55 protein-coding genes are annotated in these 52,702 nt (G+C 69.7%); 20 read left to right on the top strand and 35 right to left on the bottom strand.

All coding sequences use genetic code 11. The features are described 5' to 3' along the window. Positions 1-127: 127 nt before the first annotated feature. The 5 genes from VLF38_RS03740 to VLF38_RS03720 form a co-directional block, all read right to left on the bottom strand. A complete protein-coding gene (locus VLF38_RS03740) occupies positions 128-1,060 on the bottom strand; it encodes a co-chaperone YbbN (protein ID WP_325269944.1) in 933 nt (310 codons plus the stop codon). Positions 1,061-1,088: 28 nt separating this feature from the next. Next, positions 1,089-1,607 (bottom strand): PH domain-containing protein, encoded by a 519-nt coding sequence (locus tag VLF38_RS03735; protein WP_325269943.1) that lies wholly within the window; start codon positions 1,605-1,607, stop codon positions 1,089-1,091. A 7-nt stretch (positions 1,608-1,614) separates the two neighbouring features. Next, complete coding sequence (locus VLF38_RS03730; protein WP_325269942.1) at positions 1,615-1,797, bottom strand: hypothetical protein; 183 nt, start codon at positions 1,795-1,797, stop codon at positions 1,615-1,617. A 128-nt stretch (positions 1,798-1,925) separates the two neighbouring features. Continuing rightward, positions 1,926-2,921, bottom strand: coding sequence for a methylmalonyl Co-A mutase-associated GTPase MeaB (meaB, locus tag VLF38_RS03725; RefSeq protein WP_325269941.1), 996 nt, complete (start codon positions 2,919-2,921; stop codon positions 1,926-1,928). Beyond that, positions 2,921-4,111 carry an acetyl-CoA C-acetyltransferase gene (locus VLF38_RS03720; protein ID WP_325269940.1) on the bottom strand — a complete coding sequence of 397 codons (1,191 nt, stop codon included), beginning with the start codon at positions 4,109-4,111 and terminating at the stop codon, positions 2,921-2,923. Before VLF38_RS03720 ends, meaB begins: the two co-directional genes overlap by 1 nt. A 144-nt stretch (positions 4,112-4,255) precedes the next feature. Here VLF38_RS03720 and mce point away from each other — a divergent pair, with 144 nt between their 5' ends. Next, the gene (gene mce / locus VLF38_RS03715; protein ID WP_414689356.1) at positions 4,256-4,711 is read left to right on the top strand and encodes a methylmalonyl-CoA epimerase; all 456 of its coding nucleotides are present in this window, start codon (positions 4,256-4,258) and stop codon (positions 4,709-4,711) included. Positions 4,712-4,886: 175 nt separating this feature from the next. Further along, positions 4,887-6,224 carry a crotonyl-CoA carboxylase/reductase gene (ccrA, locus tag VLF38_RS03710; protein ID WP_325269938.1) on the top strand — a complete coding sequence of 446 codons (1,338 nt, stop codon included), beginning with the start codon at positions 4,887-4,889 and terminating at the stop codon, positions 6,222-6,224. A gap of 159 nt (positions 6,225-6,383) precedes the next feature. Here the strand turns inward: ccrA and VLF38_RS03705 are convergent, their stop codons facing one another. Genes VLF38_RS03705 through VLF38_RS03695 form a run of 3 tightly spaced genes read right to left on the bottom strand, consistent with a single transcriptional unit; the run spans position 6,384 to position 10,027 of the window. After that, complete coding sequence (locus tag VLF38_RS03705) at positions 6,384-7,748, bottom strand: FAD-binding oxidoreductase (RefSeq protein ID WP_325269937.1); 1,365 nt, start codon at positions 7,746-7,748, stop codon at positions 6,384-6,386. Continuing rightward, positions 7,745-8,503, bottom strand: a complete 759-nt coding sequence (locus tag VLF38_RS03700) for a hypothetical protein (protein WP_325269936.1) — start codon at positions 8,501-8,503, stop codon at positions 7,745-7,747. The genes VLF38_RS03705 and VLF38_RS03700 overlap by 4 nt, the downstream gene beginning before the upstream one ends. A 57-nt stretch (positions 8,504-8,560) precedes the next feature. Further along, positions 8,561-10,027, bottom strand: a complete 1,467-nt coding sequence (locus tag VLF38_RS03695) for an MFS transporter (RefSeq protein WP_325269935.1) — start codon at positions 10,025-10,027, stop codon at positions 8,561-8,563. Between the two features lie 209 nt (positions 10,028-10,236). Here VLF38_RS03695 and VLF38_RS03690 point away from each other — a divergent pair, with 209 nt between their 5' ends. Continuing rightward, positions 10,237-10,842, top strand: coding sequence for a TetR/AcrR family transcriptional regulator (locus VLF38_RS03690; protein WP_325269934.1), 606 nt, complete (start codon positions 10,237-10,239; stop codon positions 10,840-10,842). 18 nt (positions 10,843-10,860) lie between these two features. On the opposite strand, the gene VLF38_RS03685 is transcribed toward VLF38_RS03690, so the two are convergent. From VLF38_RS03685 to VLF38_RS03655, 7 genes are read right to left on the bottom strand one after another with little or no spacing between them, the layout of a single operon-like run. Then, positions 10,861-12,324: an aldehyde dehydrogenase family protein gene (locus VLF38_RS03685; protein WP_325269933.1), complete on the bottom strand. Its 1,464-nt coding sequence runs from the start codon at positions 12,322-12,324 to the stop codon at positions 10,861-10,863. Between the two features lie 27 nt (positions 12,325-12,351). After that, positions 12,352-13,449: a Zn-dependent alcohol dehydrogenase gene (locus VLF38_RS03680; protein WP_325269932.1), complete on the bottom strand. Its 1,098-nt coding sequence runs from the start codon at positions 13,447-13,449 to the stop codon at positions 12,352-12,354. Between the two features lie 37 nt (positions 13,450-13,486). Further along, positions 13,487-14,260, bottom strand: coding sequence for an enoyl-CoA hydratase/isomerase family protein (locus tag VLF38_RS03675; RefSeq protein WP_325269931.1), 774 nt, complete (start codon positions 14,258-14,260; stop codon positions 13,487-13,489). Continuing rightward, a complete protein-coding gene (locus tag VLF38_RS03670; protein ID WP_325269930.1) occupies positions 14,257-15,846 on the bottom strand; it encodes a class I adenylate-forming enzyme family protein in 1,590 nt (529 codons plus the stop codon). The genes VLF38_RS03675 and VLF38_RS03670 overlap by 4 nt, the downstream gene beginning before the upstream one ends. Further along, on the bottom strand, positions 15,843-16,652 hold the full coding sequence (locus VLF38_RS03665; RefSeq protein ID WP_325269929.1) for a gamma-glutamyl-gamma-aminobutyrate hydrolase family protein: 810 nt from the start codon (positions 16,650-16,652) through the stop codon (positions 15,843-15,845). Before VLF38_RS03665 ends, VLF38_RS03670 begins: the two co-directional genes overlap by 4 nt. Continuing rightward, on the bottom strand, positions 16,652-18,010 hold the full coding sequence (locus VLF38_RS03660; protein ID WP_325269928.1) for a hypothetical protein: 1,359 nt from the start codon (positions 18,008-18,010) through the stop codon (positions 16,652-16,654). The genes VLF38_RS03665 and VLF38_RS03660 overlap by 1 nt, the downstream gene beginning before the upstream one ends. Beyond that, entirely contained in the window at positions 18,003-18,653 is a 651-nt protein-coding gene (locus VLF38_RS03655) for a hypothetical protein (RefSeq protein ID WP_325269927.1), read from the bottom strand. The genes VLF38_RS03660 and VLF38_RS03655 overlap by 8 nt, the downstream gene beginning before the upstream one ends. 207 nt (positions 18,654-18,860) lie before the next feature. Here VLF38_RS03655 and VLF38_RS03650 point away from each other — a divergent pair, with 207 nt between their 5' ends. From VLF38_RS03650 to VLF38_RS03620, 7 genes are read left to right on the top strand one after another with little or no spacing between them, the layout of a single operon-like run. Continuing rightward, positions 18,861-19,229, top strand: coding sequence for a hotdog fold domain-containing protein (locus VLF38_RS03650; RefSeq protein ID WP_325269926.1), 369 nt, complete (start codon positions 18,861-18,863; stop codon positions 19,227-19,229). Positions 19,230-19,275: 46 nt separating this feature from the next. Continuing rightward, on the top strand, positions 19,276-20,796 hold the full coding sequence (locus VLF38_RS03645) for an NAD(P)/FAD-dependent oxidoreductase (RefSeq protein ID WP_325269925.1): 1,521 nt from the start codon (positions 19,276-19,278) through the stop codon (positions 20,794-20,796). Beyond that, positions 20,793-21,854, top strand: a complete 1,062-nt coding sequence (locus VLF38_RS03640; RefSeq protein WP_325269924.1) for an alpha/beta hydrolase — start codon at positions 20,793-20,795, stop codon at positions 21,852-21,854. Before VLF38_RS03645 ends, VLF38_RS03640 begins: the two co-directional genes overlap by 4 nt. Before the next feature lie 3 nt (positions 21,855-21,857). Then, positions 21,858-23,222, top strand: coding sequence for an NAD(P)/FAD-dependent oxidoreductase (locus tag VLF38_RS03635; RefSeq protein WP_325269923.1), 1,365 nt, complete (start codon positions 21,858-21,860; stop codon positions 23,220-23,222). 8 nt (positions 23,223-23,230) lie between these two features. Next, on the top strand, positions 23,231-24,571 hold the full coding sequence (locus VLF38_RS03630; RefSeq protein ID WP_325269922.1) for an adenylate/guanylate cyclase domain-containing protein: 1,341 nt from the start codon (positions 23,231-23,233) through the stop codon (positions 24,569-24,571). Then, complete coding sequence (locus VLF38_RS03625) at positions 24,568-25,719, top strand: hypothetical protein (protein ID WP_325269921.1); 1,152 nt, start codon at positions 24,568-24,570, stop codon at positions 25,717-25,719. Before VLF38_RS03630 ends, VLF38_RS03625 begins: the two co-directional genes overlap by 4 nt. Position 25,720: 1 nt before the next feature. Further along, positions 25,721-26,794 carry an AI-2E family transporter gene (locus VLF38_RS03620; protein ID WP_325269920.1) on the top strand — a complete coding sequence of 358 codons (1,074 nt, stop codon included), beginning with the start codon at positions 25,721-25,723 and terminating at the stop codon, positions 26,792-26,794. A gap of 41 nt (positions 26,795-26,835) precedes the next feature. Here the strand turns inward: VLF38_RS03620 and VLF38_RS03615 are convergent, their stop codons facing one another. Further along, positions 26,836-27,792: a DMT family transporter gene (locus VLF38_RS03615; protein ID WP_325269919.1), complete on the bottom strand. Its 957-nt coding sequence runs from the start codon at positions 27,790-27,792 to the stop codon at positions 26,836-26,838. A gap of 59 nt (positions 27,793-27,851) precedes the next feature. On the opposite strand from VLF38_RS03615, the gene VLF38_RS03610 reads away from it, so the two are divergent. Continuing rightward, positions 27,852-28,394, top strand: coding sequence for a CGNR zinc finger domain-containing protein (locus tag VLF38_RS03610; protein ID WP_325269918.1), 543 nt, complete (start codon positions 27,852-27,854; stop codon positions 28,392-28,394). Positions 28,395-28,410: 16 nt separating this feature from the next. On the opposite strand, the gene VLF38_RS03605 is transcribed toward VLF38_RS03610, so the two are convergent. Continuing rightward, complete coding sequence (locus VLF38_RS03605; protein ID WP_325269917.1) at positions 28,411-29,184, bottom strand: alpha/beta fold hydrolase; 774 nt, start codon at positions 29,182-29,184, stop codon at positions 28,411-28,413. Positions 29,185-29,222: 38 nt separating this feature from the next. Between VLF38_RS03605 and VLF38_RS03600 the strand changes: the two genes are divergently transcribed. Next, positions 29,223-29,957: an MBL fold metallo-hydrolase gene (locus VLF38_RS03600; RefSeq protein ID WP_325269916.1), complete on the top strand. Its 735-nt coding sequence runs from the start codon at positions 29,223-29,225 to the stop codon at positions 29,955-29,957. 123 nt (positions 29,958-30,080) lie between these two features. Here VLF38_RS03600 and VLF38_RS03595 read toward each other — a convergent pair whose 3' ends face one another. Together VLF38_RS03595 and VLF38_RS03590 are read right to left on the bottom strand one after the other, a co-directional pair. Then, positions 30,081-31,163 carry a 3-hydroxyacyl-CoA dehydrogenase family protein gene (locus VLF38_RS03595; protein ID WP_325269915.1) on the bottom strand — a complete coding sequence of 361 codons (1,083 nt, stop codon included), beginning with the start codon at positions 31,161-31,163 and terminating at the stop codon, positions 30,081-30,083. A 58-nt stretch (positions 31,164-31,221) separates the two neighbouring features. Then, positions 31,222-31,908, bottom strand: a complete 687-nt coding sequence (locus VLF38_RS03590; protein ID WP_325269914.1) for a hypothetical protein — start codon at positions 31,906-31,908, stop codon at positions 31,222-31,224. 97 nt (positions 31,909-32,005) lie between these two features. Here VLF38_RS03590 and nucS point away from each other — a divergent pair, with 97 nt between their 5' ends. From nucS to VLF38_RS03575, 3 genes are all read left to right on the top strand, one after another. Beyond that, complete coding sequence (gene nucS, locus VLF38_RS03585; RefSeq protein WP_325269913.1) at positions 32,006-32,704, top strand: endonuclease NucS; 699 nt, start codon at positions 32,006-32,008, stop codon at positions 32,702-32,704. Beyond that, positions 32,704-33,225, top strand: coding sequence for a DUF952 domain-containing protein (locus tag VLF38_RS03580; RefSeq protein WP_325269912.1), 522 nt, complete (start codon positions 32,704-32,706; stop codon positions 33,223-33,225). The genes nucS and VLF38_RS03580 overlap by 1 nt, the downstream gene beginning before the upstream one ends. Positions 33,226-33,292: 67 nt before the next feature. After that, the gene (locus tag VLF38_RS03575; RefSeq protein ID WP_325269911.1) at positions 33,293-34,162 is read left to right on the top strand and encodes an SGNH/GDSL hydrolase family protein; all 870 of its coding nucleotides are present in this window, start codon (positions 33,293-33,295) and stop codon (positions 34,160-34,162) included. A gap of 3 nt (positions 34,163-34,165) precedes the next feature. Here the strand turns inward: VLF38_RS03575 and VLF38_RS03570 are convergent, their stop codons facing one another. The 4 genes from VLF38_RS03570 to VLF38_RS03555 form a co-directional block, all read right to left on the bottom strand. Continuing rightward, positions 34,166-34,690 (bottom strand): ferritin, encoded by a 525-nt coding sequence (locus tag VLF38_RS03570; RefSeq protein ID WP_325269910.1) that lies wholly within the window; start codon positions 34,688-34,690, stop codon positions 34,166-34,168. 118 nt (positions 34,691-34,808) lie between these two features. Then, positions 34,809-35,153: a hypothetical protein gene (locus tag VLF38_RS03565; RefSeq protein WP_325269909.1), complete on the bottom strand. Its 345-nt coding sequence runs from the start codon at positions 35,151-35,153 to the stop codon at positions 34,809-34,811. Between the two features lie 68 nt (positions 35,154-35,221). Beyond that, the gene (locus VLF38_RS03560) at positions 35,222-35,920 is read right to left on the bottom strand and encodes a response regulator (protein WP_325269908.1); all 699 of its coding nucleotides are present in this window, start codon (positions 35,918-35,920) and stop codon (positions 35,222-35,224) included. After that, complete coding sequence (locus VLF38_RS03555; RefSeq protein ID WP_325269907.1) at positions 35,913-37,547, bottom strand: sensor histidine kinase; 1,635 nt, start codon at positions 37,545-37,547, stop codon at positions 35,913-35,915. The genes VLF38_RS03560 and VLF38_RS03555 overlap by 8 nt, the downstream gene beginning before the upstream one ends. 140 nt (positions 37,548-37,687) lie before the next feature. On the opposite strand from VLF38_RS03555, the gene VLF38_RS03550 reads away from it, so the two are divergent. From VLF38_RS03550 to VLF38_RS03540, 3 genes are read left to right on the top strand one after another with little or no spacing between them, the layout of a single operon-like run. Beyond that, positions 37,688-38,665 carry a Bug family tripartite tricarboxylate transporter substrate binding protein gene (locus VLF38_RS03550; protein ID WP_325269906.1) on the top strand — a complete coding sequence of 326 codons (978 nt, stop codon included), beginning with the start codon at positions 37,688-37,690 and terminating at the stop codon, positions 38,663-38,665. After that, entirely contained in the window at positions 38,665-39,174 is a 510-nt protein-coding gene (locus VLF38_RS03545) for a tripartite tricarboxylate transporter TctB family protein (protein WP_325269905.1), read from the top strand. Before VLF38_RS03550 ends, VLF38_RS03545 begins: the two co-directional genes overlap by 1 nt. Further along, the gene (locus VLF38_RS03540; RefSeq protein WP_325269904.1) at positions 39,174-40,691 is read left to right on the top strand and encodes a tripartite tricarboxylate transporter permease; all 1,518 of its coding nucleotides are present in this window, start codon (positions 39,174-39,176) and stop codon (positions 40,689-40,691) included. The genes VLF38_RS03545 and VLF38_RS03540 overlap by 1 nt, the downstream gene beginning before the upstream one ends. 68 nt (positions 40,692-40,759) lie before the next feature. On the opposite strand, the gene VLF38_RS03535 is transcribed toward VLF38_RS03540, so the two are convergent. Then, a complete protein-coding gene (locus VLF38_RS03535; RefSeq protein ID WP_325269903.1) occupies positions 40,760-42,754 on the bottom strand; it encodes a protein meaA in 1,995 nt (664 codons plus the stop codon). Between the two features lie 34 nt (positions 42,755-42,788). Continuing rightward, entirely contained in the window at positions 42,789-43,151 is a 363-nt protein-coding gene (locus VLF38_RS03530; protein WP_325269902.1) for an STAS domain-containing protein, read from the bottom strand. A 99-nt stretch (positions 43,152-43,250) separates the two neighbouring features. Between VLF38_RS03530 and VLF38_RS03525 the strand changes: the two genes are divergently transcribed. Both VLF38_RS03525 and VLF38_RS03520 read left to right on the top strand, forming a co-directional pair. Next, a complete protein-coding gene (locus VLF38_RS03525; RefSeq protein ID WP_325269901.1) occupies positions 43,251-43,850 on the top strand; it encodes a cob(I)yrinic acid a,c-diamide adenosyltransferase in 600 nt (199 codons plus the stop codon). Next, positions 43,850-44,788 (top strand): lytic transglycosylase domain-containing protein, encoded by a 939-nt coding sequence (locus tag VLF38_RS03520; RefSeq protein ID WP_325269900.1) that lies wholly within the window; start codon positions 43,850-43,852, stop codon positions 44,786-44,788. The genes VLF38_RS03525 and VLF38_RS03520 overlap by 1 nt, the downstream gene beginning before the upstream one ends. 4 nt (positions 44,789-44,792) lie before the next feature. Here VLF38_RS03520 and VLF38_RS03515 read toward each other — a convergent pair whose 3' ends face one another. The 10 genes from VLF38_RS03515 to VLF38_RS03470 all read right to left on the bottom strand — a co-directional run bounded on the left by VLF38_RS03515 (position 44,793) and on the right by VLF38_RS03470 (position 52,560). Next, a complete protein-coding gene (locus VLF38_RS03515; RefSeq protein WP_325269899.1) occupies positions 44,793-45,230 on the bottom strand; it encodes a DUF2550 domain-containing protein in 438 nt (145 codons plus the stop codon). A gap of 93 nt (positions 45,231-45,323) precedes the next feature. Then, positions 45,324-45,725 carry a F0F1 ATP synthase subunit epsilon gene (locus VLF38_RS03510; protein WP_325269898.1) on the bottom strand — a complete coding sequence of 134 codons (402 nt, stop codon included), beginning with the start codon at positions 45,723-45,725 and terminating at the stop codon, positions 45,324-45,326. Continuing rightward, positions 45,725-47,182, bottom strand: a complete 1,458-nt coding sequence (atpD, locus tag VLF38_RS03505) for a F0F1 ATP synthase subunit beta (RefSeq protein ID WP_325269897.1) — start codon at positions 47,180-47,182, stop codon at positions 45,725-45,727. Before atpD ends, VLF38_RS03510 begins: the two co-directional genes overlap by 1 nt. Before the next feature lie 5 nt (positions 47,183-47,187). Beyond that, a complete protein-coding gene (locus VLF38_RS03500) occupies positions 47,188-48,093 on the bottom strand; it encodes a F0F1 ATP synthase subunit gamma (RefSeq protein WP_325269896.1) in 906 nt (301 codons plus the stop codon). A gap of 3 nt (positions 48,094-48,096) precedes the next feature. Further along, positions 48,097-49,734 (bottom strand): F0F1 ATP synthase subunit alpha, encoded by a 1,638-nt coding sequence (atpA, locus tag VLF38_RS03495; protein WP_325269895.1) that lies wholly within the window; start codon positions 49,732-49,734, stop codon positions 48,097-48,099. A 74-nt stretch (positions 49,735-49,808) separates the two neighbouring features. Beyond that, positions 49,809-50,618: a F0F1 ATP synthase subunit delta gene (locus tag VLF38_RS03490; RefSeq protein ID WP_325269894.1), complete on the bottom strand. Its 810-nt coding sequence runs from the start codon at positions 50,616-50,618 to the stop codon at positions 49,809-49,811. Continuing rightward, positions 50,615-51,163 (bottom strand): F0F1 ATP synthase subunit B, encoded by a 549-nt coding sequence (locus VLF38_RS03485; RefSeq protein WP_107699139.1) that lies wholly within the window; start codon positions 51,161-51,163, stop codon positions 50,615-50,617. Before VLF38_RS03485 ends, VLF38_RS03490 begins: the two co-directional genes overlap by 4 nt. A 46-nt stretch (positions 51,164-51,209) precedes the next feature. Then, entirely contained in the window at positions 51,210-51,413 is a 204-nt protein-coding gene (locus tag VLF38_RS03480; RefSeq protein WP_107699138.1) for an ATP synthase F0 subunit C, read from the bottom strand. A 98-nt stretch (positions 51,414-51,511) separates the two neighbouring features. After that, positions 51,512-52,312, bottom strand: coding sequence for a F0F1 ATP synthase subunit A (atpB, locus tag VLF38_RS03475; RefSeq protein ID WP_325269893.1), 801 nt, complete (start codon positions 52,310-52,312; stop codon positions 51,512-51,514). Next, a complete protein-coding gene (locus tag VLF38_RS03470; RefSeq protein WP_325269892.1) occupies positions 52,309-52,560 on the bottom strand; it encodes an AtpZ/AtpI family protein in 252 nt (83 codons plus the stop codon). The genes atpB and VLF38_RS03470 overlap by 4 nt, the downstream gene beginning before the upstream one ends. Positions 52,561-52,702 lie beyond the last annotated feature (142 nt).

Raw genomic sequence — 52,702 nt, 5'->3', positions numbered from 1 at the left:
GCCGGCGTACGACCCCGTGCCGACGCGGACCGTCACGGTGCTGCACCGCCGCAGCAGCGCGACCTCCCCCGCGATCCGCGCGGTGGTCGACGCCCTCCGGGGCTAACTGCTCCGCCGGCCCCGACGGTCAGAAGAGCGCGGAGGCGAGGTTCTGACGGCCACGCAGCACCCGCGGGTCCTCGTTGCCGACGGCGGCGAAGAGACCGATCAGGTGCTCGCGCGCACGGGCCCGGTCGTCGCCGGACGTGCGGGCGACGAGCCCTACGAGGCGGTTGAACGCGTCGTCGACGTGGCCGCCCAGCAGGTCGAGGTCGGCGACCAGGGTCTGCGCGTCCACGTCGTCCGGGCTCTCCGCGGCAGCGGTCCGCGCGACGTTGAGGTCGACGCCGGACGTGCGCTGCAGGACCTTCGCCATGGCCAGGCCGGCGGCCGCCTCGGTGTCGGCGGGGTTGCCGTCGACGAGCTTCTGGTACTCCGCGACGGCAGCGTCGATGTCGCCGCGCTCGAGCGCCTCCTGGGCGGGCGCGTAGCGCGGGTCGACCGCATCCTCGTCACCCTCGGCCGCCACCGTGGCGCGCGGCTTGTGGCGCTGCGTGATGCCCTGCGCCGTGAGTTGCTGGGCCATCGACTGCAGCAGCGTGTCGATCTCCTCGCCGGAGAGCAGGCCGGTGATCGGCTGTGTCACCGGGCGGCCGTCGAGCAGGATCAACATGAGCGGCACGGTCGGGATCTGCATCGCCTGCGCGAGCTGGGGGTTGGCGTCCACGTCGACGAGGCCACAGAGGAACCGGCCCTCCTGCGTCTCGACCGCCGAGGCGACGTCATCGGCGTACGCCGAGGTCTCGGGCGAGCGCTCGGGGGCGAAGAAGGCGAGCACGACGGGAGCGTGCATCGAGGCCTCGAGCACGCCCTGGAAGCTCTGCTCGTCGAGCGTCACCGAGTAGGCACGCGCGACGCCGCCGGCGGCCGGGGCGTCACCGGCAGGGGCGGACGGAGCGGCGGGGCGCTTGAGCGCCGAGAGGTCGATGGCACCAGGACGGGAGAACGGCTGCTGCGTCATGGGGCCATCCTCCCCGATGGGCAAGCGCTCAGTTCACAGAGGGTCGGAGGCCGGCGCGGGCGACCACCCGCTGGATGGCGAGGTCCCGCTGGTCGGGGCGGGCGACGTAGCGGATGTCGCGCAGGCCCTGCTCCTGCGCCGCGGACTCGAAGACGAAGTGGCCGTAGCCGAGCAGTCGACCCTGCAGCGGCTTGGTCACCGTGATGTCGAGGATCCGGCTGAGCGGCATGGTCGCCACCTGCTGGCCGAGCACGCCCTGGACGCGGAAGACCCGCATGTTCGTGACCACGAACCGGTCCATGTGCTCGGAGAGGGCCTGCCAGAGCGCGTGCAGCGCGACGGCGAGCGCGAGCAGCATCGGCACCCACGCCATCCCGAGCGCGACGAACGGCGTCGCGCAGAGCAGCGCCACCGCTCCGACGACCTCGATGACCGGGAGCGTGTAGACGATCCAGTGGTGGCCGACCTCGTCGACGATGACCTCGCCCTCGTCACGCAGGAGGTGCTTGCCGATCGCGGGATCAGCGAAGCGCTGCAGGAGGCCCATCAGGGGCTCAGGCCGTCTGGTCCAGGAAGCTCGAGACGAAGGAGATGACCGAGTCGAAGAGGTCGGTCGTGAGCGACCAGAGCTTGCCGCCGCCATCAGCCGCCACGTCGGCCAGGCCCTGGGGGTCCTGGTAGAGCCAGAAGCCGATGAAGACCACCAGCACCAGCAGCACGAGCTTCTTGGCGTTCATCGCAGACGTCCTTCAGGGTCCCGGAGGGCGCGCCGCAGCGGCGCACAGATCAAGCCCATTGGTAACACCAGCACCACGCGTACGCACGGAGGCTCGCCGCGCAGCGGCGCCGGAAGCCTTCGGACGGGCTACGGAGCCTCGAGCAGCTCGTCCGCGGCGGCGTACGGATCGAGGTCGCCGGTCGACACGCGAGCCGCCAGCACGTCGAGCTCGGCACTCCCCGAGACCGCGCCCCAGCGTCGCCGCAGCTCGCCCAAGGCGATCTCCTCGACCTCCACCCGGGCCCGCTTCGTACGCCGGAGCGCGAGCTCGCCGGTCGACTCCAGGTAGGTGCGGTGCTCCCCGATCGCGGCGACGACCTCCGGCACACCGGTGCCGTCCTGGGCGACGGTCTTGAGGATCGGTCGCTTCCACGCCTCGGCGGCGCGCTCGGAGTGCGACAGCATGCCGCGCAGGTCGCGGGAGACCTGGGCGGCACCGTCGCGGTCGGCCTTGTTGACGACGTACAGGTCGCCGATCTCGAGGATGCCGGCCTTGGCCGCCTGGATGCCGTCACCCATGCCGGGCGCGAGCAGGACGACCGTGGTGTCGGCGAGCCCGGCGACCTCGACCTCGCTCTGGCCGACGCCGACGGTCTCGAGCAGGATCGTGTCGAAGCCGGCGGCGTCGAGCACCCGCAGTGCCTGGGGGGTCGCCCACGAGAGGCCGCCGAGGTGACCGCGCGAGGCCATCGAGCGGATGTAGACGTCGGGGTCGGTGGCGTGCAGCGACATCCGCACGCGGTCGCCCAGCAGTGCTCCTCCGGAGAACGGCGACGACGGGTCGACCGCGAGCACGGCGACGCGCTGCCCCTGCTTGCGCAGCTCGGTGACCAGCGCCGACGTCGAGGTCGACTTGCCGACGCCGGGCGAGCCGGTCAGTCCGACGATGCGGGCGTGGCCGGCGTACGGCATCAGGGCCGCCATCACCTCGCGCAGCAGCGGCGAGGCCTCCTCGACGAGGGTGATCAGCCGGGCGACTGCGCGCGGCGAGCCGGCGCGCGCCTGCTCGATGAGCTCGGGAACGGCGACGGCCGACCGACCCGAGGGTCGGCCGGCCGTCACAGCGTTGTGCGTGGAGCTCATCAGGCCTTGGCGGGGACCGTGATGATCAGCGCGTCACCCTGGCCGCCACCGCCACAGAGGGCAGCAGCACCCGTGCCGCCACCGCGGCGGGCGAGCTCGAGGGCGAGGTGCAGCGTGATGCGCGCACCCGACATGCCGAGCGGGTGACCGATGGCGATGGCGCCACCGTTGACGTTGACCTTCTCCTCGGAGACGCCGAGCTGGCGGGCCGACTCGATGCCGACGGCAGCGAAGGCCTCGTTGAGCTCGAAGAGGTCGATGTCCTCGACCGAGATGCCCTGCTTCTCGACGGCCTTGGCGATCGCGTTGGCCGGCTGCAGCTGCAGCGTCGAGTCGGGGCCGGCGACCTGGCCGGAGGCACCGATCTCGGCGAGCCATTCGATGCCGAGCTCCTCGGCCTTCTTCTTGCTCATGACGACGACCGCGGCGGCACCGTCGGAGATCTGCGAGGCAGAGCCGGCCGTGATCGTGCCGTCCTTGGCGAACGCCGGGCGGAGGCCGGCGAGCGACTCGGTGGTGGTCGAGGCGATGATGCCCTCGTCCTCGGAGACGACCGTCTCGCCCTTGCGGGTGGTGATGGTGACCGGCACGACCTCATCGGCGAAGACGCCGTTCTTCCAGGCAGCGGCGGCACGCTGGTGCGACTGCGCGGAGAAGGCGTCCTGCTCCTCGCGGGAGAGCTTGGCGCCGGCGGCGTTGCAGCCCTCGGTCAGGTTGCCCATGCCCTGGTTGGTGAACTGGTCGTGCAGCGCGTCGTACATCATCGAGTCGATGAGCTTCCAGTCGCCCATCTTCGTGCCGTTGCGCGAGCCGGGGACGACGTGCGGGGCCTGCGACATGGACTCCATGCCACCGGCGACGATGACGTCGTGCTCACCGGCGCGGATCAGCTGGTCGGCCAGCGCGATCGCGTTGATGCCGGAGAGGCAGACCTTGTTGATGGTGTTGGCCGGGACGTTCATCGGGATGCCGCCCTTGACCGCAGCCTGGCGGGCGGTGATCTGACCGGTGCCGGCCTGGATGACGTGACCCATGATCACGTACTCGACCTGGTCGCCGGAGATGCCGGCCTTCTCCAGGGCGCCCTTGATCGCGATGCCACCGAGGTCGGCGGCGGAGAGGCTGGAGAGCCCGCCGAGGAACTTGCCGACCGGGGTGCGCGCACCCGCGACGATGACGGATCCGGACATGGATGCCTCCTGGGTAAAGAAAACTTGGATGCTCTCGAGCGTAGTCGCCGCTGCGTAGGCGCGAGTAGGTGATTGGGATGTGGACCCCGTCACGGTGCCCGAGACGCGGCGTACGACGTAGCACCGGTGCACGGCTGGGGCAGGATGTGGCTCATGACTGTCGAGATTCCTGAGCACCTGTTCATCGCCATCGACCACGTCGGCATCGCCGTGCCCGACCTCGACGAGGCGATCGCCTTCTACACCGAGAAGTTCGGCATGAAGGTCGCGCACGAGGAGACCAACGAGGAGCAGGGCGTCCGCGAGGCCATGGTGGCCGTGGGCGACACCGGGTCCCACATCCAGCTCCTGGCGCCCCTCTCCCCGGACACCACGATCGGCAAGTTTTTGGCCAAGTCCGGCCCGGGACTGCAGCAGCTCGCCTACCGCGTCACCGACATCGACGCCGTCTGCGAGATCCTGCGGGAGCGCGGACTCCGCCTGCTCTACCCGGAGCCGAAGCGCGGCACGTCCAACTCCCGCGTCAACTTCATCCACCCGAAGGACGCCGGCGGCGTGCTCGTCGAGCTGGTCGAGCCGAACCCCGACGCCCACCACTGAGCGGGCTGCGGCACCACCCGCAGAACTGACCGCTTGAAGGACTCTTCAAGCGGCTTGAGACGTCGCGCACAGCCTCTGCCGTGAGGCCGTGCGCGCGCTTATGCTTCGCCCCAATTGTTTCGCCCCAATCCGATGTGGCAACACCGCCGAACTGAGAACACAGGGAGTCACCCCAGTGCAGAACATTCTCGACGCGATCAAGAACGAGGCTTCGGCCGAGGAGTTCGCGAACCTCGAGCTTCCCGAGTCCTACCGCGCCGTCACCGTCCACAAGGACGAGGTCGACATGTTCGAGGGCCAGCAGTCCCGCGACAAGGACCCGCGCAAGTCGCTCCACCTCGACGAGGTCGCGATGCCGGAGATCGGCCCGGGCGAGGCGATCGTCGCCGTCATGGCGTCGGCCATCAACTACAACACCGTCTGGACCTCGATCTTCGAGCCGGTCTCGACGTTCGGCTTCCTCGAGCGCTACGGCCGTGAGTCGGCCCTCGGCAAGCGCCACGACCTGCCGTACCACATCGTCGGCTCCGACCTCGCGGGCGTCGTCCTGGCTGTTGGCCCGGGCGTGACCAAGTGGAAGGCCGGCGACCGCGTCGTCGCCCACTGCCTCTCGGTCGAGCTCGAGGCGCCCGACGGCCACAGCGACACGATGATGGACCCGTCCCAGCGCATCTGGGGCTTCGAGACCAACTTCGGCGGCCTCGCTGACGTCGCGATGGTCAAGGCCAACCAGCTGATGCCGAAGCCGGAGCACCTCACCTGGGAGGAGGCTGCGTCGCCGGGTCTGGTCAACTGCACCGCCTACCGCCAGCTCGTCTCCAAGAACGGTGGCGGCATGAAGCAGGGCGACAACGTCCTGATCTGGGGCGCCTCCGGTGGCCTCGGTGGCTTCGCCACGCAGTACGCCCTCAACGGTGGCGCCAACCCGGTCTGTGTCGTCTCCAACGAGGAGAAGGCCCAGATCGTCCGCAACATGGGTGCCGAGATGGTGATCAACCGCTCCGAGCTCGACCCCAAGTTCTGGAACGAGGAGGGCACCAAGCAGAACCCGAAGGAGTGGCAGCGCTTCGGCAAGGCGATCCGCGAGCTCACCGGCGGCGAGGACATCGACATCGTCTTCGAGCACCCGGGCCGCGAGACCTTCGGTGCCTCGGTCTACGTCACCCGCAAGGGCGGCACCATCACCACCTGCGCGTCGACCTCGGGCTACATGCACGAGTACGACAACCGCTACCTGTGGATGAACCTCAAGCGCATCATCTCCTCGCACTTCGCCAACTACCGCGAGTCGTGGGAGGCCAACCGCCTCGTCGCGCAGGGCAAGATCCACCCGACCCTGTCGCGCGTCTACTCCCTCGAGGAGACCGGCCAGGCCGCGCTCGACGTGCACCACAACAAGCACCAGGGCAAGGTCGGCGTGCTCTGCCTCGCTGACGAGGAGGGCCTCGGCGTGAAGAACGAGGAGCTCCGCGCGAAGCACCTCGACAAGATCAACCTGTTCCGCGGGATCTGAGGAGTGAGGCGGAGGTAGGCCGAGCGCCAGCGAGGTCTGCCGAAGCCGAGCCCCGCAAGACGTCCCGCACGTAGGGACCGCGGGATCTGATCCACGCAGCACGCACGAACGCCCCCGCCGGTCTCGGCGGGGGCGTTCGTGGTTGCAGCACCAGTTGGCTCAGGCGGACGGCACAGCCTCGATCGCCCGAGCGGCTCCGCGCTGCGCGTTGCGCCGACTTCCGTTGATCCGGTCGTTGAAGCGGTCGATCGCCCAGATCGTGTGGAGGCCGGGGCGGCCCATCATCATCGGGCGCGGGAACCTCGGCTTCTCCTGCCACAGCGTCTGCAGATCCTCATGCCGTACGCCGTCGACGATGGCGTCGGCGATCAGCGTTCCGACGTACGGCGCCTGCGCGAGGCCGTGGCCGTTGCAGGCGATCGAGTAGTGGATGTCGTCGCCGATCTGTCCGGCGAGCGGCAGCCACGACGAGGTGATCGCGATCCAGCCGCCCCAGGCGCGCGCGACAGCAACGTCCGCCAGCGACGGGAACCTGGTCTCGAACCCGCGCGCGAGCTCCTCGACCAGCTCGCGGCTGGGCGCCTTCTCCTGCAGGGGATAGCTCGTGCCGCGCTCGAGGCGGCGTACGCCGAAGACGATCGTGTTGCGCGGGGTGAGCCGGTAGTTCTCCATGATCGCGTGCTGCGTGACCAGGCCCATGCCACTGGTCCACCCGAGCGCTGCGGTCCGCGCGGGGTCGATCGGCTCGGTCTCCACCTCGGCGACGTAGATCGGAACGGAGAGGTGCCGGGGCGTGATGTCCCACTCGCCGGCGTAGGCGTTGGTGGCGAGCACGACCTTCGCCGCACGTACCTTCCCCTGCGCAGTGGTGATGACGACGCCCGATCCGACCCGGGCGACGTCGGTGACCCTGGTCTTCTCGAAGACCCGTGCCGACGACCCGAGCAGGACCTCGCGCAGGCCCAGGCTGAACTTGCCCGGGTTCATCCGACCTCCGATGACCTCGCGCATCCCGCCGACGAAGCCGCGAGGGATACCGAGCTCCTCAGAGCTGCCGACCTCGACGTGGCCGCCTGCGCGGGTGACGATCTTCGCCACCCGCCTCACGCGGCCCATCTGCCCCCGCGACGTCGCGGCGAACGCGTTGCCGGTCGCCTCGTACTCACAGTCGATGCCGTGCGTGGCGATGAGCTGCTCGACGTACCGGGCGGCGTGCTCGGCGAGCCGCATCATGCCCGGCATCTTCTTGCGCGACAGCAGGTTCAACAGCTGGAGGTCGCCACCCGGTGCCCCTGCGAGCTGGCCGGCGTTGCGCGAGCTGGCGCCGTGACCGCAGAACTCGGCCTCGAGCATTACGACGTCGCGCCCGCGCTCGGCCAGCCGCAGCGCGGTCGACATCCCGCCGATGCCACCGCCGATCACGGCCACATCGCAGTCGAGGTCGGCCGTCAGCGGCGGCTCAAGGCGAGCCGGCGGGACGACCCAGCCGGAGAACGTCTCGTACGCGACGTGGTCCGTCTTCATGCAACCGCCGCCTGGCGGTCGTGCGAGGCCTCGTCAACGCCGGTCCCCACGTTGTGGTCGTGGAGCGCGCGGTAGGCGAAGAAGTAGGTGAACAGCTGCAGGCCCCACGTCGTGAGTGCCAGCGCGTAGAAGAGCGGGCGGTCCTCGAGCGGGTCGACGGAGGCCGGGAACGGGAAGAAGTCGTAGCACAGGACGATGCCCGTGGCCGCCACGCTGACGACCAGGGTGGCGGCCGCAACCTTGGTCGCGCCGATGCTCCACAGACGCTTGGTGACGTAGAGCAGGAAGAGCAGCGTCAGCAGCCACATGACGAGGTAGATCGTTGCCGGAACCGGGTAGAGGATGTGGTGACCGGATGCGTCCACGTGGTCCTGGAACTTCGGCTGGCCCAGGTAGAGACCGAACCCGAGCCCGACCGCGAGGACAGCGACGTCGACGACGATGGTCGACCTGTGGCGGTGCGTCACCGCGAGGAAGCCGACGACGAGCAGCAGGGTGACGCCGATCGACCGCGAGAAGGCGTCCAGGAAGAAGGCGACGGCGTACTGCGGGCTCTCCGCGCCGGCCTCCTTGTCCTCGGCGAACCGGAGCGCCCAGACCAGGAAGTTCACGCCCGAGGTCGCGATGATGAACCACTCGATGCCGAGCAGGTAGTTGCCGTAGTGCTTGATGAACTTCCAGCCGGCCCAGTAGCCGCCGGCGATCATGACCAGGTCGCCGATCAGGAAGGCAAGGGCGTAGATGTCGTCCCTCATGAGCTCACTTCTTTCTGGTGGTGTCGGTGTGGTCGGGGTGCGGAGCGTGGCGCCCGGTCAGGAGCCGACCGCGGGGGCGCGTCGCGCGGAGCGGGCACGGGAGACGAGCACGGTCACGATGACGAGGAGCGCGAGCACCGCCGCGATCGAGTAGCCGGCGCCGTACAGCGACTCGGCGGCGACCTCGAGGGTCGTGCCGGGCACGGGGACGAGGGAGGCGCTGAGGTCCGCGGTGACCAGGGCCGTGCCGAACGCGAAGCCGACCGCCAGGAAGGTGCCGGCGATGCCGGTCGCCATGCCCGCCTTCTCCTCGGGCACGGCGAGCTGCACCAGCGTGAAGCCGGCGGCGTAGCCGATGCTGCAGCCGAGGCCGATGATCGCGGCGCCTACGAGGTAGTGCCACTGCTGGTCGTGGGCGACGGCGAGCCACGCGAGCCCGGCCGCGCTGATCAGCGCTCCACCGACGAAGACCGGGACGGCACGGCCGTTGTTGACCGGGCCGTCGGCGATCACGCCGCCGACGACGAACGTCACCGCGAACGGCACCATGAGCCAGCCGGTCTCCAGGGCGCTGAGGCCGAGGCCGTAGGCGTCGACCGGGCGCAGCGCCTCGGGGATGATCTGCGCGTAGGTGCTGACGAGGAGCAGGAAGGCCGCGTTGACGGCGGCGAAGAGCGCGATGCAGATGCACGAGGCGGTGACGAGCGGCGTCTTCATCAGCGTGACGTCGAAGACCGCCGTGGTCGACCTGCGCTCGACCCGGAACCAGGCGATGCCTCCGGCCACGCCGAGCACCAAGGGGATCAGCGCGGCGTTGCCCCAGACCAGGCCCTGCGTGAGCGTCAGCAGGATGGCGGCGAGCCAGGCGATCATCCACACCGTGCCGACGACGCCCATGCGGCCGGTCCGCTCGGCGGGCGGAGCGTGCGGGATCATCACGTACGACGCGAGCGTGGTCACCGCACCCACGGCGGTGAGGATGACGAAGAAGGTCTGCAGCGAGAGGTTCTGGACGATCAGCCCACCACCGATCATGCCGGCCACAATGCCCACGCCGGTGCCGATGACCAGGACCCCGACCGCGGCACCGATGCCGCCCTCGCCGAGGCCCCTCCGCAGGAAGCCGAGCGGGAGCACCTGGGCCGCGCTGCCGAAGCCCATGAGACAACAGCCGGCGAGCAGGGTGGCGTAGGAGTCACCCACCGCCGGCGCGAACGCCCCGACCGTGAGGAAGGCCGCTGCGGCGACGTTGGCGTTGCGGTCGCCGTGCAGGTCGGCCAGGCGCGGCAGCAGGATAAAGCCCGCGCCTCCACCCAGGGTGAGCCCCGTGAAGAGCCACATCGTCTCGGCCACGGTCTCGAGCCCGTACTGCGCCTGGATGACGGGCAGCAGCGGCGGCAGGATGAAGATGATCGCGTTGGTCAGGACGACCAGCAGCGAGCCGATGGCGATGAGTCGCGCCTTGCTGGCGCCGGTCTCTGTCGCGGCCGTCGAGCGCCCGCCCCTCTCGTGCGTCTGAGTCATGCCGTTCTCCGAATCGTGGTGGCCGGATCGTCCGGGCCGTAGGTGTGACGTGACCCACGTTAAGTTGAAGTTAGTCATCTGATCAAGGTGTTTGACCAAGAAAAATCGACCGCCGCCCCCTCGTTGGTCACATGTCGGCTGCTACCCTCGGCCCGTAGCGACTTAATCAAGCGTCCTAGTCGTGGGGCGCTCCCCGGGAAGGAGTTCTCGTGCCACGCATTCCCGCCGCTCAGCGGCGCAACGACTTCATCCAGGCCGCCGTCGAGGTGATCGCCACGCACGGCATCGACGGCGCGACCACGCGCAAGATCGCCGACCAGGCCAAGGCCAACCTGGCGATGCTGCACTACTGCTACGACTCCAAGGAGGCGCTCTTCACCGACGTCTTCGCCTACGTGGCCGGTCAGTACCGCGAGACGATCGAGCAGAGCAACCCGGGGACCTCGCTGGCGGATGCGGCGCGCGGCATCCTGCGGGGCGTCATGCAGACCTACCTGGACTCCCCCAGCTTCACCGCGGCCACGTTCGACCTGATCAGCTGGGCGCGTCGCCAGCACGAGGATCGCGGCATCGCGGTCTACGACCAGGCGTTCGACACACTGCGCACCGAGCTCAGGCGTGCGTGCACAGAGCCCGTCGCCGACGAGTCCATCGAGGAGCTCGCCTACGTCCTCGCGACCCTCGCTGATGGCTTCGCCGTCAACTGGCTCACCTATGGCGACCGCACTGTCGCGGCGAGGCAGATGGACGTGGCCGCCGCCGCCCTCGACGCCTGGCTCACGGCAGGGATCGAGCCGGCGCCAGCAGGACGCTGACGCCGGCTCCTCCTCGGCTCAGAGTGGGAGCTCGGGCGAGTCCACTCCGACGACCCGGTCACCGCAGAAGACCCGGACCGACTCGTTCGGCCCGTGCCCGCCGATGCCCGACGGGCCCCAGAAGCTCTGTGCGGAGTCGTCGCCGAGATCAGCGACCTTTGCACCGTTGACGCGCACCTCGCCCGCGATGATGCGCGCGCCCACGTCGATCGCCCGGTCCGTGTCGCTGCCGAAGACGTAGGCATCCAGCCCCGACGGGTTGGCGTTCGCGATGCGCAGTGCCTCGTCCTCGGAGTCGACCGCGTGGAGGGAGACCAGTGGCCCGAAGAGCTCGGCGGTCGCCTTCTCCGGATCGGCACCGACGGCGACCGCCGGCGACATGAAGAGGCCGCCGAGGTCGGGCAGCTGCGCGGGCCGGTGGATGGTCGCTCCCAGCTCCCACAGCCCCTCGATGCGACTCTGCAGGGTCGCGAAGTGCGGCTGGTTGGACATCGGGCCGACCTGCGAGGCCTCGTCGAGCGAGTGGCCGACGACGAGCTTCGAGATCCGCTCGGTCAGGGCCTCGACCAGGGGCTCGACCATCGCCCGCGGCGCGAGGACCTTGCCCGGCCCCTCGCACCACTGGCCGTTGATCTTCGTCATGCCCTCGAGGATCCCGTTGGCGGTGACGTCGACGTCGGCGTCCTCCAGCACGATCACCGGGTTGTTGCCACCCAACTCGAGCTGGAGCACCTTGAAGTCCTCGGCGCCGGCGCGCGCGATGGCACGGCCCGCTCCGGGACCACCCGTGAACGAGACCACCTTGATCCGAGGGTCCGACGTCAGCCCCGCGCCGACGTCGCCCGTGCCGTGCAGGAGCTGGAAGGCCCCGCTGGGCAGCCCCGCCTCGACGAAGCACTCAGCGACGATCTGGGCGCTCGCCGGCGCGTGCTCCGACGGCTTGAGGATCACCGGACAGCCCGCAGCGATCGCACTGACCACCTTGGCTGCCGGGATGAAGCTGGGCCCGTTCCACGGCGTCAGGATCGCCGCAGGGCCCCACGCCACCTTGTGCAGCCGTACGTCGCGACCGCCGGCCGCCAGGGCCGTCACCCGGGGCGTGGCGAGCAGGTCGGCGGCCGCGGCCCGGATCCGGTACGGCAGGAACCCCGCGACCGTCCGTGTGAACCCGATGGGCGTACCACTGGTCAGGGCATCGGCCCGGGCGATCTCCTCGGCACGTCCCTCGAGGAGCGTGGCGACCTTGTCGAGGACCTCCGCGCGCTGCTGGCGCGCCTCGTCGTCCCAGGGACGGCCGTCGTAGGAGCGTTCGGCGTGCCGCAGGGCACGTTCGAGGTCCGCCGGCGTCGTCGTGACCGTGCGGTGCACCGGCTCGAGGGTGTTGGGGTCGAGGTTCCAGGTGTCGCCGAGGGTGGCGCACTCGGACCACTCGTCGGCGATGTAGTTCACCGGCTGCGGCAACGTGATGTCGTGGCTGGCCATGCGGCTCACCTCTTCGCTAGGGGATGGTCAGGACTGGAGGTCGACGACGATGCGGGTCACGTCGCCGGACAACATGTGCTCGAAGCCCTCGTTGATCTCCGCGAACGGGATGACCCGGGTGACCATCTCGTCGAGCAGGAGTCGGCCCTGCTGGTAGAGCCGGGCGAACTGGGCGATGTCCTCACGGGCCTGGCCCGACCCCATGTAGGAGCCGATCAGGCGCTTCTCCTGGTACCAGAAGTCCATCGCCGGCACAGGAATCTCGGTACCCATGGGCGCGATGCCGACCAGGCACGCGGTGCCGGTCGGACGCAGCAGCGCGAACGCCGTCTGCGCGGTGCGCGCCGACCCGACCGCCTCGAAGGCGTAGTCGACCCCATCGCCGAGCAGCCGGTGCAGCTCCTCGACGGTGTCGCCCTCGCCAGCGTTGATGACGTGGGTGGCCCCGTAGCCCCGCGCGGCCTTGAGCCGGTCCTCGTCGAGGTCGATGGCGACGATCGCCGAGGCACCGGCGAGCCGGGCGCCCTGGATGATCGCGGAGCCCACGCCACCGCAGCCGATGACGGCGACGGTGCTGCCCGGTCGCACCTCGGCGCCGCGGAAGACCGCACCGACACCGGTGACGATGCAGCACGAGAGCAGGCAGCCCACGTGCAGCGGGACGTCGTCGGGGAGCTTCACCAGCGCGTTCTCGCGCATGAGCACGTGCTGCGAGAACGCTCCGATCGAGCCGAGCCGCTCGATGGCCTGGCCGTCCACAGTCTCAAATCCGGGACGCTTCCGCTCGCGCACCTCGTCGAGGCGCACGCACTGCGTGGAGTGGCCCGCCTCGCAGTAGGAGCAGCGTCCGCACGACGGCGTCAGCGCACCGGTCACCCGGTCGCCCGGCTGCAGGGAGGTCACGGCAGAACCGACCGCCTCGACCACGCCGGCCACCTCGTGACCGAGGACGGCCGGGATGCCGGTGGGCACCGACCCGGTCATGTAGTGGAGGTCGCTGTGACACAGTCCCACGTTGGTGACCTTCAGCCGCACCTCGTGCGGCTCCGGGTCGTCGACCCGGATCGTGGTGAGCTCGAGCGGCTCGTTGAGGGCGGTGAGCACCGCCGCCTGGGTCTCGATCATGTCGGTCTCCTTGTGAGTCAGGTGGGTGTTGGCGCGGTCAGCGCCGCGCGGCCTGGGCGTCGAGGAAGCCGGCGATGCCGGCGGTGAGTACGCCGCTTTCCCACGACGCGTCCGCCGCGACGTCCTCGCGGGCGAACGCCGCCTCGACCTCCTCGGGAAGGGGCCGCAGGAGCGGGAGGTGGAGTGCAGTCGTGTTGCCCTCGGGGGTCCAGGCGAGGACGGTGTCGAGGGCCCGGTCGATGAGGGCGTCGGGCTCGACGATCTCGTCGATCAGGCCGATCTGCAGCGCCTCCTCGGCTCGCACCTTGGGCGAGCCGAGGACGATCCGCATCGCGTGGTTGCCCACGAGGCGGCGCAGCAGGACGCTGGAGGCGTTGGAGATCGTGATGCCTCGCCCGTTCTCCGGCTGGAAGTAGACTGTCGCGGGGGTGCCGATCCGGGCATCGCAGCACAGCGTGATCTCGGAGGCGCCGCCGACCGCGATGCCGTTGACGGCCGCGATGACAGGGACGCGGGTCTCCAGGATCGCCCGGGTGATGTCGTGGAAGCTCGAGAACGCCTCCTTGAACTCGGTGGCGGTCGTCGGAGCGTGCGCGAGGTCCTCCCCTGCGGAGAACGCCCGGCCCTCGCCGGTGAGGACGATGCCGCGCACCGTCTCCCCCGTGCCGAGCTCGCGGAGGACCTCGGCCAGGCGCAGCCGCGTGGCGACGTCCATGGCGTTGAGCTTCTCGGGACGACGCAGGGTCAGCACGGCGACGCCGCGGACGACATCCACGTCGAGAAATCCGCTGGAAGCAGTGGAGTCGGTCATGACGGGTTCCTCCGGGTCGAGAAGTCGTGGGTCGTGCCGGGGTTCTCCTGGGCACGCGCCTTGAGTGCAGGCTTGGAGACCCGCTCGGACGGGGTCCGCGGGAAGTCCGCGACGAACTCGACGTACCGCGGCACCTTGAAGCGCGCCAGCTCCACCGCGGCCTTCTCGACGATGCTCTGCGCCGTCTCACGGTCAGCCGGCACACCGGGCGCCAGCTGGACGAATGCCTTGACCTCCTCGCCGAGGAGCTCGTCGGGCTCGGCGACCACGGCCGCACCGATCACGCGCTCGTCGCGCTCCAGCGCGGCCTCGACCTCGACGGAGGCGACGTTCTCGCCGCCGCGGCGGACCATGTCCTTGATCCGGCCGACGAGCTGGATGCCACCGTCGGGACGGCGGATCGCCAGGTCTCCGGTGTGCAGCCACCCGTCGCGGATCGTCTCCGCGGTCGCCTCGGGGCGGTTCCAGTAGCCACTCATGAGCGGTACGCCGGAGACCACCAGCTCGCCCGGCTCGCCGTCGGGCACCTCTGCGTCGTCGGGCGCCACGATCCGGACCTCCTTGGTGGCGACCGGGCTGCCGAGGCTGCCGCTGCCGACCAGGTGGGTGTCGGCGAAGGACGTGTGCAGGTCGATGCCGGTCTCGGTCATGCCGTAGACCTCGCGCCACGGCGCACCCCAGCGCTCCTCGAGCTGCGCGTGCAGGCCCACCGGGATCGCCGAGCAGAAGATCGCGCGGATCGAGTTGCCACGGTCATCGGGCGTCGGCGGCTGCTTGAACAGCAGCGTCGGCATCGACCCGAGGACGTAGAAGAACGTCGCCCGGTGCCGCCGTGCGTCGGCCATGAACGTCGAGGCCGAGAACCGCGGCAGAACGACGAGGGGCGCGCTGACCGTGAGCGCGAGCGCGACGTTCCACTGGGGGTCCATGTAGGAGAACGGCTGCGAGGTGAGCAGCACGTCGTCGTCACCCAGCCCCGTCGCGGCGGCACAGAGCCAGCCGAGCCGGACCCAGTAGTCCTGGGTGAGCATGCACGCCTTGGGGAACCCCGTCGTGCCCGACGTGTACTGCAGGTTGGCCAGACTCTCCGGCTCCACGGTGACCGGCGGCGCGGTTGCCGGGAACGCCTCCGAGCCGTCCGCGGCGACGTCGACGATGCGGACACCGCCGAGGGCCTCCTCGGTGGCGATCACGTCGGCGACCAGCCTGGCGTGCTCGGCGTCGGTGACGACGAGCCGGGCCCCCGAGTCACCGAGCACGAACGCCAGGTCACCGCGCTGGTACGACGAGTTCACCGGGACGACGACGGCGCCAGCCTTCTGCGCCGCCAGCCAGGTCACCGGCCAGTGCACGACGTTGGGCAGCATGATCGCGATGCGGTCGCCCGGCTCGATGCCGTCGACCTCGACGAAGCGGTGGGCCAGGCGCGAAGTCCAGGCGTCGATCTCGGCGAAGGTCCACGACCGCTCGCCGAACCGCAGGAACTCCCGCTCCCCCGCGTCGGTCGCGCGCTGCGCCAGCAGCGCCGGGAGCGTCCTGGTCGTCGGGTCGTCGGATGCCTGCTCGGGCTTTACTGCCGGGTTCACTGCGCACTCCTCTGCATCAGGCTGTCGGTGCGGCCGGCGAGGTGCTCTGCCGCCGCCTGGACGATCCAGGTCATCGCCGGATCGGAGCGGACCATCCACTCCGGGTGCCACTGGACGCCGAGCACGGGCGCGCCGGGCAGCTCCACGGCCTCCACGACGCCGTCGCTCGCCCGGCCGGTCACGACCAGGCCGGCCCCGCAGGCGTCGACCGCCTGGTGGTGCCACGAGTTGGTCTGCGCCCGGGCACCGAAGAGCTCGCGCGCGAGCGAGCCGTCCTCGAACGCGACCACGTGGTCGGCCGTGCCGTCCGTCGGTGCCGTGGCCGGCGACAGGTGGCTCACGGGGCCGTTCGGCAGGTCGGGGATGAGCGTCCCGCCCAGGGCGACGTTGAGCACCTGCAGGCCGCGGCACACGCCGAGCACCGGGATGCCGCGGTCGAGTGCTGCCTTCACGAGCGCGATCTCGTAGGCGTCTCGGTCGACGTCGTGGGCCATGGTGTTGGCGCGTGGGTCGACGTCGCTGACGACGGAGGTGTCGCCGCCCCAGCACGCCGGGTGCACGTCCTGCCCGCCCGCGATGACCACGCCGGAGAGCCAGTCGCAGGCGGCCTCGGCCTCCGCGTCGAACGAGAGGGTGACCGGCACCCCGCCGGCTTCTGCGACTCGCGTCGCGAAGTCCGACAGGGACGTGTCGACACAGCGGTCGCCGTACCGGGGGTCGGCGCCGTTGAGCAGGGAGAGCCGGAACCGGCGACCGGTGATGCCGATCAGGGGCCGCCGGTCCGGAGCCGGGAGGTTCGCCGCCATCACGGGAACTCGAAGTAGCGTCGGGACTCCCACGCCGAGAGCTCGGCGAAGGGGTCGCCGCCCTTGGTGTGGAACTCCATCCACTCCCAGCGACGGGAGGCGACCCAGAAGTCGACGAACTCGTCGCCGAGGTACTCGCGCAGGAGCGGGTCGGCGTCGAGCGCCGCGCCGGCCTTCGACATCGTGTCCGGGATCCGCTTGACCACGCCGTCCTCCGGCATGCACCACGCCATGTCGGTGACCTGCTCCGGCGGGGTGATGTCCTTCTCGATGCCGGCGAGCACACCTGCCAGCACGACGGCGAGCGTGAGATAGGGGTTCACGTCGGAGCCCGGCAGGCGGTACTCCAGGCGCGAGTACTTCGGGTGGCCGGTGATGGCCCGGACCGCTGCGGACTTGTTGTTGACGCCCCAGCTCACCGTCGTCGGCGGTCCGGTCAGGTCGACCAGCCGCCGGTACGACGTGATCTGCGGCATCACGACAGAGGTCGCGCCCTCCATGGTTGCGAGGAGGCCACCGATCGCGTGCAGCATGAGGTCGGAGGGAGCGTCCTCGGCGAAGAACTGGTTCACCCCGTCCTTCTGCAGCGACAGGTTGATGTGCGCCCCCTGGCCGAAGCCCGCCGTCGGCTTGGCCATGAAGGAGACGGTGTGGCCACGCTCGAAGGCGACCTCGCGCATGACCTGCCGCGCACGGGCCCAGTTGTCACAGAGCGTCAGTGGGTCGGTCACGGCGATGTTCAGCTCGGTCTGGCCGGGGGCAGCCTCGTCCGTCCACGCCTCCCAGGCGATGCCGACGCTGTCGAGCCGGGCGGTGACCGCCTCCATGTAGTCGACCCAGTCCTTCGACCTGGCGAGGTGGTAGGTCGCACCGGTGCTTCCTCCGAGCGGGGTCAGGTCGCGGTACTCCTTCGCGCGGGCCTCGTGGACAGACTCCTCGAAGAGCGTCGCTTCGATCTCGACGGCGGCCGACGCCGTGTAGCCGTGGCCGGCGAGGCGCGCGAGAAGCCTCCGGACGAGGTTGCGCGGACAGATCGGGACGGGCTCGCCGTTCTTGAGCCAGTAGTCGCCGATGACGGAGTCCATGCCGGGCTTCCACTCCACGAGCGTGGACATGTCCGGGACCATCTGGATGTCGTAGATGTTGCCGCGCCAGTCCGGGAAGGCGTCACCGAGGACGATCTCGTTGCTGAGGTCGATGGCGAACAGGATGTCGGCGAAGGCGAAGCCGGCTTCCTTGCCGGAGGCGAACTTCGCGAGCGACACCGTCTTGCCGAGGAGGCTCCCCTCGTGGTTGGTGGCCTCGAGGCGGACCGTCCGAGCCGGACGCGCCTCCGTCACCTGAGTCGGGTCAGACATCGAAACGCACCTTCCAGGAAGCGGCCGTCATGACCGAGAGCTGTGCCAACGTGCCCTTGATCTGAACGCCGGCAGCGAGGGAGGCGAGGAAGTCGTCAGCGCCGGTGAAGACGCCGGCGAGCAGGTCGGCCGGGCCGGCCATGAGGTACTGCGTGGTGCCCGCGCCGAAACGACCGGTCTCCGGGCCGTCGGGGCCCTCGGTCTCGACCACCAGGACATCGGGGATGCCCGGGATCGAGCGCGTGGCGGCCCAGAACCGCTCGGCCGCGTCGCGCCAGTGCGGCAGCGGTGGCCGGAGCGCACTCAGGACGGCGGTCGCCAGGGCGGCGTTGCCCTCCGGGGCCTCCGTGGCTGCGAAACGGGCGTGGAGGTCGACGACCACGGTCGCGTCCGGAGTGGCCGACGGGCCGCTCGTGACGTCGATCCGCGACGCGTCGATCAGGATCGTGGCGGCTTGAGGCGTGTCGTGCGACCGCACGGTCACCGTGCCCAGCACGTCCGCCAGCACCTGGGGCAGGTGGTCGACGCGTGCCGCCTCGCGCAGCGCCTGTCCGATCTGGCGGACGAGCGGTGTCGCGTCGTCCTCGATCCCGATCGGGAGCGACGAGGCCTCCCGCACCGGGAGCGTCGTGGTCTCTGTCATCGGCGTCCCTTTCGACCTGGAGCTGACGCGAACTTAGTCATTTGACTCGATCGCTTGACACAGATCATGGGCGCCTCATGACGGCTTGTCAACAGGTGAGTGCGACAACGCGTCGCAGAACCCCTTGACGGGCCGCGACTCATCGACGCACACTGAATCATTCGACTCAGTCGTATGACCTACTTCGACTCCCAGCCAGGAGATCTCGTGAACGTCGTCCACCAGCGCTACGTCGCCTACTCAGATGCGCACTACGCGGGCAACCTCGTCGACGGCGCCTTCAGCCTGAAGCTCTTCGGCGATGCCGGCACCCACCTCGCGATCGTCATGGACGGGCACGAGAGCCTCTTCGCCGGCTACAGCTCCGTCGAGTTCCTCGCCCCCGTCCGCGGCGGCGACGTCATCGAGACCGAGGCACGCCTCGCCGAGAAGGGCAACCGCAGCCGGACCATCGACTTCGAGCTGCGGATCATCGCCCGCTCCCTCGACGACTCCGGCCGAGCCGAGGTGCTCACCGACCCGGTGATCGCCACCCGCGCCCGCGGCACCGGCGTCGTCCCCACTCCCACGAACTGACGAGACCTCCGGGCTCACCCAGACCAACCGAGAAGGAAGTGCAGCTATGAACCAGACCATCGCGACGGAGACCGCCGACATCGTCGTCATCGGCGCCGGCCTCTCCGGCATCGGCGTCGCCAAGCACCTGGTGGACGCGTTCCCCGAGAAGGAGCTCCTGCTGCTCGAGGCCCGCGCATCGGTGGGCGGCACCTGGGACCTGTTCCGGTACCCGGGCATCCGCTCCGACGACTCGGTTCACACCTACGGCTATGACTTCAAGCCGTGGCTGCACAAGGAGGCCATCGCCGGGGGCCACCTGATCCGCGACTACATCAAGGACACGGTCGACGAGTTCGGTCTCGACAAGAGCCTTCGCCTGGGTCACAAGGTCACCGCTGCCGACTGGTCCAGCGAGGACGCGGAGTGGACCCTGCGGGTCACCGTCACCGACGAGTCGGGCAACGAGTCCGAGAAGGTCGTCCGGGCCAAGTTCGTCTTCAGCGGCACCGGCTACTACAACTACGACAAGGGCTTCGAGCCGACGTTCGAGGGTCGCGACGACTTCCAGGGCGACATCCTGCACCCGCAGCACTGGCCCGAGGACCTCGACTACAGCGGCAAGCGCGTGGTCATCATCGGCAGCGGCGCGACCGCCGTGACGATGCTGCCCGCGATGCTGACGGGCGAGGGCGCGGCCGGCCACGTGACGATGCTCCAGCGCACGCCGAGCTACGTCGCGTCGATGCCGCAGGTGGACAAGATCGCCCAGTTCCTGCTGAAGGTCTTCGGCAAGAAGCTCGGCTACCGGCTCACCCGGATCAAGAACATCTGGCGCGACCACTTCATCGTCTCCGTGCTGGTGAAGTTCCCGAACTTCGGACGCAAGCTGCTGCGCAGCATGACCGCCAAGGAGCTCCCGAAGGGCTTCGACGTCGACACGCACTTCGCGCCGCCGTACAGCCCGTGGGACCAGCGCCTCTGTGCGTGCCCCGACGGCGACTTCTTCAAGGCGATCCGCGACGGCGGCGCCGACGTGGTGACCGACCAGATCGAGCGCTTCACCGAGAAGGGCATCCAGCTGAAGTCCGGCAAGGAGCTCGAGGCTGACGTCATCGTCACCGCGACAGGCCTCCGGATTCAGATGCTCGGCGGCATCCAGCCGACCGTGGACGGCGCTCCGGTCAAGGTCTCCGACTCCGTGCTCTACCGCGGCTCGCTGATCTCCGGTGTGCCCAACTGGGCGATGATGCTCGGCTTCACGAAGGCCACCTGGACCCTACGCATCCGCAACGTCGCCCGTCTCGCGATCGAGGTGATCCGCGAGATGGACGCCAAGGGCTACGACATCGCGCTGCCCGTGGCACCGGAGGGCATGGACACGACGTCGCTCTTCGACCTCTCCGCCGGCTACATGCAGCGGGCGCAGGCAGATCTTCCGCGCCAGGGCACCAGCCTGCCCTGGCAGATGCACACGACCTACGTGAAGGACAACCGCCTCTTCAAGGGGAAGCTGCTCCACGACGACATCCAGTTCTCGAGCAAGAAGCCGGCCCCGCACCTGCGCAGTGTCGAGGCGGCGTCATGAGCGGCGAGCACTTCACCGTCGGTCAGCGCTTCCAGCGGGCGCTCCTGGTCTTCCTCAGTCGCCTTCCCGCGGGCGTGCAGCGCCTGCTGGCGAAGCCGCAGGTCAACAGCGCGGGCGAGACCATGGCACCCGACGTGGCCCTGCTGATGAAGCTCGGCGAGTCGGGCCCTGACTACAGCGACCTGCCGCCCGCCGAGGCCCGGGCCACCACCGAATGCGACCTCGCGCTCTTCGCCTCGCGGATCGAGCCGTGCGCCGTCGAGGAGGAGATCGTGGTCTCGGAGGAGGTCCAGCTCACCCGCTACAGCAACGGCACCCCGGAGCGTGGGCTGATCCTCTTCTTCCACGGTGGCGGCTTCGTGATCGGCAGCCGGGCCAGCTACACGGCTCCCGCGCGCATGCTCGCGCACGGAACCGGAGCCGATGTCGTCTCGGTCGAGTACCGCCTGGCGCCGGACGCGCCGTTCCCGGCCGCGCAGGATGACGCCGTCGTCGCCTGGCGCTACGTCGTCGCGCACGCCGCCGAGTGGGGCGTCGACCCCCACCGCATCGTCGTGGCTGGCGAGAGCGCGGGTGGCAACATCGCCGCCGTCCTGGCACAGCAGGTGCGGGGCGAGGAGGTGCAGCCAATGCTGCAGGTGCTGATCCAGCCGGTGACCGACCTCCTGGAGCATCGCCCCTCGCAGGACGAGTTCGCGAGCTCGCCTGCCCTCTCTGCGAAGCAGGTGGCGTGGTTCGTCCAGAACTACCTCCCCGAGGGGACCAACCCGGCGGACCCCCGGGTCTCGCCGTACCGGGCCTCGAGCCTGGCCGGGCTGCCTCCGGCCATCGTCAACCTGGCCGGGTTCGATCCGCTCCACGACGACGGTCTCGCCTACGCGACCGCCCTTCTCGAGGCCGGCGTGCCCGCTCAGGTGGACCGCGAACCCGGCCTGGTCCATGGCTACCTCTCTTACACCGCGGTCAGCCCGAGCTGCCGCAAGGCGACCGAGCGACTGGTCGCGAGCGTCTCCACCGCACTCGACACCCACACCACTCCCATCACGAAGGCAGGTTGAGCCATGCCCGCACCGCGCAAGAGCTCCCCACGCGAGGAGACCCACGAGGTCGTCGTCATCGGCGCCGGCATGGCGGGCCTGATGGCCGCGACCACGCTCGCCGACCGGGACGTGGTCGTCCTCGAGGCGAACGACCGGGCCGGCGGGCGCGTCGACACCGTTCGCCAGGGCGACTACTGGATCAACGTCGGCACCCAGTTCACCGAGGGCACCGGTCCGCTGATCGATGCCCTGCACCGCCACGAGGTCCCGCTCGGCACCCTCGAGGGCAAGTCCGTCGCACTCCACCTCGGGGGCAAGCAGGTGGACACGTCCAACCCGTTCGCCCTCATGTTGAAGTCCAAGATGACCTGCCGCGACCGCTTCGGCCTGGCCGTGGTCGGCACCCGGATCCTGGCCAACGTGCCCTTCCTCGAGATGAGCGAGACGAACCGCTGGGCCAATCGCGTCCGCGCGAAGCTCGACGCCCGGCGCGCGGACTTCGTGCTGAAAGGCGTCTCGTCGGACCTCACGCGGGAGATGGTCCGGTCCTGGTCCGGACAGTGGATGGGTTGCGAGCCCGAGGAGACCGCTGCGCGGCAGTTCGTCTTCTCCATGGGGATCCTGCTCACCGACCCCGAGAAGGTCCCGAACCTGACGCTGCCGCAGGGCGGCAACCAGACCCTGACCGACATCCTTGCCCAGGACCTCGGCGACAAGATCAGGCTCAGCTCGCCGGTGAACTCCGTGGAGTGGACCGCCGACGGAGTCGTCGTCGACTACCAGGACGCCGCCGGTCCTGCCCGGCTGCGGGCCCGGAAGGCGATCGTGGCGGTGCCGGCCGACGTCGCGGTCAAGATCATGCCCGGGCTGCCGCCGGCCTACCGGCAGGCCTTCGAGCAGATCCAGTACGGCCGCTACGTGGTGGTGGGCTTCTTCACGCACGAGGAAGGCAAGCCACAGCGCTGGGACGACTACCTCGCGGTCTCCACTCCGGGCCGCGCGTTCCAGGCGATCTTCAACCACGCTGCCGCCGTACGCCGGGGCCCGCGCAAGCCGGGCGGTGCGCTGGCCTGCTTCGCGGGCGGCGCTGAGGCCGACAGGCTCTTCGAGCTCACCGACGAGGAGATCGTCGCGCGGTTCACCGCGGACCTGCTCGCGGTCTACCCCGAGCTCGAGGGCAAGGTCGACGCCGGCATCCTGCGCCGGCACCCACGGGTCGTGCCGTTCTGGGGACCCGGCGGCCGCGCGTCGCTCGAAACCCTCAAGGCCAACCTGGGCCCCGTGCACCTGGCGGGTGACTACGCGCTCGACATGCCCTCGTTGGCCGACGCCGCGGCGTCGGGCGAGCAGGCCGCCCAGCGGGTGCGCGCGAGCCTCGGGGTCTGAGGCGACCCATGCAGCGACCCGGACTCGCGTTCGACGACCCCGACGTCGAACGCGAGTTCGTGGACGCCGACAACCGGGCCGCGGTCCCGCGGGTCCGCCTCTGCGCCCTGCTCGCCCTGGCGCTGAGCGTGCCGTTCGTGGCGCTTGACCTGACGACTCTCCACGGCGAACGTCCCCTGGTCGTCCTGCTCCTCGTCCTCAGCACGTGCTGCCTCGCGACCGTGCTCCCGGCGATGACCTGGTGGCCGGCAGCGCATCGGCACGTGCAGCTGGCCGCCGCCGGTGCGGTCACGGCGTACTCGTGGTGTGCCTCCGTCGGCGCAGCGGTGACCGGGGCTGCTCCCGACTACGCCGCCTTCACTGCCGTGCTGATGCTGCTGGGGGCGGTCGGCGTGGCCCGCGTGCGGTTTCGCACGGCGCTCCTCACCGCCGTCCTCACCGTGCCGCTCGCGCTCGGCGTCATGCTTCTCTCCTACGAGGTACCGGGCTACCAGCTGGCGTTCGAGGTGATGTGCTTCGCCGCCTTCGCCTTGCTCAACCTCGCGGTCGCCCTCTTCCTGGAGCAGTCGAAGCGGAGGATGTTCCTGGTGAACCGGGCCCTCGCCGCTGAGCGCCAGCGCTCCGAGGAACTGCTGCACAATGTCCTGCCTGCCGAGATCGTCTCCCGCCTCCACCACACCCCCGCGCCGATCGCCGACTCCTACGAACAGGCGACGGTCCTCTTCGCCGACATCGTCGGCTTCACACCGCTGTCGTCCTCGCTGCCGGCAGCCGAGGTGGTCCGCCTGCTCGACCGCCTCTTCAGCAGGTTCGACGACCTCTGCGCCTTCTGGGGCATGGAGAAGATCAAGACCATCGGCGATGCCTACATGGCGGTGGCCGGGGTCCCGACCCACAGTCGCGATCACGCGGCCCGCGCCGCAGGGCTCGCGCTGGACATGCAACGCGAAGCCGCGCTCCTCACCTCGTCGTGGCCCGGGGGTCTCGCGCTGCGGATCGGCATCAGCTCGGGGCCCGTGGTCGCCGGAGTCATCGGGCATCGCAAGTTCGCGTTCGATCTCTGGGGCGACACCGTCAACACGGCGAGTCGCCTCGAGGCACACGGGGTTCCCGGGCAGATCCATGTGGACGAGGCAGCGCACCGCCTGTTGGCCCACGGTCACGTGTTCAGCGGTCCGCACCGCACCGAGCTCAAGGGGAAGGGTGTCCAGAACACGTACTTCCTCCTGGCTCCGGCCCAGTCCGACCACCCCGGCGCGATCCCCCGACTGGCGTCCACGCCTTCCCATCCCACCTCGGAGCGTCGGCGTACGGCGCCTTGTCCTGAACCGGCAGACTGTCCCCCATGAGCGACGACAGCCTCTCGATCTTCGGTGAGAAGTCGGCCAACAAGGCCGCCCAGCAGGGAGACACGGAGCCCACGCAGGTCATCCCTGTGGTGAAGGCCGCTCCCGCCACCCACCAGCAGACCCCCCGGACCCCCGCCCCGGCCGCCGCCGCACGACCGGCCGCACTCCCCGCGCTCCCCGTCGTACGCCGCGGCTACGACGTCCCCGCGGTCGACGCGCTCCTGCGCCAGCTCGTCGGCGAGAAGGCCGGCCTGGGCAGCAGCCTGGGCGAGAGCGAGAAGCGCGTCATCGAGCTCGAGAAGCGGACCCAGGAGCTCGAGGCGAAGCTCTCCGAGAGCGAGACCCCGACGTACGCCAGCCTGGGTGGCCGCGCCAACGAGCTCCTCCGCCTCGCCGAGGAGGAGGCCGACGACATCCGCTCCGCCGCCCTGGCCGAGGCCGGCGACATCCGCTCGCAGGCGACCAAGGACGCCAAGGCGATCCGCGCCGAGGCGACCCGCGAGGCCGAGGACATGCGCGTCGTCCAGCTCAAGGAGCTCGACGAGCAGCGCGCCCGGATCCTCGCCGACGCCGAGCAGGAGCGCACCCTCGCCCGCAGCGAGGCCGCCGACCTGCGCGCCTCCGCCCAGCGCGAGTCCGACCAGCTCCGCCTCGCCGCCCAGCAGGAGACCGCCGAGCTGCGCACCTCGGCCCAGCGTGAGGCGGAGAAGGCGCGCGCCGCCGCTGACCGCGAGGTCCAGGAGGCCCGCCGGACGCTCGCCGTCGAGAAGGAGCGCCTTGCCAAGGAGGCCGCCGACCACCACGACAGCGCCCTGGCCGAGACCAACCGCCTGGTCAAGGAGGCCGAGGACCGCGCCAGCGCCGCCGAGAAGCGCGCCGGCGAGGCGATCGCCCAGTCCAACGCGCAGCGCCAGCAGGCGCAGGCCGAGGCCGACGCACTGCTGGTACGTGCCCGCCGCGAGGCCGAGCAGGTCGTCGCCTCCGCCCGCTCGCAGGCCGAGAACCTCACCGCCAACGGCCAGGCCGAGGCGGAGCGCGAGCTCACCGACCTGCGCAACGAGGTCTCGCGCCTCGGCAAGCGTCGCGACGCGATCGTCGCCCAGCTCGCCCAGCTCCGTGACGTGGTCGCCGGTTTCGGCGAGGAGTGACGTGACGGCTCCGGCGAAGCCCGTGCGCGGCCTGCTCGCGCACGGTCCGTTCTACCTCGGCTTCATCGGAGCCCTCGGAGCCCTCACGGCGTGGTGGCTCTTCGGCCTGCTGCTCTCGATCAGCTCGATCCTGGTCATGGTCGGCGTGGCGTTCTTCCTCGCCGCCGGACTCAACCCGCTCGTCGAGTGGGTGATGCGCCGCCGCATCCGCGACCGCAGGATCGGTCGCGGATGGGCGGTCGTCGCGGTGATCACGCTGGTCATCGTCGTGCTCGCCCTCTTCATCGCGGCGATCGCCCCGATCATCAGCGAGCAGATCGCGCTGATCACCCGCGAGGCTCCCGGCTGGCTCGACCAGCTCCAGCGCAACAAGCAGGTCCAGAAGTGGAACGCCGACTACGAGCTGATCGAGAAGGCGAAGGAGTACATCGCCGGCGGCGAGTTCACCAAGTCGCTCTTCGGCGGTGTGCTCGGCTTCAGCCTGGCGGTGCTCTCGGCGCTCGGCAGCACGTTCGTGGTCATCATCCTGACCCTCTACTTCCTCGCGTCCCTGCCGACGATCAAGGAGGCGCTCTACCGCCTCGCGCCCGCCTCGCGCCGCGCCCGCGTGACCGACCTCGGTGACCGGATCGTCCGCGGCGTCGGCGGCTACGTCTCCGGTGCCTTCCTCGTCTCGGTCTGTGCCGCCGTCAGCTCGCTGGTCTTCCTGCTCATCGTCGGCCTCGGCGAGTACGCCGTCGCGCTGAGCTTCGTCGTCGGCGTCCTGGCCCTGATCCCCATGGTCGGCTCGACGATCGCCATGGTCATCGTCTCGGCGATCGCCCTCACCGAGAGCTGGGTGACCGCGGTCATCTGCCTGGCCTTCTACCTGCTCTACCAGCAGTTCGAGAACTACGTGCTCTACCCGCAGGTGATGAAGAAGTCGGTCGACGTTCCGGGCTCGATCACCCTGATCGCGGCGCTGATCGGGGCCGCGTTGCTCGGCGTCATGGGCGCCCTGATGGCGGTGCCCGTCGCCGCCGCGATCCTGCTCATCGTGCGCGAGGTCATCGTCAAGCGGCAGGACGCCAGCTGACCGGCTGACCCGGACCGACCGCCTGACCGGGCTGACCGGTCTCATGCGACGAGGACGCGTCCGCCATCCGGATCGGGCTGCTCCAGCACCGTCTCCTCCGGCTCCCCCAGCTTGACCAGGACAACGCCGGCCAAGATCCCGAGTCCGCCGAGGACCTGGATCAGCTGCGGCGACTGCCCCAGCAGCAGCCACGCGGTGACCAGTGCTGCGAGCACCTCGAGCAGCGCCACGAAGGACGCCAGTCGCGAGCCGAGCAGGCGCGAGCCGTGGATGCCGGAGAGGTAGGCGACGGCGGTCGCCACCACCCCGACCAGGACCAGCGGCACCCAGAACGGCGCCTCCACCTCACGGAAGTGCACCGGCGCGGTGTTGCCGTGCATCTCGAGGAGGCCGGAGAGTCCGAGCAGTGCGAGGAGCGCAGCCCCGAGCAGCATGCCGGAGCCGGCGAGCGCCACCGGGGGCAGCGCCGCGGGCTGGGCGGAGGAGACGAAGTAGACCGCGCAGCCGACCATGGCGGTGAGTGCCCACAGGATGCCGACGGTGCTCACCTGGACACTGCCGGAGAAGACGTCGAGGACGAAGAGGAGCCCGACGATCGCGACCACGGCACCAGCCGCGGTCAGCCGCGTCGGTCGCTGGCCGTGGCGCAGCCAGAGCCAGCCGAGCACCAGCACGGGAGCGGTGTACTCGATGAGCAGCGCCACTGCGACGTCCATGTGGGCGACCGCGCTGTAGTAGCCGAACTGCGTGAAGGCGACCACCACCGCGCCGTACGTCGCCACGAGGCGCCCCTCGGTGCGGAGCAGCGACCACCGGCCCCGCAGCGCCTTGACGGTGACCGGGAGCAGGACCAGCGAGGCGATGGTGACCCGGCAGAGCACGACGGCGGCCGGGCTCCAGCCGGTGTCGAGCAGCGGACGCGCGAGTGTGCCCGAGAAGCCGAAGGTCGCTGCGGCCAGGAACGACCACAGCAGACCCAGCCGCATGTCGCGTCGCATGTCATGAGTCATTCCCCGCATGACATATGACGGTAGACCTGACGGTGTAACCTGTCAAAATGCTTTTTGCTCATGACACCGAGATGAACCTGCTGTCCGCGGTGGCCCTGGTCAACAGCCTGTACAGCAGCCCGCGCGACGTGGACACGATGGCGACGCCCGACGACCTCGACGTGTGGCTCAGGGAGCACAGCTACAGCTACGTGCCGGCCGCGACGCCCGCCCTCCTCGCCGAGATCCAGGCGATGCGCGAGCCGCTCCACGACCTCTTCACCGCGACCCGCGACGACGCCGTCGAGACCGTCAACGCGTGGCTCGCGGACGCGCAGGCACTCCCCCGGCTGGTCCGTCACGACCACCTCGACTGGCACATCCACGCCGAGCCGCCGGGCTCGAGCCTTCCCGTGCAACTGCGCGTCGAGACGGCGATGGCACTCATCGACGTCATCCGCTCCGACGAGATGCAGCGCTTCTCGACCTGCCAGGACGACAGCTGCGACGGCGTCGTCCTCGACCTCTCGCGCAACCGCTCGCGTCGCTACTGCTCGACCACCTGCGGCAACCGCGCGGCCGTCGCGGCGTACCGCGCTCGTCAGGCCTGACGGCCCGGGGTCAGCGTCAGTCGACGAAGCGGCGCAGCACCTCGCGGAAGACCTCGGGCTGCTCCGAGTGCACCCAGTGCCCCGCGCCCTTGATCATCACCTTCCGCACGCGCGGGAAGAGCGCCTCCATCGCCGGGGCGTACTCGTCCTTCACGTACGCCGACTCCGCGCCGCCCACCCACAGCACCGGGCCGGCGTACGGCGGAAGGCCGGCGATCGCCTCCGCCGGCCAGCCCGAGACCGTGCCGAGCTCGTCGCGGAGCAACTCCAGGTTGGGCTGCCAGCTCCACCCCTCGGGCGAGCGGCGGAGGTTCTGCAGCAGGAAGGCGCGCACGCCCGGGTCGGGCACGGCATCGCGGAGCGCCGCGTCGGCGTCCTCGCGGGAGGCGTCGGGCGCGAGGTCCATCCCCAGCATCGCGTCGATGTAGCCGCGGAAGCCCGAGCCGTTGGCATAGGCCACCGGCGCCATGTCGACCACCACGAGGCGCTCGACGAGGTCCGGGTGGCGCAGCGCGAGCACCATCGCCGCCTTCGCTCCCATCGAGTGGCCGACGAGCGCGACCGGGTCGGCAGGGTCAAGCAGCTCGGCCACCTGGTCCGCCATCGTCACGTAGTCGATCGAGTCGGTCCACTCCGAGCGCCCATGGTTGGGCATGTCCACGAGCAGCACCCGGTGCTGCTCGGCGAGCGCGCGGGCGTGCTGGGTCCAGTTGCGGCCCTGGCCGAAGAGGCCGTGGCAGAAGACGACCCGGCTGCCGGAGTCGCCGTACGACGTGGTGTGGAGGGTCACGGGCTGCAGTCTTCCACTCCACCCGTTAGCGTCAGGCCATGCCTCGCCTCACCGTCACCCAGGTCGCCGACGGCCTCCACCTCGCCAGCACCGGCCTGGTCAACTGGATCCTCGCCGAGGAGGACGGGCAGGTCACGCTCGTCGACGCGGGCTACCCCGGTGACGCGGCGCGGGTGCGCGAGTCGCTCGATCGCATCGGGCGCTCGCTCGACGACGTCGCCGCGGTCCTCGTGACCCACGCGCACGTCGACCACATCGGCGGCATCGAGTGGTGCGGGCTCGCGGCGCCGGTCTTCGCCGGGGCCGACGAGGTGCCCCACGCGAGGCGCGAGTTCCTGCAGCAGGCAGGCGAGATCGACGTCCTGCTCCGCGCGTGGAACCCCCGCGTGCTGCTCTGGTCGCTCCGCATCCTCGCCGTCGGCGCCACCCAGGACGTCGCCGTCCCCGAGGTCACTGCGTGCGCCACCGGCACCCCGCTCGACCTCCCGGGCCGGCCGGTCGCCGTGCCGACGCCCGGGCACACGAGCGGCCACACGGCGTACCACTTCGCGGGGGTGGGTGCCGTGGCCACCGGTGACGCGCTCGTCACCGGCCACCCCGTCACGGGCGTACGCCGCCCGCACCTGCTGCCGAGCTTCTTCAGCCACGACGAAGCGCAGGCGAGCCGGAGCCTCGACGAGCTCGCTGCTCTCGACGCGGGCATCGTGCTACCCGGCCACGGTGACGTGTGGACCGGGAGCCTGCGCGAGGCCGTGGAGCTCGCGCGGTCCTGAGCCCAGCAGCACGCCAGGCTGGCAAACCGCGCACAGGCCCCGTTTCACACGCCCAAGAATGGAACGAGGGCCGGGAAACCGCGCACAGGCGTGGTTTCCCGGCCCTCGTCAGGCCGTGGCTACTCAGGCCGAGTAGTCGTAGAAGCCCTTCTTGGTCTTGCGGCCGAGCTCGCCCGCCTCGACCTTGGCGACCAGCGTCGGGGCCGGCTCGAACTCCGGAGCCTCGGCGCCGAAGGTCTCGAAGAGCTCCTTCTCGATGGCGAGCGAGACGTCGTTGCCGACCAGGTCGAGCAGGGCGAACGGACCCATCGGGAAGCCGGCCTGCTCCTTGATCGCGGCGTCGATCTCCTCCATGGAGGCCTGGCCCGACTCGAGCAGCTTGACCGCGTCGTTGAGGTACGGGAAGAGCAGGCAGTTGACGATGAATCCCGAGCGGTCACCGCAGGAGACGGCGACCTTGCCGATCTTCTTGCAGAGCGCCAGGACGGTCTCGTTGACGTCGGCAGCGGTCGCCTCGGTGGTGACGACCTCGACCAGCTTGAGGATCGTGGCCGGGTTGAAGAAGTGCATGCCGATGACGGACTCGGGACGGCTGGTGGCCTCGCCGAGCTTCGTGATCGGCATCGACGAGGTCGTGGTCGCCAGGATCGCGCCCGGCTTGCAGATCCGGTCGAGGTCCTTGTAGAGCTCGGTCTTGATGGCGAGGTCCTCGGCGATGGCCTCGACCACGATGTCGACGTCCGCGAGCGCCTCGCGGTCGGTGGCGCCCGTCAGGCGACCCAGCGTGGCGGCCTTGTCGTCCTCGGAGAGGCGGCCCTTCTCGACGAGCTTGGAGAGGCCCTTGTCGATGAAGGCGACGACGCCGTCCAGCTTCTCCTGGCCGCGGCCGACGTAGACGACGTCGTAGCCGGCCTGGGCGAAGACCTGGATCATGCCGGAGGCCATGGTGCCGGTGCCCACGACACCGACCTTGTTGATGGCGATCTTGAACTCGGCCGGAGCCGCGTCAGCGGAACCCTCGGCCGGGGTGAAGAGGCCGCGCTCCTGCGCGACGGTCATCGGGCCCTTGGGGTAGCCGCAGCCGTAGATCATGCCGTTGTCGATGTCGACGGCGGAGGCGTAGCCGGCCTCGTGCATACGGATGGCGTGCTTGAGATACGGCAGGATCAGCGTGTCCGCGATCTGCTCGTTGGTCAGGTCGGTCATGCGCGCGATCCTGCCACGCCACGCGTACGCCGCGGGGGCGCTTCCGGTGCGTGGTCGGTCACTGCACGGTCGCGCAGATGAGCCAACCGGCGAAGGAGTAGTCCGCCGTGACGTTGCCGTTCAGGTTGGTCAGCCGGGCAGAGACCACCCAGCCCTGGCCCTCGAAGTTGTAGTAATGGTTCTGGTCGACCGTGACCACGCGGGATCCCGTCGCCATGTCATAGCCACCGGACAGCGGCTTCTTGCCCGTGGGGCAGTACATGATGACCTGCTTGTTGGCGTCGCTGGCAGGACCGCTGTAGGGCTGCCGGATCACTTCCCAGCCACTCACACCATTGGTGCCGGATGCCCCCTGCGGACCCGTGGGGCCGGCAGGACCCGACGGACCAGCAGGACCCGCGGCACCATCCGCGCCGGCAGGACCCACTTCGCCCTGCGGCCCCTGCGGACCTTCGGGGCCCACTTCGCCCTGCGGTCCCGTTTCGCCCTGCGGCCCCTGCGGACCCGCGTCGCCCGTCTGGCCCTTGAGCGCCGCCTCAGTGGTGTCGTTGATGTCCGCGCGGGTGATCGTCCCGTTGAGGATGTCGCGCGACTGCAGGCTGTCGTCACGGACGTCGACGGAGCGGATCGTGCCGTCGGCGATGTTCGACGAATAGATCACCGTGGCGGCGTACGCCGTGCCGCTCATCGAGATGACCAGGGCCGCCGTGGCGGCGACGTTCGCATAGGTGGCGCGGAGCTTCATGGCTCTATCGTGCGGCCCCGACGGCACCCAGTCGGACGAAACCGGCAGATTGCCCACCCGCTGGGCACCGGTCCTGACTCGGGTAGATTCCGGGCCCGTGAGGATCCTCGTCGCGCGCTGCCAGGTCGACTACGCCGGACGGCTGTCCGCGCACCTCCCGATGGCAACCCGCGTGCTGATGCTCAAGTCCGACGGATCGGTGCTCGTCCACAGCGACGGCGGCTCCTACAAGCCGCTCAACTGGATGAGCCCGCCGTGCTCGGTCGTCGAGGGCAGCAACGACGAGGGCCAGATCGAGTGGACGGTCACCGCGAAGGCGAAGGGATCGGCCCAGCCCGACACGCTGCGGATCCTGATCGAGGAGATCCACCACGACTCCTCGCACGAGCTCGGCATCGACCCCGGCCTGCAGAAGGACGGCGTCGAGAAGCACCTCCAGGAGCTCCTCGCCGAGCATCCCGCCACGCTCGCCGACGGCCTCACGCTGGTACGCCGGGAGTACCCCACCGCGATCGGCCCGGTCGATCTGATGTGCCGCGACGCCGGCGGTCAGTCGGTGGCTGTGGAGATCAAGCGACGGGGTGAGATCGACGGCGTCGAGCAGCTGACCCGCTACCTCGAGCTGCTCAACCGCGACCCGCTGCTGACCTCCAAGGGCGGTGTCCGCGGCATCTTCGCGGCCCAGGAGATCAAGCCCCAGGCCCGTGTCCTCGCGGAGGACCGCGGCATCCAGTGCGCGGTGGTCGACTACGACGCGCTCCGGGGCCTCGACGACCCGACCGATCGACTCTTCTGATGCGGATCTTCCACATCGCCGAGCGCTCCCGCTGGGAGGCCGCGAAGGTGGCCGGCGCCTACGCCTGGTCCACCCTTGACCGCACCCTCGAGCAGGAGGGCTTCATCCACGCCTCGCGCGAGGACCAGTGGGAGGGCGTCCGCGAGCGCTACTACGCCGACGTGCGGCAGCCGCTCCTCCTGCTCGAGATCGACACCGACCGGCTCACCTCCCCCTGGTCCGAGGACCCGGTGGGCGACGAGACCTACCCCCACATCCACGGTCCGCTCAATCCCGCGGCCGTCGTCGGCGTACGCCCCCTGCCGTCGACGGCAGAGCCGACGGAGTCGTTCTTCCGGATCTTCGTCGGCGAGGTGCTCTTCCGGATGGTGGCCGCAATCGTGATCATGGCCGCCGCCGTCGCCGTGAGCGTGGTCGTCCACGCGCAGACAGGTAGCGCAGCAGCGGCGCTGGGCGCGCTGGCGGGCACCGTCGTGATCGGCACCGTCGTGGCGGCCCTGGTCTACCGTCGGCGGCCCTGAGTAGCCGCACGGATGCGGGCGCAACGCCGCTCACTCCACGGTGGAGCTCCCGTCCAAGGAGATTCCGATGTACCTCGACCGCTTGTCCCACCGACTGCGCGGCTCTGCCCTCCTCGCCGTCGCCGCCCTGATGATCGCCGCGCCGGCCTCCCCCGCCGGCGCCGCACCCCCTGAGGAGCCACCGGCGACCAGCTGGTACCTCTCGCTCGGCGACTCCTTCGCCGCAGGCGAGCAGACCGGCGGCACGGCCGACCTGACCGGTGGCTTCGCCGGCCGGGTGCTCACCTCGCTGCAGGCAGAGAACTCCAAGGTGAAGCTGGCCAACCTCGGCTGTGTCGGTGGCGAGACCACCACGACGTTCACCGACGGCGGCATCTGCTCCTACGACGAGGGCAGCCAGCTCGACCAGGCGGTGGTCTTCCTCCGGGCCCACGCCCGCACCACGCGGCTGGTCACGCTCAGCCTCGGCGGCAACAACGTGCAGCGGTGCGCCGACCGTACGACGGGCCAGATCGACCTCGTCTGCGTCCAGCAGGGCATGGTGCGCCTCGCCCAGGAGCTCCCGGCCATCGTGCGGACGCTGCGGGCAGCGGCTCCCGGCGTCGAGATCATCGTGGCGAACTACTACAACCCGTTCCTGGCGTCGTGGTTCGTCCCCGTCACGGGACCTGCGCAGGCGCAGGCCTCGGCGACGCTCCAGACGCAGATCAACGCGCTGATCGCGGGCAGCGCCTCCGCAGGCCAGGCCGAGGTCGCGGACGTCGCCACGGAGTTCCGCAGCCTCGACTGGACTCCCCTGCCCAACGGCGTACCGACCAACGTCGCCCTCATCTGCACGCACACGTACATGTGCGTGCCGGGCGCGCGACCCAACATCCACCCGAACGACGCGGGCTACGCCCGGATCGCGACCGCGATCCAGGCGCGTGTCGGCTGAGGATCAGGCGCCGGCCGCGCGCGGGGCGGTGGGGTCGGCGGCCTCGCCGCCCTGCTCACGAGCGACGTAGTTCTCGATGTCGTTGATGCGGTCCTCGTTGCGCTGGACGATCGTCAGCAGGTCGCTCATCGTCGCGACCTCCTCGACCTGCTCCTTGACGAACCACTGCATGAACTGCTCGGAGGCGTAGTCGTCCTCCTCGCGCGCGGTCTTGACCAGCGCGAAGATCTGGTCGCTGACGCGCTTCTCCTGCTCGAGGGCCAGCTCCACCGGCGCGACGACGCCGTCGAAGCTGGAGACGGAGGCAGGAACGGCGGGGATCTCGACGGCAGCGTCGGTGTCGAGGAGGTACTGCACCATCATCATCGCGTGCTCGCGCTCCTCGAGCGCCTGCCCGTAGAAGAGCGCCGCCGTCTGCGGCATCGTGAGCGCGTCGTAGTGGATCGCGCACGCGAGGTACTGGTTGTGGGCGGCGAGCTCGTTGCCGATCTGGGCGTTGAGCTGCTCGACGAAGCGCTGGGCTGCCATGGTGATGCTCCTGGGTCGTACGTGACGGAGCCGCAGGCGATCGGCCCGCGGCATGGCTCCAACCTAGCGAGTTCTCATTGCCGTGCAACGTAGGAAGGACTGCCTTCCCCGGGTGAGGTCAGGCTGCCTTGGCCAGTTGCTTCTTGGTGATCTTCTTGCCGTTGGGGCCGACGAGCTTGCGGTGCTTGACACTCATGCCCTCGGGCAGGGTGCCCTGCTTGAGCATCAGGATCGGGCAGCGCGTGCAGCGCTGCTTGCTGGCGCAGCACTCGGTCTTGGGAAGCAGCGCCTTCGGCGCGCACGCCGTCGGAACCTCGATCGGGCCGGGCTCGACCTTCGCGGGCTCGACCTTCGTGGGCTCAGCGGCCGCGAGCTGCTCGCGGGTGCGCTCCAGCTTGCGCTCGACCTTGCGCAGGTCGGCACGGAGCTTCTTCAGCTCCTTGCGCAGCTTCTTCTTGCCCATGGGACGAGCGTACGCACAATAGGTAAGGCTTGGCTATGTTGCCAGCGTCACCGGTTGCGCCTCACGGCTCAGTCGCGCACCCAGCGGTAGAGCCGCTCGGGACGACCGGCGGCGCCGTAGCGCAGCGACACCTCGACCCAGCCCAGTGTCACGAGGTGCTCGAGGTAGCGACGCGCACTGACCCGGGCCAGACCTGCGCGGTCACCGATCTCCGAGGCCGACTCGGCGTCCTCCTGCTCGCGCAGCCGCGAGACCACCAGGCGCATCGTCGGCTCGGAGAGCCCCTTGGGCAGTGCACGGGTCGGCGCCGGGGCGCGCACGGCGCCGAACACACGGTCGATGTCGGCCTGGGCCAGCGGTGCCTCATGGGCCAGCCGCCGACGGGCGGCCGCAACCTGTCGGAGCCGGTCGGTGAGGTCGGTGAGGGCGAAGGGCTTCACCAGGTAGTGCACCGCGCCGAAGCGCAGCGCACGGCTGACGGTCTCGGTGTCGCGCGCCGCGGTGATCATGATGACGTCGAGCCCCGCGTGGCCAGCCGCCCGCAGCTCCTCGAGCACGCCGATGCCGGAGACGTCGGGGAGATAGACGTCCAGCAGGACGACGTCCGGGCGCAACTCGCTGACGGCGTCCACCGCGGCCCGGCCGGTGTGGACCGAGCCCACCACCTCGAAGCCGTCGAGGCCGCGCACCACCTCGGCGTGCAGGCGCGCCACCATGAAGTCGTCGTCGACCACGAGCACGCGCACGGGGGCTTCCTGCTCAGCCATCGCTCGCCTCCCGGTCATCGGTGAAGAGCTCCGCCCGTACGACGGCGCCCTCACGATGGTCGATGGTGACAGTTCCACCGTGCCGGCGACAGGCCATGCGGGTGAGCGCGAGACCGAAGCCGTGCGAGCGTGCGTCGCTCCCCTGCTTCGTCGTCCAGCCCAGCTCGAAGACCCGGGCCCGGTCCTCGTCGGCGATACCGGCTCCGGTGTCGCTCACCTCGACCACGATCCGGTCGGCGTCCTCGCGCAGGTCGATCTCGACCCGGCCTCCGGACTCGACGGCGTCGAAGGCGTTGTCGACAAGGTTGCCGACCACGGTCACGAGGTCGGCCGACAGGCCCGCATGATGCTGGCCGAGGTGCGCCTCGTCGCAGAGCTGGAAATCGATGCCGCGCTCGTCGGCTCGGCTCGCCTTCGCCACCAGCAGGGAGGCGACGGCCGGGTCCTCGACCTGGGCAGAGACCTGTCCGACGCGGCCGTCGAGGTCGTCCATCACCGTGTGCACGAACTCCCGCACCTGGTCCACCTTGCCGAGCTCGGCCATGCCGGCGATCGCGTGCAGCCGGTTGCGGAACTCGTGCACCTGCGCGCGCAGCGTGTCGGTGCCGGCCTGCGCGGCGGCGAGCTCCTGCTCCAGGCTGAGCAGCTCGGTGCGATCACGCATCGAGGTGACCCAGCCGGTCTGGCGCCCGCGGACCTGCATCGGCTGGGTGTTGAGGACCAGCAGGCGCGACCCGACGGCCACCACCACGTCGGCACCCGGAGCGGCACCGCAGAGCGCCGCGACCGCCTCGGGTGCGATGGCGAGCGACTCCAGCGACCGGCCACGCACCGGTGGCCGCAACCCGAGCAGGGTGTCGGCCTGCCCACTCGCAAAGGAGACCCGGCCCGCCATGTCGACGCCCACGACGCCCTCGCGCACGCCGTGGAGCATCGCCTCACGCTGCTCCATGAGCTCGGTGATGTCGCGAGGCTCGAGCCCGAGCGTCTGGCGCTTCACGCGCCGGGCGATCAGGAGCGACCCGAGCACGCCGATCCCGGCGGCCAGCGCGAGGTAGAAGAGCACGTGCGGGATGTCGTTGCGGATCACCTCGAGCCGGGACGGGTGGTCGCGCCCGAGGACGAGGTAGCCGATGACCTCGTTGGCCTCCACGCCGGACTCCTGGCCGTAGTCCCGCGCCGACTGCGCATCGGAGAAGACGGCCACCTGTGACTCGACCGCATCGCGGCCGAAGCGCGCGCCCTCACCCACCCAGCTGGCACCACGGCGTACGTCGGCGCGGACCTCGAGGTCCGGGCCCTCCGCGCCCGGCACGGAGGTCGCCAGGACGTGCCCGTCGACCGCCACCAGCACGACGTACGACGCACCGGCGGCGACGCGGACGCGTTCGAGCCGCACCCCGACGGGGCCCTCCTCGTGCACGACCAACGCGTCACGCACGACGCGCTCGGAGGCCGTCGCGTCCGCGGTGCCGAGCAGGCGCCGCTCGCTCTCCGTGCGGAAGTCCTGGCTGGCCTGCACCGTGGTGACCCAGCCGACCGTTCCCACGACGAGCACGACCATCAGCATCTGCAGCAGCAGGAGCTGCCGCGCCAGCGAGAGGCGGCGCAGTGAGAGGGCGGTCACAGCCGCGAGTCTGCAACATCAGAGACATGTGCGGCGACACCCTGAGCCTGACCACAAAGACCGAAACGTTCTCCATGACCAGAACGGCGACATGCCGGTGTGACGGTGACCACGCTGTCGGCACCGAAAGGAGACAACTCATGTCGATGTTCCACAAGGTGGCCACTGCCACTGTCACCACCGTCACGGTCCTCGGTCTCGCGGCCTGCGGCGGCAACTCGGGCGGCGGCGCCGACGGCCCGGTCCGGATCATGGTCCCCAACTCCCCCGGCGGCGGTTACGACACGACCGCCCGCGTCGCGGCGAAGATCATCGAGGACCAGAAGATCAACGAGAACGTCGAGGTCTACAACCTCGAGGGCGCCGGCGGCACGACCGGTCTCGCGAAGCTCGTCTCCCAGAAGGGCAAGAAGGGCGAGCTCATGCTGATGGGCCTCGGCGTCGTCGGTGCGAGCTTCACCCAGAAGTCCGAGAAGACGCTCGCCGACACCACCCCGATCGCCCGCCTGATCAGCGAGCCCGACACGATCGTCGTCCCGGCGGACTCCCCGTACGACACCGTCGAGGAGCTCAAGGCTGCGTGGTCGAAGGACCCGGACAACTTCCCGGTCGGCGGCGGATCCTCGCCCGGCGGCCCGGACCACCTCGCCACCTACCTGACCGCTGACGCGCTCGGCATCGATCCTCAGGACGTCAACTACGTCGTGAACGACGGTGGTGGCCCGCTCCTGGCTGGCCTGCTCAGCGGCGAGGTCAAGGCCGGGTTCTCCGGCGTCGGCGAGTACAAGGACCAGATCGAAGCCGGCCAGCTCAAGGTCCTCGCGGTCACCAGCGCCGAGCGTGTCCCGGGCTTCGACGCCCCGACGCTGAAGGAAGAGGGCGTCGACCTCGAGTTCATCAACTGGCGCGGGCTCGTCGCCCCGCCGTCGATCGACGACGCGGAGCGCGACCGCCTCGTCAAGCTCGCCGAGGACCTCCACGGCACCGACGCCTGGACCGTGGCCGAGGAGGAGAACGGCTGGACCGACGCCTTCCTCACCGGCGACGAGTTCGGCGCCTACATCGAGGAGCAGAACAAGCTCGTCGAGGACCTGCTCACCGAGCTGGACCTGATCTGATGAACGCCACACCTGAGACCGCCGTGGCTCAGGGCAAGCGGGCCGGCCGCTCCGAGTACGGAGTGGTCGGCCTGCTGGCCGGGCTCGGCGTGCTGGTCCTCTGGCAGATCCAGTCGATCCCGGAGTCGATGGCGGCGGCCCGCACGCTCGGCCCGCGGGTCGCGCCGTACTTCGTCGCCGGTCTCCTGCTCGTCACGGCCGCACTCCTCCTCATCGACCTGCTCCGGGGTGGCCACGGCTACCAGGAGGAGGGTGAGGACGTCGACCTCAGCCATGGCACCGACTGGAAGATCCTGCTCGCACTCGCCGCGCTGATCATCGGCGCGGGCCAGCTGATCCCGTTCCTCGGCATCCCGATCGCGGGCCCGCTGCTCTTCTTCGGCGTCATCCGTCTCCTCGGCGGCCACAGGCTGTGGCTCGATGCCCTCGTCAGCGTCGTCGTTCCGGTCGTGGCCTACCTGCTCTTCACCGAAGGCCTCGGCCTCTACATCCCCGGAGGGTTCTTCTGATGGACTCCCTCAACCTCCTGATGGACGGCTTCGCCGCCGCCCTCACGCTCGAGAACCTCCTCTTCGCCCTGATCGGCGTCATCCTCGGCACCTTCGTCGGGGTGCTCCCCGGCATCGGCCCCGCGATGGCCCTCGCCCTGCTGCTCCCGGTCACGTTCTCCATGGAGCCGACTCCTGCGCTCATCATGTTCGCCGGCATCTACTACGGCGGCATGTACGGAGGGTCGACCACGTCGATCCTGCTCAACGCCCCGGGCGAGAGCTCGTCGGTGATGACCGCAGTCGAGGGCAACCTGATGGCCAAGGCGGGGCGCGGATCCCAGGCCCTTGCCACCGCGGCGATCGGTTCCTTCGTGGCCGGCACCATCGCCACCGTGCTGCTGATCTTCACCGCACCTCTCATCGCCAGCTTCGCGGTCGGCCTCAAGTCGCAGGACTATTTCGCGATCACGCTGCTCGCCTTCTTCGCCGTCTCCACGGTCCTCGGCGGGTCGCCCGTCCGCGGTCTGGCCTCGCTCGCCCTCGGCCTGACGGTCGGCCTGATCGGCATCGACAACTTCACCGGACAGCAGCGACTCACCTTCGGTGTCGACACCCTCGCCACCGGCATCGACACGGTGGTCATCGCGGTCGCGCTCTTCGCCGTCGGCGAGGCCCTCTGGATCGCCGCCCACCTCCGGCACAGTCCGCCGGAAATCATCCCGGCCGGCAAGCCGTGGATGTCGAAGTCCGACTGGAAGCGCTCGTGGCCGGCCTGGCTGCGCGGCACCGCGCTCGGCTTCCCCTTCGGCGCGCTCCCCGCGGGCGGCGCCGAGATCCCGACCTTCCTCTCCTACGCCGCGGAGAAGAAGGCGAGCAAGTACCCCGAGGAGTTCGGCAAGGGCGCCATCGAGGGCGTCGCGGGACCGGAGGCCGCCAACAACGCCTCTGCCGCCGGCACCATGGTGACCCTGCTCGCCCTGGGCATCCCGACGACGGCCACCGCCGCCATCATGCTCGAGGCCTTCAAGCGCTACGACATCCAGACCGGATCGCAGATGTTCAAGGGCGACGGAGGTGGCCTGGTCTGGGCACTGCTGGCCAGCCTGCTGGTCGCCAACTTCCTGCTGCTGGTGATCAACCTGCCCCTCGCCCCGCTCTGGGCGAAGCTCCTGCAGATGCCCCGCCCGTACCTCTACGCCGGCATCCTGTTCTTCGCCGTGCTGGGTGGTTACAGCACCAATGCCAACCCGACCGACATCACCATCCTGGTCGTGCTCGGCCTGCTCGGCTTCGTGATGCGGCGCTATGGCTTGCCCGTCGTGCCCGCGATCATCGGTGTGATCCTGGGCCCGGTCTCCGAGGAGCGCCTGCGCAAGGCCCTGCAGGCCAGCAACGGCGACTGGTCGACGCTCTACGGCACCGGCTTCTCCCTCGGGGCCTATGTCCTGCTGGCCGGGCTCATCGGCTGGACCCTCTTCAAGGTCCTGCGCAACCACGACGAGCCGGCGCCCGACGCGCACCTTCCCCACGGCTGACCCCCGTTTCCGTACGACGAAGCCCGACTCCCCCACAGGGGCGCCGGGCTTCGTCGTACTGCTGTGGATCAGGCCAGGCCGTTGGCCTTGCGGATCACGTTGACCACGTCGTCCATGATCTCGGTGAGGCTGAAGTCCTTCGGCGTGTAGACGGCAGCGGCACCCTGCTCGAGCAGCTTCTTGCCGTCGGACTCGGGGATGATGCCGCCGACGATGACCGGGATGTCACCCGCACCGGCGGCCTTCAGGCCCTCGATGACGACCGGGACCAGCTCCATGTGCGAGCCCGAGAGGATCGAGAGGCCCACCACGTGGACGTCCTCGGCGACGGCGGCCGCGACGATCTGCTCGGGCGTCAGGCGGATGCCCTGGTAGATGACCTCGAAGCCGGCGTCGCGGGCGCGCACGGCGACCTGCTCGGCGCCGTTGGAGTGACCGTCCAGGCCGGGCTTGCCGACCAGGAAGCGCAGGCGGCCGCCCAGCTCGTCACCGGTGGCCTTGACCCGCTCGCGGACCGTGGTGAGCGCCTCGCCGGCCTCCGCGACGCCGACGGCGCCGGAGACACCGGTCGGGGCACGGAACTCGCCGAAGACCTCGCGCAGGGTCGCGGCCCATTCGCCGGTGGTGGCGCCGGCGCGGGCGGCGGCCAGCGTGGCCTGCATCAGGTTCTCGTCGGTCTTCGCGGTCGCCGCCAGGTTGGCGAGGGCCTCGGCGACGGCGTTCTCGTCGCGCTGGGCCTTCCACGCCTCGAGCGAGGCGATCGCCGCCTCCTCCGCCTTCGGGTCGGCGGTCATGATCGCCTCGTCGAGGTTGGCGGTCAGCGGCGACGGCTCGGTGGTCTCGAACTTGTTGACGCCGACGATGATCTCCTCGCCGGCCTCGATCTTCGCGCGGCGCGCAGCGTGGCTGGAGACGAGCGCGGACTTCATGTAGCCCGACTCGACCGCCGGGATCGCGCCGCCCATGCCCTGCACGCGGTCGATCTCGGCCTTCGCGCCCTCGATGAGCTCGTTGACCTTGGCCTCGATGACGTGCGAGCCGTCGAAGATGTCGCCGTACTCGAGCAGGTCGGACTCGAAGGCGAGGACCTGCTGGAGGCGGAGCGACCACTGCTGGTCCCACGGACGCGGGAGGCCGAGCGCCTCGTTCCACGCGGGGAGCTGGATGGCGCGGGCGCGGGCGTTCTTCGACAGGGAGACACCCAGCATCTCGAGCACGATGCGCTGGACGTTGTTCTCCGGCTGGGCCTCGGTCAGGCCCAGCGAGTTGACCTGGACGCCGTAGCGGAAGCGGCGCATCTTCGGGTCCTGGACGCCGTAGCGCTCACGGGTGATCTCATCCCACATCGCCACGAACGCCCGCATCTTGCAGGTCTCCTCGACGAATCGGACGCCCGCGTTGACGAAGAACGAGATGCGACCGACGGTCTTCTCGAAGTCCTCGTCGGAGACCTGGCCCGCGGCCTTGACCGCGTCGAGCACCGCGATGGCCGTGGTCAGGGCGTAGGCGATCTCCTGCACCGGCGTGGCGCCGGCCTCCTGCAGGTGGTAGCTGCAGATGTTGATCGGGTTCCACTTGGGGATGTTGTTGACCGTGTAGGCGATCATGTCGCTGATCAGGCGCAGGGAGTGCTGCGGCGGGAACACGTAGGTGCCGCGCGACAGGTACTCCTTGATGATGTCGTTCTGCGTCGTGCCCGCGAGGAGTTGCGCGACCTCCGCCGGCTCCATGTCCGGGTTCTGCTCCTCCGCTGCGACCTGGTACATCGCGAGCAGCCACATGGCCGTCGCGTTGATGGTCATGGAGGTGTTCATCTCCGTGAGCGGGATGTCCTGGAAGAGACGGCGCATCTCGCCCATGTGCATGACCGGCACGCCGACCTTGCCGACCTCACCGCGCGAGAGCGGCGAGTCGGGGTCGTAACCCGTCTGCGTGGGAAGGTCGAAGGCAACCGAGAGACCGGTCTGGCCCTTCGCGAGGTTCGTGCGGTACAGCGCGTTCGACGCGGCGGCGGTCGAGTGACCGGCGTACGTCCGCATCACCCAGGGCTTGTCCTTGCTCATAAGAGCGGAGCCTATGCGGAATCTGTTGTGGTGGTCACGCGGTCTCGGGTGTGGCACTGGTGACACCGCGTACCACCCGGGGACGTGGCACGTGCACGTCGCCCGGTGTCCGCTCGACCTCCACGAGCCGGGCCAGGCGCGAGACGGTCAGCAGCCGGCGCACCGGAGCTGGTGCGGAGCGGAGCACGATCCGGCCTCCGCGCAGAGCCGCCAGCCGGCTCGCGGCGGCGATCACGCGCAGCGCGACCACGTCGGCAGAGGTGACCGCGCCCAGATCCAGGACGACGACCCGGCCGGGTGCGGAGAGCAGATCATGGAGGGCCGTGCGGATCTCCGGTGTCGAGCGCGCATCGAGCGAACCGCCCAGCTCGAGCACACAGTCCTCGATCTCCGCCATCTCGCACCTCGCCTCCGCCACCATGCTGCTCCTCGTACCCCTCGTCGTGAGTTAGGACGCGCCGGAGAGCGAAACGGTTGCCTCGGTAGGCTCGCGGCCATGGTCAACCTCACCCGGATCTACACGCGCACGGGCGACGCCGGGACGACCCGGCTCGCCGACATGAGCGAGACGTCGAAGAACGATCTCCGCCTCGCGGCCTACGCCGACGTCGACGAGGCCAACGCGTGCATCGGCGTCGCGCTCGCCCACGCGGCGGTCGACGCGAGCCTCGCCGAGGACGTCGTGGCGGTGCTGACCCACGTGCAGAACGACCTCTTCGACGTCGGTGCCGACCTCGGCACCCCGGTCGTCGAGAACCCGGAATATCCCGCCCTCCGCGTCGAGCAGGAGTACATCGACCGGCTCGAGGCGTGGTGCGACCACTACAACGAGGACCTCGAGAAGCTCCGCTCCTTCATCCTCAATGGCGGCACGGTCGCCGCAGCACACCTCCACGTCGCGCGCACCGTCGTACGCCGGGCGGAGCGGGCCGGCTGGGCGGCGTACGCCGCGCACGGGGAGACGATGAACGTGCTCGCGGTGAAGTACCTCAACCGGCTGAGCGACCTGCTCTTCATCCTCGCGCGGTACGCCAACCGGGAGAACGGCGACGTCCTCTGGGTGCCGGGCGGAGAGCGCACGAAGCCCCAGGGCTGATGCGCCGCTGCCTCGTTGCGACGACCGCCCTCCTGGCCCTCACCGGCTGCGCGGGCGGCACGGAGCAGCCCGAGGGGCACCCTGAGCAGGCACAGCCGACTCCGACGGCGCCCACCACACCCTCCACCGGCACCCGCACGGCGATCCTCACCGCTCCGCGGCAGGCGGCGGACGCCCGCGACCTCGCCGAGCAACTCATCACCGCCGAGCGCGCCACCCGGACCGCCCGCGGCGTGGCACTCACCCAGGCAGCGTTCACGTGCCAGGTCCTCTACCGCCAGCTCGCCCGTCACCCCGGCTGGCACGACACGGTCCTCTCGCGCTCCGGCGAGCTGGAAGACACGGTGCGCGGCCACCTCACGGCCCGGCGTTCGCTACGGGGCGTTCTCACCACGCTCTCCGACGAGCTCCCGGCGTGGCGCGTCGTGCGGCCCACTCCCCTCGCCCGGCTGCAGCGGGTCTACCGCCAGGCGGGGCGCGAGCACGGCGTGCCCTGGGAGCTGCTGGCCGCCATCAACTTCGTCGAGACCGGGTTCGGCAAGATCCGCGGCCTCTCCAGCGCGGGAGCGCAGGGCCCGATGCAGTTCATGCCCGCGACCTGGGCGGCGTACGGCGAGGGCGACGTCAACGACCCGGAGGACGCCGTCAACGCGGCCGCCCGCTACCTCGCGGCGCGCGGCGGTTCGCCCTTCGACGTACGGCGCGCGCTCTGGGCCTACAACCAGCACACCGGCTACGTCGAGGGCGTCCGGGCCTACGCCACGCTCCTGCAGCGCGACCCGGGCGCCCTGCGAGGCCTGCACCAATGGCAGATCCTCTATCTCTCCGCGCGCGGGGACATCTGGCTGCCGATCGGCTATCGCGCACCCGAGCGGATCCGGGTCGCCGACTACCTGAGCCGGCACCCGGCGCGTCAGCTGGGCACCGACACCCGCTGAGAGTTCAGCGGATCTCCGCGCCTGGTGGACCCGACTCGGCCCAGGACTGGAAGCCGGTGAGCGAGGGACCGCTCATCGCGAACTCGACCGGCCCATCCGGGGTCTCGCACTGCACCACGACGTGGTCGGGGTACAGCGACATCGTCTCGATGCCCTGCGGCTCACGCCGACCGGTGTAGACGAGCGTCTTGCGGTGCCACGAGCGCCGCGGCTTCAAGGCCAGCGAGAAGATCCGGAACCACTGCAGCTCCTCGCCGGAGTAGCGCCCGATGCCGAGCACCCAGCCACGGCCGGGCGTCACCGAGCGCATCCGGAAGGAGAGCTCGAAAGTGCCCCCGGAGCGGGCGATCCAGCGACGTCGGACGACGAGGACGACAGCCAGCAGCAGGAGCAGGACGAGGCCAGCGAGAAGGGCCTCGACACCCCACAGCCACGGCGCCATCGAGCCTCCCACCAGAAGAGCAGCAAATAGGACCGACCCCGGCCCAGTGGCGCAAACGATAGCGCCACCGGACCGGGGTCAGTGCAAGAGGTGTCAGCCAGCCTTCTCGACGGCCCGGATCCGGGCCTCGGCCCGGCGGACGGCCTCGGTGGCCGCGCCGTTGTCCTCGCCGGCCGCCTGGGCCCGCTCGAGGTCGTGACGCGCCTTCTCGAGGTTGATCTCGTGCGACATCTCGGCGTGCTCCGACAGGATGGAGACCCGGTTGTCGGCCACGGACAGGAAGCCCGCGTCGACCGCCGCGACCCACGTCTCACCCTCCGGCGTACGGATGTCGACGACACCGTCCACCAGGAGGGAGAGCAGCGGAGCGTGGTTCGGCAGGATGCCGACGTCGCCCTCGGTGGTGCGGGCGATGACCATGGTGGCCTCGCCCTCCCACACGACGCGATCAGCGGCGACCAGCGAAACGGTCAGCTGCTTGTCCGAGCCAGCCATCAGAGCGACTTCTGGATCTCGGCCCACTTGGCGTCGACGTCGTCGAGGCCACCGCACATGAAGAACGCCTGCTCAGCGACGTGGTCGTACTCGCCGTCGCAGATCTTGTTGAACGCCTCGATGGTCTCCGCGAGCGGGACCGTCGAACCCTCGATGCCGGTGAACTGCTTGGCGACGTAGGTGTTCTGCGAGAGGAAGCGCTGGATGCGACGGGCGCGGTGCACGACCGTCTTGTCCTCTTCCGAGAGCTCGTCCACACCGAGGATCGCGATGATGTCCTGGAGCTCCTTGTTGCGCTGCAGGATCTGCTTCACGCGGATCGCGCAGTCGTAGTGCTCCTGACCGATGTACTGCGGGTCGAGGATGCGCGACGTCGACGTGAGCGGGTCCACGGCCGGGTAGATACCCAGCGAGGCGATCTCACGCGAGAGCTCGGTCGTGGCGTCCAGGTGCGCGAACGTCGTGGCCGGAGCCGGGTCGGTGTAGTCGTCAGCGGGGACGTAGATCGCCTGCATCGAGGTGATCGAGTGACCACGCGTCGAGGTGATGCGCTCCTGGAGCTGACCCATCTCGTCGGCGAGGTTCGGCTGGTAACCAACGGCGGACGGCATGCGGCCGAGCAGCGTGGAGACCTCGGAACCGGCCTGCGTGAAGCGGAAGACGTTGTCGACGAAGAGGAGCACGTCCTGCTTCTGGACGTCGCGGAAGTACTCCGCCATCGTCAGCGCCGACAGGGCGACACGGAGACGCGTGCCCGGCGGCTCGTCCATCTGGCCGAAGACGAGGGCGACCTTGTCGAAGACGCCCGCGTCCTTCATCTCGTGGATGAGGTCGTTGCCCTCACGGGTGCGCTCGCCGACACCGGCGAACACGGAGACACCACCGTGGTTCTTGGCGACGCGGGCGATCATCTCCTGGATGAGGACGGTCTTGCCGACACCGGCACCACCGAACAGGCCGATCTTTCCACCCGTGACGTACGGCGTGAGCAGGTCGATGACCTTGATGCCGGTCTCGAACATCTGCGTCTTCGACTCGAGCTGGTCGAACGCCGGCGCCTTGCGGTGGATGCCCCAGCGCTCGGTCTCCGGGAAGGACTCGCCCTCCTCGAGGTTCAGCACGTTGCCGGTGGCGTCGAAGACGCGGCCCAGCGTGGCGTCGCCGACCGGGACGGAGATCGACTCACCGGTGTCGCGCACCTGCGCACCACGGACCAGGCCGTCGGTCGACTTCATGGAGATCGCGCGGACCAGGCCGTCACCGATGTGCAGCGACACCTCGAGCGTGAGCTCGGCCGTGCCGCCATCGGGGGTCTGGAGGTCGACCTTGAGGGCGTTGTAGATCGCCGGCATCTGGTCAGCCGGGAACTCGACGTCAACGACCGGGCCGATGACGCGGGCGACGCGACCAACGGCACCGGCACCGGCGACAGCGGTCTCTTCAACAGTGGCAGTCATGTCTCTCACTCACTCCCGGCGGTCGCGTCGGCAAGGGCGTTGACGCCACCGACGATCTCGCTGATTTCCTGGGTAATGCCGGCCTGGCGGGCCTGGTTGGCAATTCGGGTGTACTTCTTGATGAGCTCTTCGGCGTTGTCCGTAGCCGACTTCATCGCCTTCTGGCGGGCAGCGAGCTCGGAAGCCGCCGCCTGCAGGTGAGCGTGGTAGACGCGGCTCGTGACGTACTTCGGCAGAAGCGCGTCCAGCACGTCGGAGGCCGACGGCTCGAACTCGTAGAGGGGAAGCATCTCCCCCTCCTCCGGAGCCTCGGAGCCCTCGACGACCTCGAGCGGCAGCAGACGCAGCGCCGTCGGCGCCTGGGTCAGCATCGACACGAAGCGGGTGAAGACGAGGTGGACCTCGTCGACGCCGGTCGTGTCCTCGAGGAACTGGGCGATCAGGGTGTCGGCGATCTCCTTGCAGACGTCGTACGTCGGCTGGTCGGAGAAGCCGGTCCACGCCTGGGCCACCGGGCGGTTGCGGAACTTGTAGTACGCCTCGGCCTTGCGACCGGAGACGTACGTGACGACCTCCTTGCCCTCGGCGCGGAGCTTCTCGGCGAGCCGCTCCGCCTCCTTGATGGCGTTGGAGGCGTATGCGCCGGCCAGACCGCGGTCGCTGGCCACGACGAGGACCGCAGCGCGGCCCGCGTCGGTGGTCTCCCGGGTCAGCGGGTGGTCCACGTTGGAGAACGTGGCCACCGCGCTGACGGCACGGGTCAGCTCCCGGGCATACGGCTCAGCGGCCTGCGCCCGCTGCTGCGCCTTGATGATGCGGGACGCAGCGATGAGCTCCATGGCGCGCGTGATCTTCTTCATCGACTGGGTCGACTTGATCTTCGCGCGGTACTCACGCAGCGAGACGGCCATGGGTCAGGCCTTCTTCTGCTTGACGATCTGCTCCTGCGTGACGTCGGCGTCCTCGAGGGCCTCGGCCTGCTCGGTGACGACCGAGGAACCCTCGGAGGTCTCGAACTGCTTGAGGAACTCGTCGTACGCCGCAGCGAGCTGGTCGGCCGTCGAGTCCTCGAACTTCAGCGACTCGGCGATGCCGGCGAGGATGCCGGCCTGCGAGCGACGCAGGTAGTCCAGGAACTCCTGCTCGAAGCGGATGACGTCGACGGTCGGGACGTTGTCCAGACGACCCGAGGTGCCGAGCCACAGCGAGACGGTCATGTCCTCGATGGAGTACGGCGAGTACGCCGGCTGCTTCAGCAGCGCCATCAGCTTCTGGCCACGGGCCAGCTGCTGCTTCGACGCGGCGTCGAGGTCGGAGGCGAACATGGCGAACGCCTCCATGGCGCGGAACTGCGCCAGGTCGACCTTGAGCGAGCCGGTGACGGCCTTGAGCGCCTTGGTCATGGCGGCACCACCGACGCGGGAGACCGAGACACCGACATCGATGGCCGGGCGCTGGTTGGCGGCGAAGAGGTCCGACTGCAGGAAGATCTGGCCGTCGGTGATCGAGATGACGTTGGTCGGGATGAACGCCGAGACGTCGTTGGCCTTGGTCTCGATGATCGGCAGACCGGTCATCGAGCCGTGGCCGAGCTCGTCGGAGAGCTTCGCGCAGCGCTCCAGGAGGCGGGAGTGGAGGTAGAAGACGTCACCCGGGTACGCCTCGCGGCCCGGCGGGCGGCGGAGCAGGAGCGAGACGGCGCGGTAGGCCTCGGCCTGCTTCGTCAGGTCATCGAAGACGATGAGGACGTGCTTGCCCTGGTACATCCAGTGCTGGCCGATGGCCGAGCCGGTGTACGGCGCGAGGTACTTGAAACCAGCCGAGTCGGACGCGGGGGCGGCGACGATGGTGGTGTACTCCAGCGCGCCGGCCTCCTCGAGGGCGCCACGCACGGAGGCGATGGTCGAACCCTTCTGGCCGATGGCGACGTAGATGCAGCGGACCTGCTTCTCCGGGTCGCCGGTCGCCCAGGCAGCCTTCTGGTTGATGATCGTGTCGATCGCGACGGTGGTCTTGCCCGTGGCGCGGTCACCGATGATCAGCTGGCGCTGGCCGCGGCCGATCGGGGTCATCGAGTCGATGGCCTTGATGCCGGTGGCGAGCGGCTCGTGGACCGACTTGCGGTCCATGACGCCGGCGGCCGGGATCTCGAGCGAACGACGACCCTCGAGGCCGGTGATCTCGCCCAGGCCGTCGATCGGCTTGCCGAGCGGGTCGATCACGCGACCGAGGTAGCCCTCGCCGACCGGGACGGAGAGGATGTCGCCGGTGCGGCGGACCGTCTGGCCCTCCTCGATGCTGTCGAACTCGCCGAGGACGACGGCGCCGATCTCGCGGGTGTCGAGGTTCAGCGCGAGGCCGAGCGTGCCGTCTTCGAACTCGAGCAGCTCGTTGGCCATGGCGGAGGGGAGGCCGCTGATGCGGGCGATGCCGTCGCCGGCCTCGGCGACAGTGCCGACCTCCTCGCGGGACGCGGTCTCCGGCTGGTAGTCGGACACGAAGCGCTGCAGTGCGTCCCGGATCTCGTCCGGACGGATGGACAGCTCCGTCATTTGGTCTTCCTCACTCTTGGGTGCTGCTCGAAAAGTTCTTGGGGTGGGCGATGCAGAGGGCGTGAGCCGACTGATCAACCTGCAAGGCGCCGGCCGGCGTCGTCGAGGCGCGTGGAGACGGTGCCGTCGATGACCTCGTCACCGATCTCCACCTTGATGCCGCCGACGACCTCCGGGTCGACGACGACGTTGAGGTGGACCTCCTTGCCGTACTGCCGGGTGAGGGCAGCGGCGAGGCGCTCGGCGTCTGCGTCGGCGAGGGGGCGGGCCACGCGGACGACCGCGACACCCTTGCCCTGCACGTCGGCGGTGACCTTCTGGTACGACGACAGGGCGACGTCCACGGTGCGGTGCGAGCCGGTGACCGACTGCTCCGCGAGGGTGATGGTCGCCGGAAGCGCCTTCCCCTCGAGGAGACCGCGGACCAGGCCCTGGCGGTCGGCGAGCGACCGGCTCTGGTCGGCGAGCGCCTCCCGCAGCTCGGGGCTGCCCTGGACTGCACCGGCGAAGGCGAAGAGCTCGTCGGCCAGGCGGCCGGCGTCACCGCCGGTGGAGGTCACGGTGGCAACCGCGCCGAGGTGCTCGAGCACGTCGGCGAGGTCACGCGCGGCCGTCCAGCGCTGGCTGAACGCGCTCTTGACCAGGCCCAGCGTGGTGGCGCCGACGTGGTTGCCGAAGACCTGGCCGGCGAGACCGGCCTTCGCCTCGCTCGCAACGGAGACGTCGGTGGCGACACGGCGCAGCGCCGGCTCCGACCGCAGGACCGCGGCGACCGAGAAGAGCTCGACACCCACGGTGGCGGCGTCGGCCGCCCCCTCCAGCTCACTGGAGAGGGTGGCCAGTGCCTCGGCGGAGGCGCCCCGGATGCCCGCGGGGACGGTCACTGTGCGCCCTCCAGCTCGGACAGGAAGCGCTCGACGACACGGCTCTGGCGAGCCTCGTCCTCGAGGCTCTCGCCGACGATGCGGCCGGCGAGACCGGTCGCGAGCGTGCCGACCTCGGCGCGGAGCGAGGTGATCGCCTGCTGGCGCTCCGCCTCGATCTGCGTCTTGCCGTGCTCGACGATGCGGGACGCCTCGGTCTGCGCCTGCTCGCGCATCTCCGCGACGATCGCCGCGCCCTGCTCGCGTGCCTCCTCACGGATGCGCGCCGCCTCGTGGCGGGCGTCCGCGAGCTGCTTCTCGAGCTCGGCGAGCTTGGCGTCGGCCTCAGCCTGCTTCGTCTCGGCCGCGGCGAGACCGCCTTCGATGGCCTGCGTGCGCTCGGCGTACGCGGCCTCGAACTTCGGCACGACGAACTTCCAGATGCCGAAGAGGATGATCGCGAAGACGATCGCGCTGAGGACGACCTCCGAGAGGATCGGCATCAGGGGCGAGTGCTCCTCGCCGTGCGCCTCTTCTGCCATCGCGATGACGACGTTACTGATCATGCTGGTGTCTCCCTATCGCGGACCGTAAGAACGACGGTTCGGTGGGTCAGAGAACGAACGCGATGGCGAGGGTGATGATGAAGAGCGCCTCAGCCAGGACGAAGCCGAGGATGGCGCGACCGAAGAGCGTGCCGGCAGCCTCGGGCTGACGGGCGATGCCGGAGATCAGCGCGGCGAAGATCAGACCGATGGCAACGCCCGGGCCGATGGCGGAGAGGCCGAGACCGATGAGGTTGAGGGAGCCTTCCATGGCTTTTCCTTTCGTCTGCGACGTGGCGGTCACGTCGCCGTTTTGGCGAAACTTGTGGGGTACTACGGGTGGAGCGGGTCTTCGTGCCTGACGGAGCGTCAGTGCTCGTCGGCGATGGCCTCGCCGATGTACATGGCGGCGAGCAGCGTGAAGACGTAGGCCTGCAGGAACATCACGATCAGCTCGAGGAAGCTGACCAGGATGCCCATGACGAAGGCGAGGACGCCGACACCCATGTGGACCGGGTTGCCGGACTGCAGCAGGAACGCGCCACCGGTCGCGAAGAGCGCGAGCAGCAGGTGACCGGCGAACATGTTGCCGAAGAGACGGAGCGTCAGCGTGAAGGGACGCACGATGATGTTCGAGAGGAACTCGAGCGGCACGAGCAGGACCAGGATCCAGGCGGGAACGCCGTGCGGAACGGTCGCGTGCTTGAAGAAGCCGAGGAAGCCGTGCTTCTTGATGCCGGCGCCGATGAAGACGAGCCAGGCGAGCGCGGCCAGCGGCACGATGTAGCCGATCCGGCCGAACGACGGCAGCTGCACCAGGGGGACGATGCCGTAGTAGTTGTTCACGATGATGAACAGGAAGAGCGAGAAGAGGAACGGCACGAACTTCATGAACTTCTCGGAGCCGATCGCCTCACGGGCGATGGTGTTCCGCACGAAGCCGTAGACCATCTCGCCGGCGAACTGCAGGCGGCCGGGGACGACCGCGGCCTTGCGCGAGCTCAGGATGGTGAAGCCGAGAATGAGGATCGCCGAGAAGGTCACGAGGACCATCGACTTGGTGATGCCCGAGTCCGCAATGGACGGCAGGTCGAAGAGACCGGCGCTCGGTGCGCTGAACTCGTCCTCCGCCTTGATCGTGGCGGCCGCAATCGTCGCGGTGAGGCTCACTCTGTCTCCTTGCCGTGGCTCTGCTCGTCGGCGCTGGTGGGCATGCCACCGAACCGCTTGAAAGTCATGTAGATGCCGAGACCTGCTCCGAGGAGGATCCCGATGACGACCAGGAACTCGGTCCCCAGCCACCAGTCAGCGAGCCAGCCCACAGCGCCGTACAGCAGCACGCCCGAGACGAGGTACCCGAAGGCAAGCCACGGGTCGCCTTGAGGGGCAGGCTGCTGTTCTTCTTCTGTGCGAGGCATCGCGGGCCGGACAATACCAGTCATGCGCGCTCGTCGCTCACCGGCGTGAGGTCGTGAACTCCGGCGGCGTCGTGGCGGGCCCGCCACGCTCCCAGGAGCTGTCCGAGCACCCATGCGACGGTGGCGGCGGCGATGCTGGCGG

Origin of the sequence: Nocardioides sp. (assembly GCF_035481145.1) — a bacterium.
In the GTDB taxonomy this organism is placed as follows: Bacteria; Actinomycetota; Actinomycetes; order Propionibacteriales; family Nocardioidaceae; genus Nocardioides.
The sequence above is the reverse complement of the archived record's forward strand: the minus strand, read 5'-3'. Positions and strand labels throughout refer to the sequence as shown.

What these genes read in the sequence shown, in the direction of transcription:
- VLF38_RS03685 (WP_325269933.1), bottom strand. Translation starts at nt 12,324, where the DNA reads ATGGCCAGCCACGACATCACGTTGCCGCAGCCGGTGAACTACATCGCC.
- VLF38_RS03480 (WP_107699138.1), bottom strand. Translation starts at nt 51,413, where the DNA reads ATGGAAGGCTCCCTCAACCTCATCGGTCTCGGCCTCTCCGCCATCGGC.
- VLF38_RS03695 (WP_325269935.1), bottom strand. Translation starts at nt 10,027, where the DNA reads ATGACTCAGACGCACGAGAGGGGCGGGCGCTCGACGGCCGCGACAGAG.
- VLF38_RS03570 (WP_325269910.1), bottom strand. Translation starts at nt 34,690, where the DNA reads ATGGCAGCCCAGCGCTTCGTCGAGCAGCTCAACGCCCAGATCGGCAAC.
- VLF38_RS03590 (WP_325269914.1), bottom strand. Translation starts at nt 31,908, where the DNA reads ATGAAGCTCCGCGCCACCTATGCGAACGTCGCCGCCACGGCGGCCCTG.
- VLF38_RS03640 (WP_325269924.1), top strand. Translation starts at nt 20,793, where the DNA reads ATGAGCGGCGAGCACTTCACCGTCGGTCAGCGCTTCCAGCGGGCGCTC.
- VLF38_RS03565 (WP_325269909.1), bottom strand. Translation starts at nt 35,153, where the DNA reads ATGGGCAAGAAGAAGCTGCGCAAGGAGCTGAAGAAGCTCCGTGCCGAC.
- VLF38_RS03675 (WP_325269931.1), bottom strand. Translation starts at nt 14,260, where the DNA reads ATGACCGACTCCACTGCTTCCAGCGGATTTCTCGACGTGGATGTCGTC.
- VLF38_RS03510 (WP_325269898.1), bottom strand. Translation starts at nt 45,725, where the DNA reads ATGGCTGGCTCGGACAAGCAGCTGACCGTTTCGCTGGTCGCCGCTGAT.
- VLF38_RS03615 (WP_325269919.1), bottom strand. Translation starts at nt 27,792, where the DNA reads ATGCGACGCGACATGCGGCTGGGTCTGCTGTGGTCGTTCCTGGCCGCA.
- mce (WP_414689356.1), top strand. Translation starts at nt 4,256, where the DNA reads ATGTGGCTCATGACTGTCGAGATTCCTGAGCACCTGTTCATCGCCATC.
- VLF38_RS03575 (WP_325269911.1), top strand. Translation starts at nt 33,293, where the DNA reads ATGTACCTCGACCGCTTGTCCCACCGACTGCGCGGCTCTGCCCTCCTC.
- VLF38_RS03740 (WP_325269944.1), bottom strand. Translation starts at nt 1,060, where the DNA reads ATGACGCAGCAGCCGTTCTCCCGTCCTGGTGCCATCGACCTCTCGGCG.
- VLF38_RS03535 (WP_325269903.1), bottom strand. Translation starts at nt 42,754, where the DNA reads ATGAGCAAGGACAAGCCCTGGGTGATGCGGACGTACGCCGGTCACTCG.
- VLF38_RS03545 (WP_325269905.1), top strand. Translation starts at nt 38,665, where the DNA reads ATGAACGCCACACCTGAGACCGCCGTGGCTCAGGGCAAGCGGGCCGGC.
- VLF38_RS03540 (WP_325269904.1), top strand. Translation starts at nt 39,174, where the DNA reads ATGGACTCCCTCAACCTCCTGATGGACGGCTTCGCCGCCGCCCTCACG.
- VLF38_RS03550 (WP_325269906.1), top strand. Translation starts at nt 37,688, where the DNA reads ATGTCGATGTTCCACAAGGTGGCCACTGCCACTGTCACCACCGTCACG.
- VLF38_RS03655 (WP_325269927.1), bottom strand. Translation starts at nt 18,653, where the DNA reads ATGACAGAGACCACGACGCTCCCGGTGCGGGAGGCCTCGTCGCTCCCG.
- VLF38_RS03705 (WP_325269937.1), bottom strand. Translation starts at nt 7,748, where the DNA reads ATGAAGACGGACCACGTCGCGTACGAGACGTTCTCCGGCTGGGTCGTC.
- VLF38_RS03520 (WP_325269900.1), top strand. Translation starts at nt 43,850, where the DNA reads ATGCGCCGCTGCCTCGTTGCGACGACCGCCCTCCTGGCCCTCACCGGC.
- VLF38_RS03525 (WP_325269901.1), top strand. Translation starts at nt 43,251, where the DNA reads ATGGTCAACCTCACCCGGATCTACACGCGCACGGGCGACGCCGGGACG.
- VLF38_RS03735 (WP_325269943.1), bottom strand. Translation starts at nt 1,607, where the DNA reads ATGGGCCTCCTGCAGCGCTTCGCTGATCCCGCGATCGGCAAGCACCTC.
- atpA (WP_325269895.1), bottom strand. Translation starts at nt 49,734, where the DNA reads ATGACGGAGCTGTCCATCCGTCCGGACGAGATCCGGGACGCACTGCAG.
- VLF38_RS03625 (WP_325269921.1), top strand. Translation starts at nt 24,568, where the DNA reads ATGAGCGACGACAGCCTCTCGATCTTCGGTGAGAAGTCGGCCAACAAG.
- VLF38_RS03500 (WP_325269896.1), bottom strand. Translation starts at nt 48,093, where the DNA reads ATGGCCGTCTCGCTGCGTGAGTACCGCGCGAAGATCAAGTCGACCCAG.
- VLF38_RS03595 (WP_325269915.1), bottom strand. Translation starts at nt 31,163, where the DNA reads ATGACCGACCTGACCAACGAGCAGATCGCGGACACGCTGATCCTGCCG.
- VLF38_RS03610 (WP_325269918.1), top strand. Translation starts at nt 27,852, where the DNA reads ATGCTTTTTGCTCATGACACCGAGATGAACCTGCTGTCCGCGGTGGCC.
- VLF38_RS03470 (WP_325269892.1), bottom strand. Translation starts at nt 52,560, where the DNA reads ATGCCTCGCACAGAAGAAGAACAGCAGCCTGCCCCTCAAGGCGACCCG.
- VLF38_RS03660 (WP_325269928.1), bottom strand. Translation starts at nt 18,010, where the DNA reads ATGTCTGACCCGACTCAGGTGACGGAGGCGCGTCCGGCTCGGACGGTC.
- VLF38_RS03485 (WP_107699139.1), bottom strand. Translation starts at nt 51,163, where the DNA reads ATGATCAGTAACGTCGTCATCGCGATGGCAGAAGAGGCGCACGGCGAG.
- meaB (WP_325269941.1), bottom strand. Translation starts at nt 2,921, where the DNA reads ATGAGCTCCACGCACAACGCTGTGACGGCCGGCCGACCCTCGGGTCGG.
- VLF38_RS03580 (WP_325269912.1), top strand. Translation starts at nt 32,704, where the DNA reads ATGCGGATCTTCCACATCGCCGAGCGCTCCCGCTGGGAGGCCGCGAAG.
- VLF38_RS03680 (WP_325269932.1), bottom strand. Translation starts at nt 13,449, where the DNA reads ATGATCGAGACCCAGGCGGCGGTGCTCACCGCCCTCAACGAGCCGCTC.
- VLF38_RS03720 (WP_325269940.1), bottom strand. Translation starts at nt 4,111, where the DNA reads ATGTCCGGATCCGTCATCGTCGCGGGTGCGCGCACCCCGGTCGGCAAG.
- atpD (WP_325269897.1), bottom strand. Translation starts at nt 47,182, where the DNA reads ATGACTGCCACTGTTGAAGAGACCGCTGTCGCCGGTGCCGGTGCCGTT.
- VLF38_RS03665 (WP_325269929.1), bottom strand. Translation starts at nt 16,652, where the DNA reads ATGGCGGCGAACCTCCCGGCTCCGGACCGGCGGCCCCTGATCGGCATC.
- VLF38_RS03515 (WP_325269899.1), bottom strand. Translation starts at nt 45,230, where the DNA reads ATGGCGCCGTGGCTGTGGGGTGTCGAGGCCCTTCTCGCTGGCCTCGTC.
- VLF38_RS03645 (WP_325269925.1), top strand. Translation starts at nt 19,276, where the DNA reads ATGAACCAGACCATCGCGACGGAGACCGCCGACATCGTCGTCATCGGC.
- VLF38_RS03530 (WP_325269902.1), bottom strand. Translation starts at nt 43,151, where the DNA reads ATGGCGGAGATCGAGGACTGTGTGCTCGAGCTGGGCGGTTCGCTCGAT.
- VLF38_RS03630 (WP_325269922.1), top strand. Translation starts at nt 23,231, where the DNA reads ATGCAGCGACCCGGACTCGCGTTCGACGACCCCGACGTCGAACGCGAG.
- VLF38_RS03560 (WP_325269908.1), bottom strand. Translation starts at nt 35,920, where the DNA reads ATGGCTGAGCAGGAAGCCCCCGTGCGCGTGCTCGTGGTCGACGACGAC.
- VLF38_RS03600 (WP_325269916.1), top strand. Translation starts at nt 29,223, where the DNA reads ATGCCTCGCCTCACCGTCACCCAGGTCGCCGACGGCCTCCACCTCGCC.
- VLF38_RS03700 (WP_325269936.1), bottom strand. Translation starts at nt 8,503, where the DNA reads ATGAGGGACGACATCTACGCCCTTGCCTTCCTGATCGGCGACCTGGTC.
- VLF38_RS03730 (WP_325269942.1), bottom strand. Translation starts at nt 1,797, where the DNA reads ATGAACGCCAAGAAGCTCGTGCTGCTGGTGCTGGTGGTCTTCATCGGC.
- VLF38_RS03635 (WP_325269923.1), top strand. Translation starts at nt 21,858, where the DNA reads ATGCCCGCACCGCGCAAGAGCTCCCCACGCGAGGAGACCCACGAGGTC.